This is a genomic window from Allolucifera butyrica, assembly GCF_900476375.1.
Taxonomy (GTDB): Bacteria; Bacillota; Negativicutes; order Sporomusales; family UPPP01; genus Lucifera; species Lucifera butyrica.
Genome location: NZ_UPPP01000062.1, coordinates 1 through 57671, shown reverse-complemented (window position 1 = coordinate 57671; position 57671 = coordinate 1). Strand labels below are relative to the sequence as shown.

The 57671-nt window shown below is 48.8% G+C and carries 52 protein-coding genes, 12 tRNA genes and 1 riboswitch (1 of these 65 running past the window's edge); of the genes, 10 read left to right on the top strand and 54 right to left on the bottom strand.

Translation table 11 applies throughout. The features are described 5' to 3' along the window. From LUCIF_RS07495 to LUCIF_RS07475, 5 genes are all read right to left on the bottom strand, one after another. Nucleotides 1-1459, bottom strand: partial view of a type I glutamate--ammonia ligase gene (locus tag LUCIF_RS07495; protein ID WP_122627254.1) — the 5' portion only. The gene continues 452 nt to the left of window position 1, outside the view; only the first 1459 of its 1911 coding nucleotides appear in the window; the start codon lies at nt 1457-1459; its stop codon lies beyond the left edge, outside the window. A 152-nt stretch (nt 1460-1611) separates the two neighbouring features. Further along, on the bottom strand, nt 1612-3042 hold the full coding sequence (gene glnA, locus LUCIF_RS07490; protein ID WP_122627253.1) for a type I glutamate--ammonia ligase: 1431 nt from the start codon (nt 3040-3042) through the stop codon (nt 1612-1614). Between the two features lie 258 nt (nt 3043-3300). After that, on the bottom strand, nt 3301-3894 hold the full coding sequence (locus LUCIF_RS07485; protein ID WP_122627252.1) for a 7-carboxy-7-deazaguanine synthase QueE: 594 nt from the start codon (nt 3892-3894) through the stop codon (nt 3301-3303). Further along, nucleotides 3882-4541, bottom strand: coding sequence for a 7-cyano-7-deazaguanine synthase QueC (gene queC, locus LUCIF_RS07480; RefSeq protein WP_122627251.1), 660 nt, complete (start codon nt 4539-4541; stop codon nt 3882-3884). Before queC ends, LUCIF_RS07485 begins: the two co-directional genes overlap by 13 nt. Beyond that, nucleotides 4528-5046, bottom strand: a complete 519-nt coding sequence (locus LUCIF_RS07475; RefSeq protein WP_122627250.1) for a DUF5662 family protein — start codon at nt 5044-5046, stop codon at nt 4528-4530. The genes queC and LUCIF_RS07475 overlap by 14 nt, the downstream gene beginning before the upstream one ends. A 212-nt stretch (nt 5047-5258) precedes the next feature. Between LUCIF_RS07475 and LUCIF_RS07470 the strand changes: the two genes are divergently transcribed. Continuing rightward, nucleotides 5259-5585 (top strand): YlbF/YmcA family competence regulator, encoded by a 327-nt coding sequence (locus LUCIF_RS07470; protein ID WP_165865917.1) that lies wholly within the window; start codon nt 5259-5261, stop codon nt 5583-5585. A 34-nt stretch (nt 5586-5619) separates the two neighbouring features. Then, on the top strand, nt 5620-7428 hold the full coding sequence (locus tag LUCIF_RS07465; RefSeq protein ID WP_122627248.1) for a YcaO-like family protein: 1809 nt from the start codon (nt 5620-5622) through the stop codon (nt 7426-7428). A 673-nt stretch (nt 7429-8101) separates the two neighbouring features. Here the strand turns inward: LUCIF_RS07465 and LUCIF_RS07460 are convergent. The 9 genes from LUCIF_RS07460 to LUCIF_RS07420 all read right to left on the bottom strand — a co-directional run bounded on the left by LUCIF_RS07460 (nt 8102) and on the right by LUCIF_RS07420 (nt 13120). Then, complete coding sequence (locus tag LUCIF_RS07460) at nt 8102-9388, bottom strand: ArsB/NhaD family transporter (protein ID WP_122627247.1); 1287 nt, start codon at nt 9386-9388, stop codon at nt 8102-8104. A 149-nt stretch (nt 9389-9537) separates the two neighbouring features. Next, nucleotides 9538-9626: transfer RNA gene (locus LUCIF_RS07455), tRNA-Leu, on the bottom strand. Nucleotides 9627-9720: 94 nt separating this feature from the next. Further along, entirely contained in the window at nt 9721-11382 is a 1662-nt protein-coding gene (gene ilvD, locus LUCIF_RS07450; protein WP_122627246.1) for a dihydroxy-acid dehydratase, read from the bottom strand. Between the two features lie 197 nt (nt 11383-11579). Further along, nucleotides 11580-11654: transfer RNA gene (locus LUCIF_RS07445), tRNA-Cys, on the bottom strand. 4 nt (nt 11655-11658) lie between these two features. Next, nucleotides 11659-11733 (bottom strand) — tRNA-Gly (locus tag LUCIF_RS07440). A 7-nt stretch (nt 11734-11740) separates the two neighbouring features. Next, nucleotides 11741-11816, bottom strand: a tRNA-Phe gene (locus LUCIF_RS07435). A gap of 29 nt (nt 11817-11845) precedes the next feature. Then, nucleotides 11846-11921 (bottom strand) — tRNA-Asp (locus tag LUCIF_RS07430). Between the two features lie 141 nt (nt 11922-12062). After that, nucleotides 12063-12425, bottom strand: a complete 363-nt coding sequence (locus LUCIF_RS07425; protein ID WP_122627245.1) for a response regulator — start codon at nt 12423-12425, stop codon at nt 12063-12065. A 23-nt stretch (nt 12426-12448) separates the two neighbouring features. Then, nucleotides 12449-13120, bottom strand: a complete 672-nt coding sequence (locus LUCIF_RS07420) for a hypothetical protein (protein WP_122627244.1) — start codon at nt 13118-13120, stop codon at nt 12449-12451. Nucleotides 13121-13252: 132 nt separating this feature from the next. Between LUCIF_RS07420 and LUCIF_RS07415 the strand changes: the two genes are divergently transcribed. From LUCIF_RS07415 to LUCIF_RS07405, 3 genes are read left to right on the top strand one after another with little or no spacing between them, the layout of a single operon-like run. Next, nucleotides 13253-14338, top strand: a complete 1086-nt coding sequence (locus LUCIF_RS07415; RefSeq protein ID WP_122627243.1) for an ABC transporter substrate-binding protein — start codon at nt 13253-13255, stop codon at nt 14336-14338. 41 nt (nt 14339-14379) lie between these two features. Continuing rightward, the gene (locus LUCIF_RS07410) at nt 14380-15135 is read left to right on the top strand and encodes an ABC transporter permease (RefSeq protein WP_207857177.1); all 756 of its coding nucleotides are present in this window, start codon (nt 14380-14382) and stop codon (nt 15133-15135) included. A gap of 15 nt (nt 15136-15150) precedes the next feature. Beyond that, nucleotides 15151-15930 (top strand): ABC transporter ATP-binding protein, encoded by a 780-nt coding sequence (locus LUCIF_RS07405; RefSeq protein ID WP_122627241.1) that lies wholly within the window; start codon nt 15151-15153, stop codon nt 15928-15930. 47 nt (nt 15931-15977) lie between these two features. On the opposite strand, the gene LUCIF_RS07400 is transcribed toward LUCIF_RS07405, so the two are convergent. The 37 genes from LUCIF_RS07400 to LUCIF_RS07215 form a co-directional block, all read right to left on the bottom strand. Further along, nucleotides 15978-18065, bottom strand: coding sequence for an SPFH domain-containing protein (locus tag LUCIF_RS07400; protein ID WP_207857175.1), 2088 nt, complete (start codon nt 18063-18065; stop codon nt 15978-15980). Nucleotides 18066-18313: 248 nt separating this feature from the next. Then, entirely contained in the window at nt 18314-18895 is a 582-nt protein-coding gene (locus LUCIF_RS07395) for a flavodoxin family protein (RefSeq protein ID WP_122627286.1), read from the bottom strand. 107 nt (nt 18896-19002) lie between these two features. After that, nucleotides 19003-19078 (bottom strand) — tRNA-Trp (locus LUCIF_RS07390). 1 nt (nt 19079) lies between these two features. After that, a tRNA-Cys gene (locus LUCIF_RS07385) sits at nt 19080-19154 on the bottom strand. A gap of 113 nt (nt 19155-19267) precedes the next feature. After that, nucleotides 19268-19343: transfer RNA gene (locus LUCIF_RS07380), tRNA-Trp, on the bottom strand. Between the two features lie 3 nt (nt 19344-19346). Next, a tRNA-Gly gene (locus LUCIF_RS07375) sits at nt 19347-19421 on the bottom strand. Between the two features lie 5 nt (nt 19422-19426). Next, nucleotides 19427-19502: transfer RNA gene (locus tag LUCIF_RS07370), tRNA-Asp, on the bottom strand. A 165-nt stretch (nt 19503-19667) separates the two neighbouring features. Next, nucleotides 19668-20240 carry an orotate phosphoribosyltransferase gene (gene pyrE / locus LUCIF_RS07365; RefSeq protein WP_122627240.1) on the bottom strand — a complete coding sequence of 191 codons (573 nt, stop codon included), beginning with the start codon at nt 20238-20240 and terminating at the stop codon, nt 19668-19670. Beyond that, nucleotides 20237-20953 carry an orotidine-5'-phosphate decarboxylase gene (gene pyrF, locus LUCIF_RS07360; RefSeq protein ID WP_122627239.1) on the bottom strand — a complete coding sequence of 239 codons (717 nt, stop codon included), beginning with the start codon at nt 20951-20953 and terminating at the stop codon, nt 20237-20239. Before pyrF ends, pyrE begins: the two co-directional genes overlap by 4 nt. Nucleotides 20954-20974: 21 nt before the next feature. Further along, on the bottom strand, nt 20975-21886 hold the full coding sequence (locus tag LUCIF_RS07355; RefSeq protein ID WP_122627238.1) for a dihydroorotate dehydrogenase: 912 nt from the start codon (nt 21884-21886) through the stop codon (nt 20975-20977). Beyond that, nucleotides 21883-22650 carry a dihydroorotate dehydrogenase electron transfer subunit gene (locus LUCIF_RS07350; protein ID WP_122627237.1) on the bottom strand — a complete coding sequence of 256 codons (768 nt, stop codon included), beginning with the start codon at nt 22648-22650 and terminating at the stop codon, nt 21883-21885. The genes LUCIF_RS07355 and LUCIF_RS07350 overlap by 4 nt, the downstream gene beginning before the upstream one ends. Continuing rightward, nucleotides 22616-25864, bottom strand: coding sequence for a carbamoyl-phosphate synthase large subunit (gene carB, locus LUCIF_RS07345; RefSeq protein ID WP_122627236.1), 3249 nt, complete (start codon nt 25862-25864; stop codon nt 22616-22618). The genes LUCIF_RS07350 and carB overlap by 35 nt, the downstream gene beginning before the upstream one ends. A 2-nt stretch (nt 25865-25866) precedes the next feature. Continuing rightward, nucleotides 25867-26934: a glutamine-hydrolyzing carbamoyl-phosphate synthase small subunit gene (gene carA, locus LUCIF_RS07340; RefSeq protein WP_122627235.1), complete on the bottom strand. Its 1068-nt coding sequence runs from the start codon at nt 26932-26934 to the stop codon at nt 25867-25869. Then, nucleotides 26931-28220 carry a dihydroorotase gene (locus LUCIF_RS07335; RefSeq protein ID WP_122627234.1) on the bottom strand — a complete coding sequence of 430 codons (1290 nt, stop codon included), beginning with the start codon at nt 28218-28220 and terminating at the stop codon, nt 26931-26933. Before LUCIF_RS07335 ends, carA begins: the two co-directional genes overlap by 4 nt. Next, the gene (locus tag LUCIF_RS07330) at nt 28204-29160 is read right to left on the bottom strand and encodes an aspartate carbamoyltransferase catalytic subunit (protein WP_122627285.1); all 957 of its coding nucleotides are present in this window, start codon (nt 29158-29160) and stop codon (nt 28204-28206) included. Before LUCIF_RS07330 ends, LUCIF_RS07335 begins: the two co-directional genes overlap by 17 nt. A 332-nt stretch (nt 29161-29492) precedes the next feature. After that, complete coding sequence (gene gltA / locus LUCIF_RS07320; RefSeq protein WP_122627232.1) at nt 29493-30896, bottom strand: NADPH-dependent glutamate synthase; 1404 nt, start codon at nt 30894-30896, stop codon at nt 29493-29495. After that, nucleotides 30881-31738: a sulfide/dihydroorotate dehydrogenase-like FAD/NAD-binding protein gene (locus tag LUCIF_RS07315; protein WP_122627231.1), complete on the bottom strand. Its 858-nt coding sequence runs from the start codon at nt 31736-31738 to the stop codon at nt 30881-30883. Before LUCIF_RS07315 ends, gltA begins: the two co-directional genes overlap by 16 nt. A 105-nt stretch (nt 31739-31843) precedes the next feature. After that, on the bottom strand, nt 31844-33511 hold the full coding sequence (locus LUCIF_RS07310; protein ID WP_122627230.1) for a formate--tetrahydrofolate ligase: 1668 nt from the start codon (nt 33509-33511) through the stop codon (nt 31844-31846). 5 nt (nt 33512-33516) lie between these two features. Continuing rightward, the gene (folD, locus tag LUCIF_RS07305) at nt 33517-34407 is read right to left on the bottom strand and encodes a bifunctional methylenetetrahydrofolate dehydrogenase/methenyltetrahydrofolate cyclohydrolase FolD (RefSeq protein WP_122627229.1); all 891 of its coding nucleotides are present in this window, start codon (nt 34405-34407) and stop codon (nt 33517-33519) included. 84 nt (nt 34408-34491) lie between these two features. Then, a complete protein-coding gene (gene tatC, locus LUCIF_RS07300) occupies nt 34492-35229 on the bottom strand; it encodes a twin-arginine translocase subunit TatC (RefSeq protein WP_122627228.1) in 738 nt (245 codons plus the stop codon). Between the two features lie 8 nt (nt 35230-35237). Next, complete coding sequence (locus LUCIF_RS07295) at nt 35238-35453, bottom strand: Sec-independent protein translocase subunit TatA/TatB (protein WP_122627227.1); 216 nt, start codon at nt 35451-35453, stop codon at nt 35238-35240. Between the two features lie 88 nt (nt 35454-35541). After that, nucleotides 35542-36321 carry a FadR/GntR family transcriptional regulator gene (locus LUCIF_RS07290; protein ID WP_122627226.1) on the bottom strand — a complete coding sequence of 260 codons (780 nt, stop codon included), beginning with the start codon at nt 36319-36321 and terminating at the stop codon, nt 35542-35544. Nucleotides 36322-36343: 22 nt separating this feature from the next. Further along, entirely contained in the window at nt 36344-37312 is a 969-nt protein-coding gene (locus LUCIF_RS07285; RefSeq protein ID WP_207857169.1) for a polyprenyl synthetase family protein, read from the bottom strand. 62 nt (nt 37313-37374) lie between these two features. Then, nucleotides 37375-37623 carry a 4Fe-4S binding protein gene (locus tag LUCIF_RS07280; RefSeq protein WP_122627225.1) on the bottom strand — a complete coding sequence of 83 codons (249 nt, stop codon included), beginning with the start codon at nt 37621-37623 and terminating at the stop codon, nt 37375-37377. Between the two features lie 12 nt (nt 37624-37635). Further along, entirely contained in the window at nt 37636-38352 is a 717-nt protein-coding gene (locus LUCIF_RS07275; RefSeq protein WP_122627224.1) for a 2-oxoacid:ferredoxin oxidoreductase subunit gamma family protein, read from the bottom strand. A gap of 2 nt (nt 38353-38354) precedes the next feature. Beyond that, nucleotides 38355-39125: a thiamine pyrophosphate-dependent enzyme gene (locus LUCIF_RS07270; RefSeq protein WP_122627223.1), complete on the bottom strand. Its 771-nt coding sequence runs from the start codon at nt 39123-39125 to the stop codon at nt 38355-38357. Nucleotides 39126-39141: 16 nt separating this feature from the next. Continuing rightward, the gene (locus tag LUCIF_RS07265) at nt 39142-40215 is read right to left on the bottom strand and encodes a ferredoxin oxidoreductase (protein ID WP_122627222.1); all 1074 of its coding nucleotides are present in this window, start codon (nt 40213-40215) and stop codon (nt 39142-39144) included. Nucleotides 40216-40464: 249 nt separating this feature from the next. Next, nucleotides 40465-41376 carry a phosphate butyryltransferase gene (gene ptb, locus LUCIF_RS07260; RefSeq protein WP_122627221.1) on the bottom strand — a complete coding sequence of 304 codons (912 nt, stop codon included), beginning with the start codon at nt 41374-41376 and terminating at the stop codon, nt 40465-40467. Then, nucleotides 41369-41851, bottom strand: coding sequence for a siroheme decarboxylase subunit beta (gene ahbB, locus LUCIF_RS07255; protein WP_122627220.1), 483 nt, complete (start codon nt 41849-41851; stop codon nt 41369-41371). The genes ptb and ahbB overlap by 8 nt, the downstream gene beginning before the upstream one ends. 15 nt (nt 41852-41866) lie before the next feature. Further along, a complete protein-coding gene (gene ahbA / locus LUCIF_RS07250) occupies nt 41867-42289 on the bottom strand; it encodes a siroheme decarboxylase subunit alpha (protein WP_207857167.1) in 423 nt (140 codons plus the stop codon). Between the two features lie 91 nt (nt 42290-42380). Further along, nucleotides 42381-43016 carry a ribosome biogenesis GTP-binding protein YihA/YsxC gene (gene yihA / locus LUCIF_RS07245; RefSeq protein WP_243638699.1) on the bottom strand — a complete coding sequence of 212 codons (636 nt, stop codon included), beginning with the start codon at nt 43014-43016 and terminating at the stop codon, nt 42381-42383. Then, nucleotides 43003-45324: an endopeptidase La gene (gene lon / locus LUCIF_RS07240; RefSeq protein WP_122627217.1), complete on the bottom strand. Its 2322-nt coding sequence runs from the start codon at nt 45322-45324 to the stop codon at nt 43003-43005. Before lon ends, yihA begins: the two co-directional genes overlap by 14 nt. Nucleotides 45325-45501: 177 nt before the next feature. Continuing rightward, the gene (gene lonB, locus LUCIF_RS07235; protein WP_122627216.1) at nt 45502-47184 is read right to left on the bottom strand and encodes an ATP-dependent protease LonB; all 1683 of its coding nucleotides are present in this window, start codon (nt 47182-47184) and stop codon (nt 45502-45504) included. A 143-nt stretch (nt 47185-47327) separates the two neighbouring features. Beyond that, nucleotides 47328-48590, bottom strand: coding sequence for an ATP-dependent Clp protease ATP-binding subunit ClpX (clpX, locus tag LUCIF_RS07230; protein ID WP_122627215.1), 1263 nt, complete (start codon nt 48588-48590; stop codon nt 47328-47330). 12 nt (nt 48591-48602) lie between these two features. Further along, a complete protein-coding gene (clpP, locus tag LUCIF_RS07225) occupies nt 48603-49208 on the bottom strand; it encodes an ATP-dependent Clp endopeptidase proteolytic subunit ClpP (protein ID WP_122627214.1) in 606 nt (201 codons plus the stop codon). Between the two features lie 21 nt (nt 49209-49229). Then, entirely contained in the window at nt 49230-50519 is a 1290-nt protein-coding gene (gene tig / locus LUCIF_RS07220; RefSeq protein WP_122627213.1) for a trigger factor, read from the bottom strand. Between the two features lie 185 nt (nt 50520-50704). Beyond that, a tRNA-Gly gene (locus tag LUCIF_RS07215) sits at nt 50705-50779 on the bottom strand. Between the two features lie 155 nt (nt 50780-50934). On the opposite strand from LUCIF_RS07215, the gene LUCIF_RS07210 reads away from it, so the two are divergent. The 4 genes from LUCIF_RS07210 (at nt 50935) to LUCIF_RS07195 (ending at nt 55376) form a co-directional block, all read left to right on the top strand. Continuing rightward, the gene (locus tag LUCIF_RS07210; RefSeq protein WP_122627212.1) at nt 50935-52170 is read left to right on the top strand and encodes a radical SAM/SPASM domain-containing protein; all 1236 of its coding nucleotides are present in this window, start codon (nt 50935-50937) and stop codon (nt 52168-52170) included. 2 nt (nt 52171-52172) lie between these two features. Beyond that, nucleotides 52173-52556, top strand: a complete 384-nt coding sequence (locus tag LUCIF_RS25805; protein WP_126720581.1) for a hypothetical protein — start codon at nt 52173-52175, stop codon at nt 52554-52556. 246 nt (nt 52557-52802) lie between these two features. Then, nucleotides 52803-52939, top strand: a riboswitch (cyclic di-AMP (ydaO/yuaA leader). Nucleotides 52940-52977: 38 nt separating this feature from the next. Then, complete coding sequence (locus LUCIF_RS07200; protein WP_122627210.1) at nt 52978-53346, top strand: Na-translocating system protein MpsC family protein; 369 nt, start codon at nt 52978-52980, stop codon at nt 53344-53346. A gap of 182 nt (nt 53347-53528) precedes the next feature. Next, nucleotides 53529-55376, top strand: a complete 1848-nt coding sequence (locus LUCIF_RS07195; protein WP_122627209.1) for an APC family permease — start codon at nt 53529-53531, stop codon at nt 55374-55376. 61 nt (nt 55377-55437) lie between these two features. Here LUCIF_RS07195 and LUCIF_RS07190 read toward each other — a convergent pair whose 3' ends face one another. From LUCIF_RS07190 to LUCIF_RS07180, 3 genes are all read right to left on the bottom strand, one after another. After that, nucleotides 55438-55833, bottom strand: coding sequence for a hypothetical protein (locus LUCIF_RS07190; RefSeq protein WP_122627208.1), 396 nt, complete (start codon nt 55831-55833; stop codon nt 55438-55440). Nucleotides 55834-56553: 720 nt separating this feature from the next. Further along, complete coding sequence (locus LUCIF_RS07185) at nt 56554-57000, bottom strand: hypothetical protein (RefSeq protein WP_122627207.1); 447 nt, start codon at nt 56998-57000, stop codon at nt 56554-56556. Between the two features lie 163 nt (nt 57001-57163). Then, nucleotides 57164-57246 (bottom strand) — tRNA-Leu (locus LUCIF_RS07180). A 127-nt stretch (nt 57247-57373) separates the two neighbouring features. On the opposite strand from LUCIF_RS07180, the gene LUCIF_RS07175 reads away from it, so the two are divergent. Continuing rightward, nucleotides 57374-57671, top strand: a 298-nt coding sequence (locus tag LUCIF_RS07175; protein ID WP_207857165.1) for a helix-turn-helix domain-containing protein, incomplete at its 3' end; no start/stop codon positions are given.

The window sequence follows — 57671 nt, the reverse complement described above, 5'->3', positions numbered from 1 at the left end:
GGTTCCGTTCTTCCGCGGTGTAGTCTTCAAACACATCATGTTCACTGCGGTAGGCCCGGTCGGTTTCGAGATAGAAACTGGGAACACCCGGCTCTTTCGACAATTCCTTCTCCAGTTCCTTCGTCGTCTTGCCGGAAGCAACAGCCGCTTTAATGCCGTCAAGCATGGAAAGATAAATTGTCGTCAAGGCAATATAGGTGTTCGTGAACGGATTCGGCGAGCGAACTTCAAAGCGGGTTGCCAGCGGGTTATTAATATCACGGACAAGTCCTGCCAGGATGGTCCGGTTACGGGAAGGAACTTCCGGATTGTGGCCCAGAGAAGTAACGATGCATACCGGCGCTTCGAAACCGGGTTTTAAACGGTTCAAAGAATCATTCGTGGAAGAAATAAAGGGATTTACCACTTCATAGTGCTTGAGCAGCCCCATAATAGAGCCATAACCGACCGCACTCAGGAAATCGGCTTTCATATCTTTCGGCGCAAACAGGTTCACAATTTTACCCGATTTCAATTTGGCAGCCATGCCAACATGGGTATGTTCCCCATTGCCGGCAACACCAATGATCGGCTTGGCCTGAAAGGTTACTTCCAGTCCATTGGCGCGGAACACTTCCTTAACAAGGATCCGGGCCTGTAATTCATTGTCCGCCGTCTGTACCCCGCTGGCAAAACGCCAGTCAATTTCCATCTGTTCCATTACATGGGTCAGTCCACCGGACTCGCTGATCCTGGCTTTTACCCCGCCGACCTCTTTGTGGCCCATTTCCGGATGCAAACCATACTGCTCCAGCATCATGACGGCTTGTTCCATGGCCGTGCGTGCCTCACCGCGAGTACGGGCCCAATAGTTTTCCTGCATTACCTGGGTTGCCGACAGTTCTTCCACCCGGGCTTTTTCCGCCGGGGTCTTCACCCAAAATTCCAGTTCCGTCGCTGAAGTAAAAATAATATCTTCCACTTCATCGGCGCCGATGTGCTCCAAACCGGCTACCTGAGGATGCTTTTTGAATAAATTAAGCAGTTCCCCTTTAATATATTCCAGCGATTGCGCCATGATCGACCGGGAGTCAACCCGTACGCCGTTATGGACAAGGAAAGCCGGAATACGCAAGGTACCAATCGGTTTTTTGGTTTCTTCATCAATATGCTCGAAATTGTAATCAACAAACCAATTCACACCAGGGTCGGCCAGCATATCGACTTTGGCATTATTTAATGTGGCAACACCGGTTAACACAACGGATGAGCCGTCGGTCTGCACCGCGCTGCCACTAAAGAAATCATCAACGTCTTTCAGAAACAATGATATAGGAACTTTTTCGTCCGTATCATTACCGGCGAGGTCAATTCCCACCAAAGAGACGAATTTAATTTCGGGATGCTTTCTCAATAAATCAACCAGTTCTTGTTTGCTATATTTTCCTGTGGGAATCACGTACAGCAAATCTTTAAGCATTCTCTCACCTCATAAAATTATTTAATTCATAGTCTATTCCACATATACTAAAATTATCCTGCCAAAGAGATGCATTTAATTATCCCTGAGGAAAATTTAGCGTGGAAAACACAGACGCCGGATTTCCCGGCGTCCGCGGTAAAACCAGCGGATTAGATATCGAAATACAGCTTGAATTCCATTGGATGCGGACGCAGCCGGACTGAATCCACTTCATTAGCATATTTATAGCTGATCCAGGTCTCCAGAAGATCCTTGGTAAATACCCCGCCTTCCAATAAGAAAGCATGATCCTCTTCCAACGCCTTTAAGGCTCCTTCCAAAGAACCGGGTACGCTCTTGACTTTAGCCTTTTCTTCCGGCGGCAGTTCATAAATGTTGACCTGCATCGGTCCGAAGCCTTCCGCAACCGGGTCAATTTTGTTCTTAATCCCATCGATCCCGGCCATCAACATGGCGGCTAATGCCAAATACGGGTTAGAAGAAGCATCGGGGGGACGGAATTCGATCCGTTTTGTTTTGGGATTCTTGGAATACATCGGAATCCGGACAGCAGCACTCCGGTTACGAGCTGAAAACGCGATATTTACCGGTGCTTCATACCCCGGTACCAGTCGTTTGTATGAATTCGTAGTCGGACTGGTAAGAGCCAGCAAAGCCGAAGCATGTTTTAGCAAACCGCCTATGTAGTACAAGGCCGTTTGACTGAGTTGAGCATAATTTTTCTCATCAAAGAACAACGGCTGACCGCCCAGCCACAGGCTTTGATGTACGTGCATACCGCTGCCGTTATCACCAAAAAGTGGTTTCGGCATAAAAGTTGCCAGCTTACCATACCTTCTGGCAACATTTTTTACTACATACTTGAAAGTCATCGTTTTATCGGCCATATTGGTCAAGGTATCAAAGCGCATGCCAATTTCGCCCTGGCCGCCGGTAGCTACCTCATGATGATGCGCTTCAACAGGAATTCCCAGGCTTTCCAGCACCAAAGTCATCTCGGAACGGATATCATGGGTTGCATCGGCGGGAGGAACCGGCAGATATCCTTCTTTATTACGAATTTTATAACCAAGATTGGGGCCTTCATTCTTGCCGGTATTCCAAATTGCTTCTTCAGAATCTACCGAATAATAAGCAGCATTTTGACTCAAATCATAACGAACATCATCAAAAATGAAAAATTCGGCTTCCGGTCCCCAATAACTGGCATCCGCAATTCCTGTAGCATTAAGGTAAGCTTCCGCTTTTTGTGCCACATAGCGCGCATCCCGGCTATAGTTTTCCATGTCAGGAGAAACAACATTACAAATTAGACTTAACGTAGGTTCTTTCATAAATGGGTCAACAATTGCCGTATTCGGATCAGGAATTAGAAGCATATCACTTTCTTCAATGCCCTGAAAGCCCCGGATACTGGATCCGTCAAAACCATGCCCCTCAGCAAACACACTTTCGTCAAATTCACTGATCGGAACCGTTTTGTGCTGCCAAATACCAGGAAGATCGATAAATTTGTAATCAACCAGCTTAGCTCCCTTTTCTTTTGCCATCGCCACTACATCTTTAGGTGTCATACTCATTTTCTACCTCCTAAAGTTAAGATAAAATAAAAAGACGCCGCATAATGCAGACAAAATCTGCAATATGCCAGCGTCATTGCCGACTTGAAATATTTAGTATGGATTTATTATAGCACACATACTGTTTTTGTCTAGAGGGTAAAATAAATATTTATTACATTTTTGGCAAAAATGGCAAACAAAATAATCTAATTTTCCCGGTTAGCGTTAGCAAATACAGCATTCCGGCCAACAGCAATAAGAAATCAGTCCTTCTTGTCATTCCACAGCAATCACTTTGTGCAGTTGAATCCCCAGACGCAACTCCCAATCCGGCCGCTCCAGGACGAGACGGTATGCTTTCGCCGCCGATTCCGGCCGGCCGCTTTCCACCTGCAGCAGAATATTTCCTTTCGGAACGGCTTGCCAGGCAATGACCTCCAGGTTGAATGCATCATCGACCACATATTTCAGTTCATTGGGCACACAGCGTAAAATATAGCCGCTTGCCGGTTTGGGAGAGGCGGTGATCCAGTCAATTCCCCAGGCCGCGGGAATCTCATTGGTTCCATTGGTTTCAATGGCGACATATTTATGCCGCTTTTTTAGCGCTTCGACCAGGCTGCCCAAATCGTGTAAGGTCGGTTCACCGCCGGTAATAACAACCAGCCGGGTGGGAATCGCCTGCGCCACAATCTCCTCTGCCGTCTGCCACCTGGCCTGACTGCTGTCAAATGCCTGAGGCGTATCGCACCAGGTGCACCTTAGGTTGCAGCCGGCCAGACGAATAAAGGTGACGGGCAGTCCCATATGCAGGCCTTCCCCCTGAATGCTGGTAAAAATCTGAACAACAGGATATTTTACTTCCGGCATAGATACTCCTTCAATCCGGCATTTCTCAGTTTGCAGGCCGGACACTCACCGCAGCCGTCACCGATAATCCCGTTATAACAGGTCAATGTCTTTTGCCGGACAAAATCCAGCACTCCCAATTCGTCGGCCATCGCCCAGGTTTCCATTTTATTAATCCACATTAAAGGGGTATGAATGACAAACTGGTAGTCCATGGCCAGGTTCAACGTAACATTCAACGATTTGATAAATACATCCCGGCAATCCGGGTAGCCGCTGAAATCCGTTTCACACACGCCGGTCACAATATGGCGGATGTTTCGCTGCTTCGCCACCACGGCGGTAAAAGAAAGAAACAGTAAATTGCGCCCATCCACAAACGTATTGGGAAGCTGTCCGCTCTCACCGGCCTTAACGGTAATTTCGCTGCGGGTTAACGCATTGGGCGCCAATTGGTTCAACAACCCTAAATCGAGTATGGTATGCTCCAGGGAAAGTTCCCGGGCAATCTCCCGGGCACAATCAATTTCACGCCGGTGCCGCTGATTATAATCAAACGTCACGGCTTCCACCCGGTTGAATTGCTTCCTTGCCCAAAATAAACAGGTCGTACTGTCTTGCCCACCGCTAAATACTACCAGCGCGCCCTGATCTTTATATGCCGTCATGGCAATCTCCTCCCGTTTCTGATAATCCCAACTGTTTTTCAACCCACTGCCGGGTTTCCGGATGCAAAATTATCTTTTCCCTATTCAGCAAATACCAGGGCACCATTGCCATTCGGTCCGGCATTCGCGATACGGCCCGCCAATCGGCCAGCATTTCCCGGCGGTATTCATCCGTCATCGGCAGCACCTTCTGTTGACCGCCATCCAGCACAACAATCCACCATTGCCAATGATGCGGATTCCGGTGATAGTGCCGCAGCCAGCTTAAAGCCAATTCATCCTCCACATTACCGGGGGCAAAAAACTCCGGTGTATAAATATCTTGCCGCTGACGCCGGGCTAATGCCGCAACCCGGGGCCTCCATTCCTGCCAGGAAAACTTACTCCAGTCATGCAGCAGCCCCCGCCAGACGATCCCCAGCTTCCATGCCTCTAAAAACACATACCATTTATGGAATACCGCATACCGTAAATAGTTCAGATTGTTCCGAATCTCCGTTCCCATGCTTTCCTTCCTGTCCGGCTGCCGCAACCTGTTCTTCTATATAATTTTATTCGTATCCTGTTTCCAGAATCCTGCTGTCATAAGCAACAATAGTCTCCTTCCGGCAAAGCATTTAGTTTTTCGCCCCGGTAACCGCCGCTCGCTTACGCGAATATATTATCAAGAAGATTACTATTTATGTCAGTCGCGATAGCGGCGAAATGGAGGTTAGCATGATCAATCAGGAAAGTATCCGGCAATTTGTGACAGCCATAAAAAATACCCAGGAATTTATAGATTTAAAGCATGCCAAGGAAATCATCGACCAAAACGGCAAATTAAAACAAGAACTGGAAACCTATCAAAAAAGACAGGCCGATTTACAGTCAAGCTGTCAGACCATGCAGGAATTTGAAGACAAATTGACCGCATTAAACCAAAAATTCTCTTCTTTATTCCGGAATCCGGATATGCAGCAGTTTCTGAAAGCCAGTGACCAATTTGGTTTACTGCTGATGAAAGTTTATCAAATGGTTGATGAATCACTCCAGGAAATTTAATTCTCCACTAAAATATTGGCAGTGAGGTGCTTATATGGCAATATCCGACAGTCACTATAAAGACCGGCCGCCGTTAACCACAATCCATACGATCCGCACCATTTTAAAGGATCTGGATCTTTTAACCATCGAAACAGTCTGGAAAAATTCAGTAGAAGGTTTTTTCTCAGTTACCGTTCAAATTGTTGACACCTGTTTATCAACAAATGGCAAAGGCGCTACCGCCGACCTGGCCCTGGCCAGCGCCTACGGCGAATTAATGGAGCGCCTGCAAAACCAGGCTACTTTCCGGCTCAATCTGGATTTACGGCAAGAGGCGCTGGAGTATCTTGGTTTTTTTTACGCTCCCGATGAGAAGAAAATGAGTTTTGAGGAGGTACTGAGCAGTAAAGAGGATTGGTTCCGCGAACAGTGGAACCGTCTGGATCCGGCTATAGATAAAGCAGAACTCCTGCAACGCTGGATGGATGTTTCCTACGAAACGATTCCCGCCGATTTCATTGCGCTCCCTTACCTAAACCGGACAAACAATCAAATTTCCTATATCCCGGTTAAAATGGCATCCAAGATGTACATGTCAAACGGCATGTGCGCGGGAAATACCCTGGAAGAAGCCGTCGTTCAAGGAATTTCGGAAATTATGGAGCGATTTGCCAACCAGAAAATTATTAATGAACGGTTATGTCCTCCCGACATCCCTGGTTGGTTCATTAATAAATATTCTAACATAGCTTCCATGATAGCTAAATTGAAAGCCAGCAGCAACTGTGAAATCATTTTGAAAGATTGCTCACTGGGACTAAATTTTCCCGTAGTTGGCGTTATTTATATCAATAAAGATACGCAGAATTATTTTGTTAAATTCGGTGCCCACCCCATATTTGAAATTGCCGCCGAACGAACGCTTACCGAATTGCTGCAAGGGCAGGACATTCACCGGATGATGGGGGTAAGAGAATTTTGTTACCACAGCGATTTGGATGCAGAAAACCTGATGGGAATTCTCGTTAACGGCTCCGGCTTTTATCCCGCCAACTTTTTCAGTCATAACTACAGTTATGATTTTAAGGAATTGGAAGACGTGCACGGCTTCAGCAATAAAGAACTGTTGACGCATTTAATCCAGTTGCTGGCCAGACAAGGCTACAGCACGTTTATCCGGGACGTTTCCTTTTTAGGCTTTCCCGCCTTTCATGTTATTGTTCCGGGACTGAGTGAAATTGAGAAAATCTCCGACCGCAAGGCCATAACCGACTACGCGGAATATAATAAAATCCGCCGGCTGCTCCGTTCTCTGCCGTCCTTAACCGACGGCCAAAGGGAAGAATTGATCCGTTTTTTGGAAACAACCGGTTATAGTCCCGTCGCTGCGGTTACCGATTTGTTAAATCTGTCTTTACCGGAATCGCTGCCCTGGTACTATAGCAATATAGACCTGTTCCTTACCGCACTCCATTATCAAAAAGGCGACTTCGCCAAAGCCTATACAACATTTAACCGTTTTTTAGAAAATAACAAAAACAACAATCCGTCTAACCCCAGTGTAGTGACTTATTATAAATGTGTAAGAGATTATATTGCTACCCGGACCGAAAAATTGAATGATGAAGAAGCTTTAGATATTTTAAGCACCTTTTATCCTCCCAATATAGTTCACGGTGTAATCAGTGAATTTGGTAACCAGACAACAATCCTTTCCTATTTAGGTCAGTTAAATTGCTGGAACTGTAATAGCTGCCCCTATAAAGAACATTGTTCTTACCTGCCGACGGAAAAAGCCTACCGGAAACTGAAAGAAAGCTACGCCCAAAATCCCCTCAATCAAATTCATCTCTCCAGATAAGAAGAAAGACCTGAAAGGTCTTTAAGCAGGAAGAAAGTATTTTACTGAAAAGTTATACTTTCTGTAACTGTAAAAATAGAAAATCAGCACCGGGACAGCAGTACCTGGTGCTGATTTTTAGTTTTATTTAGTTTTATTACCGACCATACATCATGGATTGACAGCTGGACATGCATTTCATGGACTGGCAACTATACATCGATTCGCAACTGTACATAGGCTGACAGCTGGACATGCATTTCATAGACTGGCAACTGTACATAGGCTGGCAACTGGACATACATTTCATAGACTGGCAACTGGACATAGGCTGGCAACTGGACATACATTTCATGGACTGGCAACTGGACATGGGATGGCAGCTGGACATGCATTTCATGGAGTGGCAACTGGACATCGACTGACAACTATACATATATTTCATAGATTGGCAGCTGGACATCGATTCACAACTATACATAGGCTGGCAACTGGACATACATTTCATGGCATGCATGCAAGACATACATTTCATGGACTGGCAGCTGGACATACCATAATTATAATATCCCATCAGACTTCACCTCCTATAAATGTTTGGGTATCCCATTAACATAATATGATAGTCCATCGTCGACTGTTACAACATATTAAAGAAAGACCACTGACGCTCTTTCGGCTCGAGGCACAGGGCTCAGGGCGCGGAAAAATAACGCCAATAGATATAACCTTGCCCAATTAAAATAGATAATAACATCAGTGGGAAAGCAATTTTAAAAAACCGGCCGAAGGAAAGCCGGATTCCGTTTTTTTCCGCGATACCGGCAACGATTACATTGGCAGACGCCCCAATGAGTGTGCCGTTTCCGCCCAAACACGCTCCCAGTGCCAATGACCACCAGACTACCTCCTGATTTCCCCCGGACATCCGCCCCATTTCCTGCAGCATAGGAATCATGGTAGCAACAAAGGGAATATTATCGATAAAAGCAGACGCTATGGCCGCCAGCCAGAGAATCAAAAAAGAAGTCCCCACCACCTGTCCCTGGGTGATTGTTAAGCTCCAGGCAGCCAGTTCCCGGATCACCCCGGCGGCTTTCAGGCCTCCCACCAGTACAAATAAACCGGCAAAAAAGAAAATAGTCGGCCACTCCACAAGCAGCAGGATTTCCTCCGGTTCTTCCCCGCTTAAAAACAGCAACAGCATGGCACCGGCCAGAGCAATCGTAGCTGATTCCAGTTGAAACAAACTGTGAAACATAAATAATATCATCGTCAGTCCTAAAATAAATAATGATTTTTTCAACAACAACCAGTCCTTAATTTGTTCCCGGATAGATAAACATAGCACTTCCTGCCTGCTTGCCGCGTTACCGCGCAGTTCATTCCGGTATATAAACATCAGCAGGCCCACGGTAATCACCAAAATAAGCAAAACCGCCGGTGCCAAATGCACCAGAAATGAATTAAAGCTTAACCCCACAGCGCTGCCAATCATGATATTTGGCGGATCGCCGATCAGCGTCGCAGTACCGCCAATATTTGAAGCCAGAATTTCCGAAATCAAAAACGGCACCGGATTAATCTGCAACTTATCTGTCAGCGTTAACGTAACCGGCACCAGCAGCAGAACGGTGGTAACATTGTCCAGTAAGGCCGATGCGACCGCCGTAATAACCGACAGCAACCCCAGCAAACGGACCGGGCGGCCGCCGGTCACTCTGGCGGCCCATATGGCAATCGCCTCGAATACGCCGGTGCGCCGCGTAATCGTTACTAAAATCATCATGCCAATCAACAGGCCGATGGTGTTAAAGTCAATATCGTCTTTAATCGCTGTTTCCTGGCTTAAAAAACCCAACAGCAGCATGCAAAGCCCTCCCGCCATTGCCACAATCATACGATGAACCTTTTCCCAAACGATCAAGGCATAGGTGACGAGAAAAATTAGGATTGATCCCCAGAACGCAATTTCATGCACACGACAACATCCTTTCGCAAAAAAAATAAAAAGGAGCCTGCATGACAGACTCCTCCAAAACCCTAGACAACAATTATGATATAGAATTTATAACCCCAAAAATAAATTTGCCATAAATATAAAATTGCTCAGCACTTCACACAAATAAATGGTGCCGGGAACCGGAATCGAACCGGTACGGGTGTTACCACCCGAGGGATTTTAAGTCCCTTGCGTCTGCCTGTTCCGCCACCCCGGCAAAAGTGTCTAGCAACGATAACGTAATTATTATATATCAAAAAAGTAAAGTTGGCAAGAAAAAATAATAAATTTCCGCACCAGATTTTCCCATTTTATTTCAAAACTGCACCGGTGCTGGCCGAACTTACCATGCGGGCATACCGTGCCAAATAACCGGTCGTGACTTTGGGTTCCGGTTTTAGCCAAGTTTTTCTTCTCCGGGACAGTTCGTCGTCACTAACCCTCACATTTAAGGTACGGCCCGGAATATCAATATCAATAATATCCCCCTCCTGTACCAGCGCCAAAGCTCCGCCATCCATGCATTCCGGAGAAATATGGCCGATAGCGGCGCCCCGTGACGCACCCGAGAAGCGGCCATCCGTCAATAAGGCCACATCCCGGTCGAGGCCCATTCCGGCAATGACGGCGGTCGGATTGAGCATTTCCCGCATCCCCGGCCCCCCCTTGGGACCTTCATAGCAAATTACAACAACATCTCCTTTATTTATTTTTTTGCCAAGCAGGGCCGTAATGGCCTGGTCTTCCGAATCAAATACTCTGGCCGGCCCACTATGACAAAGCATTGCTTCATCGACGGCGCTTTCCTTCACAACCGCCCCGTCCCGGGCAATATTCCCCCGTAAAATGGCAATGCCTCCCCGTTTACGATAAGGGTTCTCAACCGAACGGATTACTTCGTCCCGTTTAATTTCCGCATTGGCAATGTTTTCTCCTACCGTTTTACCATTAACCGACTTACATCCTTTAAAAATAACGCCGGCTTTGCTCAATTCCTTCATAACCGCGGGAATACCGCCGGCTTCATTCAGATCCTGCATGTGATGTGTACCGCCCGGACTCAATTTGGTAATATACGGAGTTTTGGCACTGATTGCATCAAACAATTCCAGTTCCAAGGCAATTCCGGCCTCATGGGCAATCGCGGGAAGATGCAAAACAGTATTCGTTGAACCGCCAATCGCCATATCAACGGTAATGGCATTCATAAACGCTTCTTTCGTCATAATATCGCGCGGTTTGACATTCTGGCGCACTAACTCCATAATTTTCTTACCGGCTTCCTTTGCCAACGCCCGCCGGGCGCCGAAATAGGCGGCCGGAATCGTCCCATTACCCGGAAGCCCCATTCCCAGCACTTCCGTCATACAATTCATGGTATTGGCCGTAAACAAGCCGGCACAGGAACCACAGCCCGGGCAACTGGCCTGTTCCATTCGCTGCAACTCCGCACCCGTAATTCGACCGGCTTCAAACAAACCGGCTGCTTCAAACATATTGCTGACGCTGATATCCTTGCCGTTATACCGGCCGGCCATCATAGGCCCTCCACTGACGACAACGGCGGGAATATTTAAACGGGCCGCCGCCATCAACATTCCCGGTACTATTTTATCGCAATTAGGAATCAAAACCAGTCCGTCAAATTTATGGGCGATGGTCATCGCCTCAATGCTGTCGGCAATTAACTCCCGGCTGGGAAGCGGATACTTCATGCCTTCATGGCCCATAGCAATGCCGTCGCAGATTCCGATCGCCGGAAATTCGATCGGGGTACCCCCTTCCGAAGCGACGCCAAACTTAACTGCTTCCGCAATACTATCCAAGTGAATATGCCCGGGAATAATTTCATTCTGCGCATTAACAACGCCGATCAGCGGCTTTGCCAAATCATCCGGCGTATAACCCATGGCATAAAATAAAGAACGATGCGCCGTCCTGGTTGAACCTTTTTTTACTTCATCACTTATCATTCCATCAACCCCTTCCAAATTCCGTACTATTTATTCGTCATAAAAGAAGCAATATCCTGCTTGAAAAAACAAGAGTATCTATAAAATGAATTCTAATTGTAACAACAATGCAAAAATCAACAAAATTCCCCAGACAGTGGTCATTCTCAGACACACAAAAAACCACCCCGTCATGGGGTGGTTTGCTAAAATTAATTTGGAGGCGGCACCCAGATTTGAACTGGGGAATAAAGGTTTTGCAGACCTCTGCCTTACCACTTGGCTATGCCGCCATTCTGGAGCGGAAAACGAGATTCGAACTCGCGACCCTCGCCTTGGCAAGGCGATGCTCTACCACTGAGCTACTTCCGCATATATATGGTGCCGCAGGGCAGAATCGAACTGCCGACACGAGGATTTTCAGTCCTCTGCTCTACCGACTGAGCTACCGCGGCAAATGTACGCCGTAGGTTTCAATGTAAAATGGCGACCCGGAAGGGACTTGAACCCTCGATCTCCGCCGTGACAGGGCGGCATGTTAACCACTACACCACCGGGCCGTGACATAATCGCAAAATATATTATACACCATTCTAAATACAATGTCAACATCAACTTGTATTTAGCTTAGCCATTATTTCGTAAACACAAAATGTATTATACCTACTTAGCGATTTACTGTCAAGAAAAACATGTCATTGTTAGTGATTCAGCACATCCCGGATCGTACGCAGCACCTGATTCGCTTCGAACGGTTTAACGATGAAATCGGAGGCGCCGGCTTGCAAGGCATCGGAAATAATTGGCCGCTGGCCAATCGCAGTTACCATAATAACACGAGCAATCGGATTTTCCGCATGAATCAACTTGACGGCTTCAATCCCATCCATTTCCGGCATAGTAATATCCATCGTGGTCACATCCGGGGTATGTTCTTTATATAGTTGGACTGCCTGCTTGCCATTTTCCGCTTCAGCAACGACTTCATGTCCATTCTCCTGTAACATTTTTTTCAAAATCATTCTCATAAAGGCAGAATCATCGCAGATTAATATTCTTGCCATAAGCGTCCTCCTAAAAAATAGTATCACGTTTCCTGTTCAACTTTATGCCGGACCTGTTCCAATACGGGCTGTAAATGATGCGTCAGTTTTTCCTGCAACTCCTCTAAGTTCCTGGAATCAAAAACAGCCACCATTTCCGGCGTGCGCCGTACCCGGATTTCACCGAAAAACTCATCCCGGTAGATGTTGTAATATATGATTAAATTGCTTTCTACCGCAAAATCACTATAATCGATAACAATATAGGAGCCATTAATCACCTTTACCGGCTCCCGGGGCCGGATAAATAGGCTAAAGCCGGCGATATTCTCCGGCAAGCGGGCTCCATACGGCCACTCCAGCACTTTTTTATCCCGGAAAACACAGCTTAACGAATCAGGTTCAAATTCGGCCATACCGCTCAGCGTCTTAAATAAGCGCTCATTCAACATTCTTTCAAAAAATTCCATACTGGGGGAAATGAAAATAACTTCACAATATTCGGTCAGTCCAATAATCAGCCGGACCAGAAAATCCCTGGTAGCATGGTCGTAAAGAGCGGATACGCACCGGTGACGTGCTTGATTGCGGTAAGAAAAAATGCGGTATTGAGTCCCCTGTTGTTCTTTTTCTATATCTAACTGAAAACCCATATATTCGGCAGGCAAGGTTTTCAGCAAAGCCCATTCATCAATCTTTTCAATTATTTTTTCCATTTCAGGTCGTCCACTCCCAACGTTAATAATATATTCTTTCCCAGCAATAAAATACCTTCCTCGCCGGTTACCAAAAATGAATCCACTGAATATAATGCAGTAGTTTTTAAACAGGTTACGGGAGGGATACCCATGAAAAAAAACCTTTACATAGGTTTAACCCTGGCGCTGATTGCTATACTTACCTTCACCGCCTGCGGCCGCCAACCTGCCCAGGCACCGGTAAAAACAGCACCGTCTCAAGGACCGGTTTGGGCTGCCGGTCTTACCCCGCTGCCGCAGGAAACGGTAGTCAAAGTAGGAATGAAACAGGTTATCTCCGACGCGGGCATTCTCATCGGCATGGCCAAAGGATATTATCAAGACTTAGGCATCCGGATCGAACCGGTACAATTTAATTCCGGACAGGAAATGATTAACCAGTTGGCGGCCGGACAATTAGATGTTGGCGCCACAGTATCCGCTGCAGGATTATTCAATGCCATGTCCCGGGATATTCCTATAAAAATTGTAGCCGACAAAGGAATCAATGTTCCCGGCCAAGGGTATTACCGCCTTGTCATTCGCAAAGATTTAACGGACACCATTAAAGATTATGCCGACCTGCGCGGTCGAAAAATTGCCATCGTCGGCACAGCCTCCCTCGATGAAATCGCGCTGGACCGGGTTCTGCAGAAAGCAAACCTCACTACCAAAGACGTCGATCTTCAGGTAATCCGGGCCTTTCCCGATATGCTGGTCTCCCTGTCCAATCGAAGCATTGACGCGGCTATGGTAATCGAGCCGTTTATTGCACAAGGCATCGCCAAGGGCATCCTTGACCCCTGGAAAGACCCCGCCGAATACGACCCCGATGCCCAGACCGCTTTTTTGGTATATGGCACCAGTATGACTTCCCGTCCCGACCTGGCTAACCGCTTTATGACAGCCTATGTAAAGTCGCTGAGAGATTACAATGATGCCTTCTTTAAAAATAAGAACCGCCAGGAAATGATTAACATTCTTTGTAAATACTCAGTCATCAAAGATCCCTCCCTGTACGAAAAAATGTTTCCAACAGGATTAAATCCCGACGGCTACCTGCGCACAAAAGGAGTCGCCATGGATTTAGCCTGGTATAAAGAGCATCATTTATTAAAAAGCAACATTGAACTAAATGACGCCGTTGACAATCAATACGTTGATTTTGCCATCAACGTACTGGGCGGATACAAATAACCTTACGCATCTATTTTTAATTGGAGGAGGTGAGTTGGAAAGTGAATCATATAAAGAAAATTATTTCCATCCTATCTCCTTTGACGCTCCTTTTCATATGGGAATTGTTAGCCAGGACCGGCATCATCGACACCCGGCTGTTATCCAGTCCCAGTCTTGTCTTAAAGGCTTTTATTCCCCTTCTCTTATCCGGTGACCTTTTATATAATACCTGGATCAGTGTGCAAAGAGTCCTATGGGGCTTTATCGCCGGGTCCGTCCCCGGAATTTTGCTGGGTATCAGTATGGGTTTATCGCCAATTGTCCGTTCCATTTTTGAACCGCTTTTATCGGCTACATATCCAATCCCCAAACTGGCGCTGATGCCGTTAATTCTTCTTGTTTTCGGCCTGGGGGAAACATCAAAAATCTTCACCATTGCCATTGGCGTATTCTACCTAGTCGTGATTAATACAATGGCCGGGGTTCTCAATATTGATAAAATTTATCTGGATGTAGCGACCAACTTCGGGGCCGGCAGAAAAAACTTTTATCTTACCGTCGCTCTGCCGGGTGCCTTGCCAATGATTTTTGCCGGATTAAAACTGGGAATGGGAATGGCCCTTATTTTAATTGTCGCCGCCGAAATGTCGGCCGCGAAAGCCGGCGTCGGCTGGATGATCTGGCGGGCTTACGACATGTTCGACATCGAGCAGATGTTTGTGGCCCTAATCACTCTTTCCGTTTTAGGCTATATCTTTTCATTACTGCTGGACTTCCTGGAAGCCCGGGTCCTGCCCTGGAAACAAAAAACATAAGCGGAGATGGCCACCATGATCTATGCGACAGAAAGCATCCGGATACAAAACGTTAACAAACTATTTTCCACGCCGGCGGGCCCCATTGCGGCTCTTCAAAATATTACACTTTCCATTGGCGAAGGAGAATTTTTTTGCATTGTGGGTCCCAGCGGCTGCGGCAAAACAACGTTGCTGCGAATTCTGGCCGGCCTGGATAAATCCTCTTCCGGCAATGTGTCAATTACAGCCGGTGATTGCGGCCGGCCGGTCAATTCCATGGTCTTTCAGGAACAATCCATTTTCCCCTGGATGACAGTAGAAAATAATGTGGAGTATGGCTTGCGAATGCGCGGCGTAGCCAAAAAAATCCGCCGGGAAATTGCCCGCCACTACATTGGCATGATCGGACTGTCCCAATTTGCCAATGCCTATCCGGCCCAATTGTCCGGTGGCATGAAACAGCGGGTCAGTGTAGCCAGAGCGTTTGCCAATGACCCGGAAATTTTACTGATGGACGAACCCTTTGGTGCCCTTGACGAACAAAACCGCATTCTCCTGCAGCAGGAATTACTGCGCATTTGGGAAGGAAGCGGCAAAACAACGGTTTTTATTACTCACAGCATTGACGAAGCCCTCTGTCTGGGTGACCGGGTTATGGTCATGAGCGCTCATCCGGGAACCGTAAAAACAATTATTGATATTGACCTGCCCCGTCCCCGGGATATCGCTACCATTCGGACCCTGGGACGGTATAATGAGCTGTATCAGCAGATTTGGCTGGCATTACGGGAGGAAGTGCGGGGAAGGAAATGAGCAAAAAACTCCCGCCGGATTCATGGAAGAATCCGGCGGGAGTTTTTCTAGGCTTCCTGCACGGTTACAGGTTTATCGGACTTAGCCTGACCAGCCATATGCCGGGTCAGGTACGCAGAAAGAAGTCCTCCCAAATTTTCATTGCCCTGTACCAGGAAATCAGGTGTCACCTTGATATTGCCGGCGGCAATCTGTTTGGAAATCTCAATGGCAACAACGCCTTGCTCACCGATTGCCTTATTTTGCAGTTCATAAGCTTCCGCTGTCGCTTTACCGATTGCCAGGATTCGTTCACCTTCGGCTTTACCCACTGCCGCAATTCCCTTGGCTTCTCCTTCCTTTTTAAGCCGGATGGCCTCGGCTTCTCCTTCCGCAAACCGGATGGCTTTCTCTTTATTCTGCGCAGCAATCTTAACGCCAATTTCCGCTTCCACAAGATTCTTCTGCTGATCTGCTTCCGCCCGCGTTTTTTCCGTAGCGATCCGTTTAGATTCCGCTTGCTGCTGGGAATTGTACATTTCCATCTGCTGTTCGGCAATGATCCGCTCGGTCTGAGTTTTCATAAGTTCTTGCGGCAGATTAATCTGACAGATTAATACACTGACACATTCCACATGATACCGTTCCAGTTCTATCCTTATCGCATCTTCCGCCTTTCTTTGCTCACTCTGCCTGTCTTGCATAAAGTTCATGGCGGAAGTCGAAGATGCCTGGTTTCGGAAAGAACTGTCAATCATCGGATGAATTACATGATTAATCAGATTATCAATGGAACCAATCTTTGCGACCATATACGGCGCCTGATCCGGTCTTACCCGGATAATGACTTTGACGGATATCCCCATCTCAAAACCATCTTTGGAAACTACTTTTAGCGGGTCAAACCGGGTTTCCCTGTTTTCATCCCAATCAATCGTAATATTGGTCGTATCGATCGTATAAGCATGAAAGGCCATGCGGTTTAAGTAATAAGTGCCCGGTCCGACGACTTCCTGCTGAATCCCCCGGAACCCTTTGGGAACTACATAGCGTTCAATTCCCTGCCGCAGCCGCCCTTCGAGGTCATGTTGCGCCTTTTCGGACAGTTTTCCGTCTGTTTCACTTTCCGTTACCGCCTGCTTAACTTGTACCGGCTCTTCTCCCACATTGGAAACCACTACGGCAACCTGTCCCCGCTCAATCACAGCAACATCATCCAGCGAAACGACAAACATCAGGGGATTAATATAATAGGTTCCCGGCTTTAACACATCAAGCTGGGGTCCCCGCTGTCCGCCATTTGCCAGGAAGGCCGACGCATCCTGAAAATCGCGGTGTCCCGCAATCGGACTGGCAACAAACTCTTGCTCCGGCAACGGTTTTCCATCCCTGGCCGTAATCAGGCCAACCTTATTGGCCGGAATCACTGTCGCCTCTTTTAACTCTATTTTAAATAAATCCGTATTAATACGATAGGTCCCGGGCAGAAGAATATCGATCTGAGGTCCCCGCTGCCCGCCTTGATCCAGAAAAGTCTGGCCGTCTTCAAAGGTCGAATGATTGGCAATCCGCTCCGCCAAAAGACGCCCTGGCTGGATTTGCCGGCCATCCATGGAAGTAACGATTCCAATATAACCGGCCGGCACTATGGTAACCGGAACAACTCTTACTTTGAAAAGGAAGGGGTTAATTCGGTAAGTTCCTGCCGGAATTACCGGAATCTGCGGTCCTTTCTCCCCGCCGTTCGCCAAAAATGCCGGTCCGTCTTGAAAGGTATTATGCCCGTCGACCGTACGTCCGAAAATTTTTCCCGGCGGTATGGAATTCCCGTCAATACTCTCTACCAGCCCGACTTCAGCTTCCTTAATCAAAGTGAATGACTGTTTTCTCGCTTCATAAAGAAAGGGAATTAAAAAATGCAGTCCGGGTCCTAACGTCCTTGCCTGGATTCCGATCTCACCTTCCTGCGCAAGTACCCGCCCCTGGGGCATTGCCTTGCCAAAATACTTTCGTTCCAGGACTGCGATTTCATTGCCGCCGACAATTACTACGGACTTGACTATAATGAGTATTAGCATCAATACTACTAAGCCAAGTAAAATCACAGTCCCTCCCCCCATTCCAATAATACCCGGGATGAATTCAATACCGTGCATATTTTCGCTCCTTTGCTATTCATTAAAAGGCTGCTTTCTCTTTTTAAAGTATATGCGCCTTATTATTAATACATTATTGGCAATTATAAAAACACCTTCTTTTTTCGATCCTTTATTGATAAAAAATGATAAAAATCGATAAAATAGTCGTACCTCACCCTAAAAAAAATAAACGACGTCTGAGAACGCCGTTTATTTTTTAATTTCACACCAGCATATATAAATCATATAACTTACAGTCAAACGTTTCAGGCATCGCTGCGAATTTTCTTTAAAAGCCAGGCCATATTCTGTCCGAGATTTATCATATTGGCAATCCCTTCTTCATCCTGTTCAACTTCACCGGTATCTTTGCCATACACCATATTCCAATAGCTTGAACCGACAAGAAACATCTCTTTGCTGTGTAAAAAATGATTCAGTGTATCAAAGGCACCAATTGCACCACCCCGCCGGGCAGCAACCACTGCCGCCCCCACTTTATGTTTAAAAAGCCCCTGGTTCACTGACAATACAACACTGGCCCGGTCAATCAGCGCTTTTATTTGGGCCGTCACTCCGGCGGCATATACCGGGGAACCCAGAATAATCCCGTCTGCTGCCGCCATCTTGGCAAAGCACGTATTAAAAAAATCGTCCCTTACCGCACATTGCTTATTTTTTAATTTCTGACAAGCCCAACATGCCGTACAGCCTTTTATAACCTGTCCAGATAGCTGAATCAGTTCCGTTTCAATTCCTTGCTCCTCCAGTTCGTGAAACACAGTCCGGATTAAAATTGCCGTATTTCCGTCTTTGCGGGCACTGCCATTAATACCAACTACTTTCATTCCATCATCTCCCAAATTCCATTCTCCTGTTCACTATTGAGACAACCCAGCTTCACTAGAAATAATAAAAAGGAATTCCCCGGCTTGAGGAATTCCCTGTTTTTTTCTGGCAGGGGCAGAAGGACTTGAACCCTCAACCAACGGTTTTGGAGACCGCTACTCTACCAATTGAGCTATACCCCTATGGAGGCGACACCCGGATTTGAACCAGGGGATCAAGGTTCTGCAGACCTTTGCCTTAACACTTGGCTATGTCGCCATTAATAATAATCTTAACTATATTATTATACCAACTTACCTGGCAAATGTCCAGATAGTCTAGAAAAGAATAAAAAGAAACTCCCCGGTTTGAGGAATTCCCTGTTTTTTCACTGGCAGGGGCAGAAGGACTTGAACCCTCAACCAACGGTTTTGGAGACCGCTACTCTACCAATTGAGCTATACCCCTGTTTGGAGCGGAAAACGAGATTCGAACTCGCGACCCTCGCCTTGGCAAGGCGATGCTCTACCACTGAGCTACTTCCGCACCGATGGCGACCCGGAAGGGACTTGAACCCTCGATCTCCGCCGTGACAGGGCGGCATGTTAACCACTACACCACCGGGCCGTTTCAGGATATTATGTTATCATGATTCTTCCATTTCAGCAACAGAAAAAAACGGATATTTAAATGGTTTATAAGCTTACATATCGCGATTTTCTTCCTTATTCAATGTTTTACTATCTTTTTTATTTTTATTCATCACCAGAATACCGGCGATATTATGTATAATTATAACTTCCGGCTGCCCCGCTTGGTCAGAGCCACTCCGGTCCGGCATAACGGACACTCCTCCGGCCGGTAGGTAGGTACATCAAGCTGTAGCAGCGATTTTGCCGGAATCCCAAAATCAGCCTTCCCGCCGCTCCGGTCTACCAGCATGCCCACACCAACCGGGTTGCCGCCCAGGGTACGGACTACATCAATTACTTCCTGCACCGAGCCGCCGGTTGTTACAATATCTTCCACGATCAGCACCCGTTCGCCCGGGTTAATGACAAAGCCCCGCCGCAAAGCCATCTTGCCGTTTTCCCGTTCCGTGAAAATAGCCCTGGTACCCAGATTTTTACCCACTTCATGGGCCAGAATAATACCGCCCGTTACCGGGCCGATGACTAATTCGACCTGTTCGGACCGGAACCGGTCCGCCAGGGCCGCACAAAGTCTGGCCGTATGTTCCGGATACTGCAGGACCTGAAATTTTTCAACGTACAGGGGACTGTGCAAACCGGAAGTCAGCAAAAAGTGTCCCTCTAAAATAGCACCCGTGTCTAACAGCAGTTTTTTTACATCCGTTTCCTTCATTGGCTTCGCCTCATTTCCTGCAATATTTGTTCCGCCGCCTCACGGGGGTTATCCGCTTTGGTAATGGGACGTCCCACTACGATATAGTCCGCCCCCTGACTCAAAGCAAATTCCGGCGTCGCCGTACGGCTCTGGTCATTCAGCGCCGCCCCCTGCGGCCGGATTCCCGGGGTCACAATGAGAAAATCCTGACCACAGACGGCCCGGATTTTTCCCGCTTCCTGCGGTGAAGCAACCACACCGTCGAGGCCGGCCTCCTGGGCCATCCTGGCCAGCAACTGGACTTGCCCGGCGATGTCCGAGCCGGGATGCATATGGGTCCATTCCTCCCGGTCCATACTCGTCAGGATGGTAATGGCGATCAATTTCGGTTTGGCTATGCCCAGCGTGGTCGCCGCATCGGTAACAGCAATGGCCGCCGCTCTCATCATGGTCCGGCCGCCGGCGGCATGCACATTCAGAATGGAGGCTCCCAGCCGGGTCAGCCTGGCCGTCCCCTGGGCCACCGTATTCGGTATATCATGCAATTTTAAATCCAGAAATACTTCCTTGCCGGCATTCCGCAAGAAGCGGACAATCTCACCGCCAACACTATAAAAAAGTTCCATGCCCACTTTGTAATAAGTAACGCTGTCACCAAGCTCATCCACCAAAGCCCTGGCTTTGGCCATGGTCGCTACATCCAATGCAACAATCAGCCGTTTGTCGTTCACCCCGAGGTCCTCCTTTGGTAATTATTCAAGAATCACTTGACCTACCAACTGGCTAATGTGGGTTAACCCCTGACTTGCCAAATAGTTCTCCAACCCTTCCGCCACCTGCACGGTTGCCCGCGGATTGACAAAATTAGCCGTACCAATCGCCACCGCCCGGGCACCGGCTAAAAAGAATTCAACGGCGTCTTCCGCTGTCACAATTCCGCCCATACCAATGACCGGCACCCGGACGGCCCTGGCGACCTGCCAGACCATACGCACGGCTACCGGTTTTACAGCCGGACCGGACAATCCGCCCATGATATTTCCCAGAACGGGGCGGCGGCTCTGAATGTTAATCGCCATCCCCAGCAGCGTATTAATGAGCGAAATGGCATCCGCCCCTGCCGCCTCGACGGCTTGCGCCACAGCCACGATATCTGTTACGTTAGGCGACAGTTTCACAATGACCGGCAGGCGGCTGTGCCGCTTTACCTCACTGACCACCGCCGCGGCGCTGTCGCATTGCGTGCCGAAAGCGAGACCGCCCTGTTTGACGTTAGGACAGGAAATATTCACTTCCAGCGCCGCAATCCCCGGCACATCCAGCCGTGACGCCAGTTGGCCGTATTCTTCGGCCGTGTTGCCGGAAATATTAACGATAACCGGTACATCATACGGAGCCAGGCGGGGCAGAATTTGCGCTACCAGTTCATCCACGCCGGGATTTTCCAAGCCGATCGCATTGAGCATTCCGGCAGGGGTCTCCGCAATCCGCCGCCCCGCGTTACCCGGCTTTGGCTTCAGGGTTGTCCCCTTTACCACAATCGCACCCACTTGATTGAGATCGACCAGTTCCCCGTATTCCAGACCGAATCCGAATGTTCCCGACGCCGCCATAACCGGCGTTTTCATTTGGATTCCGGCGATCTCCACTTGCAGCCGGCTCATAAAACCACCTCCCAGGACCAAAAGACCGGTCCGTCGGTGCATACTTTCCGCCGTTTGCCGTCTTGTCCCTCACAGGTGCAGGACAGGCAGGCGCCCAACCCGCAGGCCATAGGCTCCTCCAGGGAAACCTGGCAGGAAATCGCCAATTGCCGGGCTGATTGAGCCACTTTCTGCATCATGGCGTGAGGGCCGCAGGTATAGATGCGGTCGAACTGTTTCGCCGCCAATAAGGCTGGCAGAACATCGGCAGTCACGCCACGCTGTCCCAGGCTGCCGTCGTCGGTGGTGATATGAATGTTCTCACAAACAGTGGCAAACCGGTCAGTCCAGAACAGTTCCTCCTTGGTCCGGCCGCCCATCAGAATTTCCGCCGGCCGCGGGCATAAGACCCGGGCTAAAAACAGCAGCGGTGCGAGTCCCATGCCGCCTCCCACCAGGAGCGGCCGCTCACATTCAAGATCGAACGGCCGGCCCAGCGGACCGAGACAGTCGATGAAATCTCCTGCTTTTAATTGCGTCAAATAGCTGGTTCCCTGACCGACAACCCGGTAAATTACACTGACTTCTCCTGTTGCGGCGTCCGTCCCGGCAATGCTGAAGGGGCGCCGCAATAAGGGCTGACAGGAATCGGCAATCCGGATGTGGACGAACTGGCCCGGCCTGGCGTCGTACGCCCAGTGCGGCATGTGAAAGGAAAGTTCATATACGCCGTTCTTTATCAGCCGGTTTTTAGTAATAGGCATCCGCTCCGCTGTTTTGGGCATGGAATTCTTTCCCCCCTACATAGTTTTGTAAGGACAGTGCATAAACCAGCCGTCTGTCCAGCATTTCTGTCAAAACTTGCAGTACCGCCCGGGCCGTATCCATGGAAGTCATACAAAGTACGGCATGTTCCACCGTGGCCCGGCGGATTTTAAAGCCGTCCCGCGCCGGTTCTTTGCCGCGGGTCAGTGTATTAATGACCATGTTAATTTTACCGGCCTTAATTCTGTCAATAATTTGCGGTCCCCGCTCCCATACCTTATGCACCGTTTCCACCCGGAGGCCGGCGGTTTGAAAATAGTTGGCCGTGCCATCCGTCGCCACTAATTGATAGCCCAAAGAGGCAAAGCTTTTGGCCAGTATGGCCGCTTCCGCCTTATCCTTATCCGCGACGGTAAATAAGATCGTCCCCTCCCGGGGAAGCTTCATGCCCGACGCCAGAATTGCCTTATATAAAGCCCGGGTGAAGAAATAATCAATGCCCATGACCTCGCCGGTAGACTTCATTTCCGGTCCCAGCGTAATGTCAACCTGCTGCATTTTCGCAAACGAAAAGACCGGTGCTTTGACGGCATAATAAGGAGCGGCAGGCAGCAGGCCTGACTGATAGCCCATAGAGGCCAGACTTTCGCCCAAGGCTACCCGGGTGGCGACATTGACCATCGGAACCCGGGTTACTTTGCTCAGGAAAGGCACCGTCCGGCTGGAACGGGGATTGACCTCCAGCACATACACAGTTTCATCAACAATGACATACTGAATATTAATCAGCCCCCTGACGTTTAGGCGGAGCGCCAGGCGTTTAGTATAGTCGGTAATGGTCGCAATTACTTTCGTACTCAGTGACCGCGGCGGATATACGGCGATACTGTCGCCGGAGTGAACACCCGCCCGTTCGATATGTTCCATGATTCCCGGAATCAGTACGGTCTCACCGTCGGCAATCGCATCGACCTCCACTTCCGTGCCTTGCATATACCGGTCTAAAAGGACCGGATGCTCGTCGGAAGCTTTTACGGCATACGTCATATAATTATTTAAATCGGCTTCATTGTATACAATCTCCATTGCCCGGCCGCCCAATACATAAGAAGGCCGGACAACAACGGGAAACCCGATCTTATTGGCGGCGGCAGCGGCGGCGCCGGTACTGGTCACGGTTAATCCGGCCGGGCGGGGAATCTCCAGTTGTCCTAACAGAATTTCGAACTTTTCCCGGTCCTCGGCACAATCAATGCCGTCAATGCCGGTCCCCAGAATTTTTATCCCTTTTTTGGCTAAAACTCCCGCCAGATTAATGGCGGTCTGACCGCCAAACTGGACAACCACACCCTCCGGCTGTTCCTTATCAATCACGTTCAAGACATCTTCCGCCGTCAGTGGTTCAAAATATAACCGGTCCGATGTGTCAAAGTCCGTACTGACGGTTTCGGGGTTATTGTTAATGATCACCGACTGAATTCCCATTTCCTTGAGGGCCCACACGGAATGAACCGAGCAATAATCAAATTCGATCCCCTGGCCAATCCGGATGGGACCGGACCCCAGCACCAGAACTTTACGGCCCGTACCAGGCCGGACTTCATCCTCTTGCGAATAGGTGGAATAAAAGTAGGGCGTCACGGCCTCAAACTCGGCGGCACAAGTATCCACCATTTTATAGGCCGGGGCAATATGCCACATTTGGCGCAGTCCTCTGATTTCATCATCGCTCTGGCCGTGCAATTGCCCAATTGTTTTATCGGCGAAACCCATTTTCTTCGCCGCCAGCAAAAGCTCCGCCGTCAGGGTTTCCCTGCTTAACCGTTGTTCCATCTGAATGATGGCCGTCAGTTTTTCGAGAAAGAAATAGTCAATGCCGGTAATTTCATGGATTTCCGCTACCGGGACCTGCCGGCGCAGTGCCTCGGCAATGACAAACAGCCGCTCATCATTGGCAAGGGACAATTTTTCTTTAATAACCGGTGACGCGAGAGCGGCAAATTCCGCAAGCAGCAGACTGTTCAGACCGATCTCCAGGGACCGGACGGCTTTTAAGAGGGCTCCTTCGAAGGAGCGGTCAATGGCCATGACTTCCCCTGTCGCTTTCATCTGCGTGCCTAAGATCCGGTCGGCAAAAGTGAATTTATCAAAGGGCCAGCGGGGAAATTTGACGACAACATAATCCAGGGCCGGTTCAAAACAGGCCATGGTCTTGGCTGTTACCGCGTTTTCTATTTCATCCAGACGATAGCCGATTGCGATCTTGGTCGCCACTTTCGCAATGGGATAGCCCGTTGCTTTGGACGCCAGCGCACTGGACCGGCTAACGCGCGGATTGACTTCAATGACATAGTAGCGGCTGCTGGCAGTATCGAGGGCGAATTGGGCGTTGCAGCCTCCTTCAATGCCCAACTCCCGGATAATGCGCAGTGATGCGCTGCGCAGCATCTGATATTCGTGGTCGGTCAAGGTTTGCGAGGGAGCCACGACAATGCTGTCTCCCGTATGAATCCCCACAGGGTCAAAATTTTCCATATTGCAAACGGTAATACAGTTATCGGCTGCATCCCGCATCACTTCGTATTCAATCTCTTTCCAGCCGGCTACGCTCCGTTCGATCAGCACCTGGCCGATCAAACTGTACTTCAATCCCCGGTTGACGACTTCTTTTAGTTCGCCATCATTGTGAACAATGCCGCCGCCGGTCCCTCCCAGTGTATAGGCGGGACGAACAATTAACGGATAGCCGATTTCCCGGGCAAAAGCCTGAGCCGCCTCAATGTCTTCGACAATGCTGCTTTCGGGAACCGGTTCGCCGATCGCCTGCATTGCCGCTTTAAATAATTCCCGGTCTTCCGCTTTCTCAATCGCGATGAGCGGTGTGCCCAGCAATTCCACCTGATATTTGTCCAGTACTCCCCGTTTCGCCAATTCTACGGCCAAATTCAAACCAACCTGCCCGCCCAGAGTGGGTAAAAGACCGTCCGGCATTTCCCGGGAAATTATCTCTTCTAAAAACTCGGGAGTCATGGGTTCAATATAGACGGCATCGGCAACATTCGCGTCCGTCATAATCGTGGCCGGATTGCTGTTGACCAGTACTACTTCCAGGCCTTCGTCCTTAAGGGCGCGGCAGGCTTGGGTACCGGCGTAATCAAATTCGGCGGCCTGCCCGATGACAATCGGCCCCGAGCCAATAACCATAACTTTGCGCAAGTTTGCTTTCTTCGGCACGCTCAATTCCTCCCCTGCAATAACATCATAAATTCAGCAAACAAATAGGTATTGTCATCCGGCCCCGGCGCCGCTTCCGGATGATACTGCACCGAAAATACGGGACGGAATTTATGGCGCATGCCTTCCACCGTACCGTCGTTGACCGCTCGATGCGTGACAACGACCTCGGTTCCGGGCAAAGATTCTTCCGCCACGGCATAGCCGTGATTTTGCGAAGTAATGTATACTCTGCCGGACCGGAGGTCCTTGACGGGATGATTGGCTCCCCGGTGGCCGAATTTCAGTTTATACGTATCGGCGCCAAAGGCCAGGGCCAAAAGCTGGTGACCCAGACAAATACCGAAAACAGGCTTTTCTGTTGCTACCAGTTCCCGCACTGTCTGAACCGCTTCCGGCACATCCTTGGGGTCTCCCGGTCCATTGGAAAGAAACACGCCGTCAGGATTTAACGCCAGAATTGTCTTGCTGTTCGTGTGAGCCGGTACCACGGTCAGCCGGCAGCCGCTCCGGGTTAAAGAATGTAAAATGTTGCGCTTGATGCCGAAATCCATGACCACCACATGGGGTCCATCCCCCGGAATCTGATAAATAGCCGGGGTTGTGACTTCCGCTACCAGGCCCGCCGCTACCGGCGCCCGAAACAAATCCTGAATCATCGCTTCGGCAATATTTTCCGGCGCAATAATTCCCCTCATGGTGCCCCGGGACCGGATCGCCCGGGTGACAGCCCGCGTATCAATATCGAAAATACAGGGAATCTTCCTGGCAGTCAGATATCCGGCCAGATCCCCTTCCAATTGCCAGTTACTTGGCTTACGGCATAATTCACTAATAACAAAACCGCGTACAAAAGGCTGCCGCGATTGTTCAAACTGATTGGCAATTCCGTAATTGCCAATCAGCGGGTAGGTCATGGTAACAATTTGACCGCAATAGGACGGGTCGGTCAAGACTTCCTGATACCCCGTCATGCCGGTGTTAAAGACAACTTCCCCGCTTGCGGGCAAGTCATTCAGCACCTGCCCGTAAAAAACGCTTCCGTCTTCTAAGACCAGTCTGCCGTTCATATTTTTACCTCTCCATTCTGCATAATTAAGTTGCCGGCAACGATGGTCGCAACAGCCTTGCCTTTCAGCTTTTTCCCTTCAAATGGCGTGGCCTTGCCTTTGGTGTAAAAATTCCGGCTGTCGACCGTCCACTCCCGATCCGGATCGATTAACGTAATATCGGCAACGGCGCCCGGAATCAGCTGACCGCCGTCAAGACCAAAGAGAGCGGCCGGTCTGGCGGACATGAAACGGATAATTTCCGGCAGCGTAAACTGCCCGGTATGATACAGGGCAGTTAATATAACTCCGAGTGAGGTTTCCAGACCGGCAAACCCGCTGGGAGCATACCGGAACTCCACATCTTTTTCCTCAAAAGCGTGCGGCGCATGGTCTGTCACCAGAATATCCAGTGTCCCGTCCTTTAAACCCTCAAGCAGGGCCTCAACATGATCCCGGGACCGAAGCGGCGGATTTACTTTCATGGCCGTGTTAAAACCGGTCACGTCCGCATCGGTTAACGCCAGATGCTGGGGCGTTACTTCCGCCGTCACCTTGACGCCCCGCTGTTTGGCCTGCCGGATGAGCTCCACCGCCCCGCGGGAACTAACATGGGCAACATGCAGCGAAGCACCCGTGTATTCGGCCAGCATAATATCCCGGGCTACGGCGATATCCTCGGCCACGGCCGGACGGCCTTTCATTCCCAGCATCGCCGACACGGCTCCTTCATGCATGACTCCCTCGGCGACGAGAGAATCTTCTTCGGCGTGAGAAATGATCGTTTTATGAAACATCCCCGTATATTCAAGCCCTAACCGCATAAGTTTGGCATTGTTCACCCAATGCCCGTCATCGGAGATAGCCACCGCACCGGCGTAAATCATATCGCCGATCTCAGCCAGTTCTTTTCCTTCCTGGCCTTTACTGAGAGCGCCAATTACTTTAATATTTACAGCGCCTTCGAGTTTCCCCTGCCGGATCAGTCCGGATACTAAAATGGCATTGTCGATAACCGGCTTGGTGTTGGGCATGCAGGCAATAGTAGTAAACCCGCCGGCCGCCGCCGCCCGCGAACCGGAGTATATATCTTCTTTGGCTTCCAGGCCGGGCTCGCGCAGATGAACGTGCATATCAATGAGTCCGGGGGCCACGACCAAACCGGCCGCGTCGATCAGTTCGGCCTCCGGGCACATAATATCCGGCCCTATTTGCACGATTTTCCCATCCTCAATGACGATGTCTACCGAAGCGTCCAAATTTTGCGCCGGACTGATCACTCTGCCGCCTTTAACCAATCGTTTCAATATTTTTCCCTCCCATCAATACGAGAAACAAAATTGCCATTCGCACGGCCAGGCCGTTCTTAACCTGTTCCTGTATCGCCGACTGCCCGCTGTAGGCTACATCGGGAGCAATCTCCAGACCCCGGTTCATGGGACCGGGATGCATTAACAAAGCGTCTTCTTTCGCCAGCGCCAGCCGTTTGGCATTGACGCCGAAGATCCGGGCATACTCCCGCAGGGAAGGAAACAATCCCTTTTGCTGCCGCTCTTTTTGGATGCGCAGGACATTCACAACATCCGCCTGGTCGATGGCGTCTTCAATCCGGTTATGTACCCTGATTCCCATGCATTCCATTTCCCGCGGCAGGAGGGTTTGCGGTCCGGCGACATGAACCTCGGCCCCCATTTTTTTAAGACCCCAGATGTTGGACCGGGCTACCCGGCTATGAAGGATATCGCCGACAATCGCCACCTTTAGTCCTTGTATCTGTCCTTTATACTGCAAAATGGTGAACATGTCCAAAAGACCCTGGGTGGGATGTTCGTGCGCACCGTCGCCGGCATTAATTATGACCGGTTTGACGATGCTGGAGGCAAACTGGGACGACCCTTCCGCTTCATGGCGCATAATGATCGCATCCACGCCCATAGCCTCCACCGTAAGCAGGGTGTCCCGCAAGCTTTCCCCCTTGGTTACGCTGCTGGCACTGACAGTAATATTCACCACATCGGCGCCGAGATATTTTCCGGCCAGTTCAAAGGATGTGCGGGTCCGGGTGCTGGATTCGAAAAAAAGATTGATCACCGACTTTCCCCGCAGGGTGGGCACTTTTTTGATATCCCGGTCAATAATCTGCTTCATTTGTTTGGCAGTATCCAAAATCAGTTGCATCTCATCCACGCTCATATCCTGCAGGGCAAGAATATCTTTATTGCGTAATGTTACTTGGCTTTTGGTCACGGCGGTCCCTCCCATAAAATTAAAACTCCTTACCATTGCGGCAAGAAGTTAGTCTATTGGAACACCGTATACAGCAGGCCTGTATACGCAATAAACTCTCCTTGCCGACCTCGCTGAATCAGCTTAAAGGATAGTATTTGTAGTTTGGGAAACTTTAGTAGAATACCTACCAGACAATATAAAAGCCTTCCGGCATGTGACACATGCAAGAAGGCATAATACTTACAAACCATCATTATATCCCCTTACCAGTCTCACAGGACCAGTTTAAAGGCCATATGTTATTAGAAATATCATAGCAAATCCAGTAAGGAATTGTCAATATAAAATTTCTAGCGGTTTTTCTTGTCTTTCAGATAACGGTCAATGGCAACCGCCGCTTTCTTCCCGGCTCCCATGGCTAGAATCACGGTGGCGGCGCCGGTTACAATGTCACCGCCGGCAAAAACTCCCGGCTTGCTGGTGGCGCCGGTCTCGGCATCGGCAATAATATTTCCTTTCCGGTTGGTTTCCAGTCCTTTGGTGGTTGACTGAACCAGCGGATTGGGTCCCTGACCGATGGCAATGACAACAACGTCCACATCCAGTTCAAATTCCGAGTCGGGTACTTCTACCGGGCGGCGGCGGCCTGAAGCGTCCGCTTCGCCCAATTCCATCCGAACACACCGCAGGCCTTTAACCCAGCCCTCGTCGTTACCCAATACGGCGACCGGATTGGTCAGCAATCGAAATTCGATGCCTTCCTCTTTGGCGTGGTGAAGTTCTTCTTTTCTCGCCGGCATTTCTTCCTCCGAACGGCGGTAGACGATGTATACCTTCTCAGCGCCCAGACGCAGTGCCGTCCGGGCCGCATCCATCGCCACATTGCCGCCGCCGACGACGGCCACTTTCCGGCCGACCTTAATGGGAGTGGCGCATTCCGGGAACCGGTAGGCCTTCATCAGATTACAGCGGGTTAAAAATTCGTTGGCCGCATAGACGCCGTTCAGGTTTTCTCCCGGCAAACCCATGAAGTGCGGCAGACCGGCTCCTGTGCCGATAAATACGGCGTTAAAGCCTTCCTCCTCCATCAGTTCATCCACCGTAAAGGTTTGTCCGATTACGGCATTCACGGCAATTTCCACACCCAGTTTGCGTAAATTATCAATCTCAGCCTGGACAATTTCTTTCGGCAGGCGGAATTCGGGAATTCCGTACATTAAAACTCCGCCCGGCAAATGCAGCGCTTCGAACACCGTAACTTGATAGCCCATTTTGGCCAAATCGCCCGCCGCGGTCAGTCCCGCCGGACCCGCCCCGACAATGGCCACTTTTTGCGCATCCGCCTTATAGGCGACAGGCTTTACGGTTTCTCCCTTATTTCTGGCATAGTCTGCGGCATAACGTTCCAAACGGCCGATGCCGACCGGTTCTCCCTTTTTCGCCAGAATGCAGTGTTTTTCGCATTGTTCTTCCTGCGGACAGACACGGCCGCAGACAGCGGGAAGACTGTTGAAATTTTTTATACTGCCGATGGCCGCGTCCATATCTCCGTCTTTAATGTGTTTGATAAATTCGGGGATATTTACTTCCACCGGACAGCCCTGCCGGCATAACGGATTTTTACATTGCAGGCAGCGCGCCGCTTCCAAGGCGGCATCCCCGGCGGAATATCCCAGGGCGACTTCGGCAAAATTTTTCGCCCGTACTTTGGGATCCTGTTCCGGCATCTTTTGTTTCTTTAATGAGAGTGACATTGGCATTCTCCCTCCCCGCCGTGCCGGGCACAGCGCTGACTGGCATCATGTTCATTTGGTTTGTACATCCGCTGGCGGGCCATCAGGCCGTTAAAATCAACCAAGTGGGCATCGAATTCGGGCCCGTCCACGCAGGCAAATTTATTTTCGTCCCCCACGGCAACCCGGCAGCCGCCGCACATGCCGGTTCCATCCACCATAATCGGGTTCAGACTGACTACGGTATGGATGCCATAGGGCCGGGTTACTTCCGCCACGCTGCGCATCATAATTACCGGTCCAATGGCCATGACTAAGTCGATTTTCGTACCGGCGTCGATCATTTGCTGCAAAACGTGCGTAACCAGGCCTTTGTGCCCTTTCGAGCCGTCATCGGTAGTAATATGGAGTTCGTCGCTGACGGCTTTCATTTCGTCTTCATAGATCAGAATATCCTGACTGCGGGCGCCAATAATGGAAATCACTTTATTGCCGGCTTCTTTCATACCGCGGGCAATCGGGTACACCGGGGCAATCCCGATACCGCCGCCAATGCAGACGACCGTTCCCATTTTTTCAATGTGCGTTGGTTTTCCTAACGGGCCGACCAGATCAAGCAGTGATTCGCCGGCATTTAAACGGCCCAGTTGACGGGTTGAGGCTCCCACTTCCTGAAAAATTAGCGTAATCGTGCCTTTCTCCCGGTTAAAGTCAGCAATGGTCAACGGAATCCGTTCTCCATTTTCGTCAATCCGCAAAATGACAAACTGTCCGGGTTTCGCCTTGCGGGCGATGAGCGGCGCTTCCATTACGAATAACTTAACGCTGGGCGCCAGCTCCTGTTTCTCCAGTATTTTATACACAATGACCCTCCTTTAAAGCTTCAATCCGGACCGGCTTAATGCACTACGGGTTTTATCCCGCTGCCTGTTAACAGCCACGGATTGTTTGTGAATTATTACACTATATTAAAATAATCCCACGATTCTACCGTTTTTGTCAATATCCATTCTTTCCGCCGCCGGATGTTTCGGCAAGCCGGGCATTGTCATAATATCACCGGTGATGGCTACCAAAAATCCCGCTCCCGCCGCCACCCGGACTTCCCGCACGGTGATGGCAAAGCCGGTGGGACGGCCGATTTTACTCATATCATCACTAAGGGAATATTGGGTTTTCGCCATACAAACCGGTGTTTTGTCAAAACCGAGACCGGTTAATTCCTGAATCGTTTTTTTCGCCGCCGGTGTATAGTTGACAGCGTCCGCACCGTAGATTTCCCTGGCGATGGTGGCAATTTTCTCTTTAATCGGCTGCGTTGCCTCATACAGAAACCGGAATTGATTAGGCTTATTGACTGCCGCCAGCACTTTGCCGGCCAACTCTTCGCCGCCGGCGCCCCCTTTGGCCCAAACTTCCGACAAAGCTACGGCCGCATTCATAGCCTCACACTGTTCCCGCACAAAAGACAGTTCGGCCTTGGTATCGGTAGGGAAAGCATTAATGGCGACAACAGCCGGCAAACCAAATTTTTGAATATTTTCAATGTGTTTTTGTAGATTAGCCATACCTTTGGCCAAAGCCGCCGGATTTTCGCCGGCCAATTCATTTTTCGGCACCCCGCCGTGCATCTTTAACGCCCGTACGGTAGCCACGATAACAACAGCGTCCGGCCGGAAACCGGCAAAACGGCATTTGATATCGAGAAATTTTTCTGCTCCCAGATCGGCGCCGAAGCCGGCCTCCGTAACCAGAATGTCCGCCAATTTCAAGGCGTATTTGGAGGCCATGATGCTATTGCAGCCATGGGCAATGTTGGCAAACGGCCCGCCATGGACAAAAGCCGGCGTGTTTTCCAGGGTCTGCACCAAATTCGGCTTAATCGCATCTTTAAATAAAAGCGTAAGTGCCCCGGTGACTTTCAAGTCCGCCACCGTAACCGGCCTGTTATCAAAGGTATAGGCCACAATAATGCGGGCAATCCGCGATTTCATGTCTTCCAGGTCACTGGCAAGACATAAAATTGCCATCATTTCTGAAGCCACGGTAATATCAAAGCCGCTTTCGCGGGGAACGCCGTTGGCTTTGCCGCCCAGCCCCAGGACAATCTGCCGCAGGGCTCTTTCATTCAGGTCCATTACCCGGCGCCAGGTGATCCGCCGCGGATCAATTTCCAATTCGTTGCCGTGATGAATATGATTGTCGATGATCGCCGCCAGCAGGTTGTGCGCCGTCGTAATCGCATGCAGGTCACCGGTAAAATGCAGGTTAATATCTTCCATCGGCACAATCTGGGCATAACCGCCGCCGGCGGCACCGCCTTTTACGCCAAAACAGGGCCCCAGGGACGGTTCCCGCAGGGCAATCATTACCTTATGGCCCAATCGCCGTAAAGAGTCTCCCAGACCTACGGTGGTCGTCGTCTTCCCTTCCCCTGCCGGAGTCGGATTGATGGCGGTGACCAGCACCAATTTCCCGTCGGGATGATGCCGGATTCGCTCCCAGATATTCAGCGAAACTTTTCCTTTATATTTTCCGTAAAGCTCCAGTTCTTCCTCCGCTATACCTAATTCGGCCGCAACCTGGGCGACCGGTTTCATACAAGCGCTCTGGGCAATTTCCACGTCGCTTTTCATACAAATCAACTCCTCCGGACTCTTGACTTCGCTTTAACACCTGCTGTTGGCTGAAGCAGACGGACCGCCTTAACCGTATTGGCCAGCAGCATGCTGATGGTTAACGGACCCACACCGCCGGGTACGGGAGTAATGGCGCCGGCCACCTCCCGCACTGCCGGAAAATCCACGTCGCCTGCCAATTTACCTTCTACCCGGTTAATGCCGACATCGATAACAACGGCACCGGGTTTGACCATTTCCGGCTTAACGAAACCAGGCTTACCGACAGCGGCGATAAGGATATCCGCCTCGCGCGCAATGGCTGCCAGTTCCCGGGTGCGGGAATGACAAACCGTTACGGTGGCGTTACGGGACAGCAGCAAGAGAGCCATCGGCTTACCCACAATATTGCTGCGGCCAATGATAACGGCCCGTTTTCCTTCCAGGTCAATCCCGGCCATCTCCAACAGCCGCACGATTCCCGCCGGTGTACAGGGAACCAAAAGTTCCCGCCCCGCCGCCAGGCTTCCCATGTTAAACGGGTGAAATCCGTCAACATCCTTCGCCGGAGAAATAGCCTGTAAAATCACCATCTCATCGATATGAGCCGGCAAGGGCAGTTGGACCAGTATCCCGTGAATCGAGCCGTCCCGGTTGAGTTCTTCAATTTTTTGCAACAACTCGTTCTGCGTTGTTTGTTCCGCCAGGCGAATGACAACGGAGTGAATCCCCGTCTCGCCGCAAGCTTTGTGCTTCCGGTTTACATATACCTGGGAAGCCGGATTGTCACCGACAATAATGACGGCCAATCCGGGTGTAATCCCCAGCTCTTGCTGCAGCGACACAACCTCGTTCCTGACCCTTTCCCGGATCTGGCCGGCAAACCAGTTCCCATCCAAAATTTTTGCCGTCATAGTTACCACCCGTCCTTATCTCTGCAAATAGTAAAAGCCCTTTTAACCTTACGGCTAAAATGGCACTTATCTTGTTTCCGGCATCTATTTTTTCAAAATATATTTTACAATAATAATACTGACTTCATATAAGACAAACAAAGGAACCGCGACCATGGTTTGGGAAAACACATCCGGCGTCGGCGACAGAATAGCCCCGACAACAAATGACAGGACCAGCACCACTTTCCGTTTATGAATCAATACCCGGGAATTAATCATCCCTAGTTTGGCAAGCACCAGGATAAACAGCGGCAGTTCAAAAACGAAACCGAAAGGAAGCAGAAAAGAAATGACAAAAGACAGATACTGTCCCAGGGAAAACAAAGGTTGCAAATCCTGGGTGGCAAAGCCCATAAAAAATTTAATTCCGGCGGGTAACACCAGAATATAGGAAAAAGCCAAGCCGGCAAAAAACAGTCCCAGCGAGGCCGGTACCAGAATAAAAGATGCTTTCCGTTCCTGGTTGGTCAACGCCGGTACAATGAAGGCCCAGGCCTGATACAGAACAACCGGCAATGCCGCAAGGAAACCGGTAAAAAAGGATATTTTCAAATATGTAAAAAAAGCTTCTGCCGGGTTTAGATAATACAACTTACCGGCAGGAGCAGTAATAATATGGACTAGTTTGGCCGCATAAAAATAACTCACGGTGCTGCCTAAGGCCACGGCAATCAGGGAGATAATAATCCGCCGGCGAAGTTCCTGCAAATGATCAACAAGGGACATTTCTCCCTGCCTAGCCGATTGTTCATCCTCATTTTGCGTCACTGTATCCGACATGGAAATCCTCACTTCTTCTCTTCGGTGGGGGATTTTTCCTGAGCCGTCATTTTCGCTGTCTCCGGCCGCTGCGGCTCTTCATTCATTGTTTCGGCGGCGGCCCGTTTAAATTCCTGAATTCCTTTGCCCAGGGCCCTGCCGACCTCGGGAAGCTTACCCGGTCCGAATACAACCAAAGCAATAATTAAAATTACAATGAGTTCAGGCATACTGAAACTAAACATACGCTCACATCCTCCCTGTCGCTTTACTTATCATTATATCACCCGTCCTAAAAAAAACAAACGCGACAACTCAATAAGCCGTATTCCCTTATGAAGAAGCAACCTGGTCTTCTTTGTCTGCCGGCAAAAAAATACTTCCGCCGCCTTTTAAGGAAGAAACCCTGTCCTGCTTTAGCCGGATCATGACCTCTTCCACCATTGTCAGATGCTCCTGCATCTTATGGCGGGCAGCCTGGGGATTTTTAGCGGCAATGGCTTCGTAGATGGCCTGATGGGAATGATGAATTAACCCGGGCATGTTTTCCACTAAAAACAGCCGTTGCCGGGATACGCGGAAGGTATTGGTCATTAGATCGGCCACAGTATTCATCATTTTGATAAGAATCGGATTGTTGGCCGCTTTGGCGACGGCAAAATGAAAAGAAGAATCCGCTATCTCGCCAATTTCGCCGGAGTTGACTTCCTCAACCATCTGCTGCAAGGCCCGGTGCAAATCCTGAATATCTTCGGCAGTAGCCCGCACTGCTGCCAGGGCTGCCGTCTCGATCTCCAGAATTTTTCGCACCTCTAATAACTGCATAATGTCGTTCATCTCGATTTGTAAATAAAAAGACAACGGTTCCAGCATGCCTTCATAGGAAACTTGCCGGACAAAGCTTCCCTCACCCGGACGGATGGTTATGACTCCCATCATTTCCAGGGCGCTGAACGCCTCCCGCACCGAAGCGCGGCTTACATTCAACCGTTCTGAAAGTTCCCGCTCGGAAAGCAGCTTATCACCGGGCTGCAGCTTACCGTCTACAATCAGCTTTTTTATTTGTGCTACGATTTCCTCATACACTTTTCTCGTTTTAACCGGTCTGAACATAGGAAAATGCCTCCGCCTATCTCTAATATTTCCGTAGTCCCACAAAATTGGCGACTGCAATCAGTTCCTGCCTGACTGCCGGAGCCAGCGACAAGGGCAAAATATTGCGAGCCTGCTGCAAATATTCCCCTACCCGTTGATAACAGGCTTCGATTGCCCCCGTTGCCCGAATCAGCGTAAGGGCCTGGGCAAGTTTCCCCGCCGATAAATCCTTGTCAATAATAATTTGACGCAATGTTTCCCGTTCCCTGCTTGTTTGCAAAGCATAAATGACCGGCAGTGTGATAACCCCCTGACATAAGTCATTTCCTGCCGGCTTGCCTAATTGTTTTGACGTCTGCGTCAGATCCAGAATATCGTCGGTAATCTGAAAGGCCAATCCCAAAGCATGTCCATACGTGCGCAAAGCCATAATATCTACTTCGTTCAAACCGGCGGTCATCCCTCCCAGTTCACAACTGGCAGCAATAAATTCCGCCGTTTTTTTGCCAATCCGTTCCAAGTAGTCCGTCTCGGACTGATCCGGCTGAAACAAACTCTGAATTTGAATAATTTCTCCTTCCGCCATGGAACATATGGCTCCGGTAAGTACTTTCAGCATGGCGCCGGTATCACTTTCGGCCACCGTGGAAAACGCTTTGGCAAACAGATAATCGCCGGTAAGAACGGAAATATGATTTCCCCAGCATGCGTTTGCCGTGGGTATACCGCGCCGGGTGGCTGAATGGTCAACCACGTCGTCGTGAACCAGTGTCGCCATATGGATCAGCTCAATCGCCAGCGCCATCGGCAGCATCCGTTCCGGCTGTCCATTCTGTTGCTTGGCGCATAACAGATACAAAGCGGGCCGCAACCGTTTGCCGCCCGCCTGCACTAAATGTTGCCCAATATCCGTTATTAAATTCACCGGGGAATGTATTACAGAAGCCAACAGCTCTTCCAGTACCATAAGATCCTGTTGCACGGTCGTAAATATCAAATTTTTGGTCACTATTCTATCACCTACAGCAAAATCTGCTTCTATAATACAACATTCTTTGATCTTTAGTCTACTTATTTCTTTTTTTCCACCCGGATCGCACAATCCGGGCACACCATCTGGCAAATGCCGCAAACAATGCATTTTTCCATATCGGCTTTTACCCGCGGCGTACCATAAACCCCGAGTTCTTCCGACCAGCTGATGCATTTCACCGGGCATTTTTCGATGCACAAGCCGCAGCCTTTGCACAATTGCGGGAAAATAGCCCACTGGCCTTTACTGCTTTCGTATTTTGCAGATTCCCAATTCACTTTAGCCACATTGTCCCCTCCTTACATTGCGCTCTTAATCAGACGGTAACCGCGTTCTAACGCGGCAAAATTCATTTCCCGCAATTTGGGGTTGTCTTTAAACTTATAGCCCAGCTTAGCCTCCAATGCTTTCTTAATGGTGTCGAGAGGCAGAACTTCCGTGGCAGCTATGACGGCCCCCAAAATAATAATGTTAAATACCCGGGGATGCAGGTCCGTCTTGGCAATATCGTTGGCAGGAATGGCAATTACCTTTTTCACGGCGGGAATGTCGCCAGGGTTTACTCCCGGCCCCGGCCGGGTAAAGGAGCAAGTCTTCGGTTCCCCGTCAATCAGATCCTGCTGTAAATCCTTATTCGGCTCAGCCGCTGCCGGACACGGCGGCGTCACATCAAAATACTGCAGACCCACAATGCTGTCGCCGACTTCCCCTTCCGCAACCAGCGAATTGTCATAAATGTACACCGTATTTTTGCCGGCATACATTTGAGTCCGCTTTACCGACCGGGGGCTCAGGGGAACTAAAATATCCGCCTTTTGAAACTTCGGCGCCCCGATTTCTCCGTCGCTGATTTGAACAAAGGCAATGGATACTCCGCCGCGCTGTTCGACGCCGAAGTTAGGAATATATAAGGCATTTTTGCCTTCTTCATTGGCTGCTTCCGCCAGTATTTCCGCTATGGACTGGACTCCCTGTCCCCCTTCGCCGGCTAATGCAATTTTTATGACATTTCCCATGATCAGCCCTCCTTTGCCTGCGGCAGACGCAATTCGCCAACTTTAAAAAACTGCGTCATGTCTTTTTCAACGAATTCCCAGGTTTGTTTGGCATTCGTGCGCCAGTTTGTCGGACAGCTGGATAAACATTCCACAAAGGAAATTCCGTTGCCGGCCATTTGGTTTTCCAGCGCTTTTTTTAGAAACCCTTTCATCTGACGTATATTGGCAATGGTTCCCCTGGCAACATAAGCCCCTTCGGGGGCAACGGCAGCAACCATCTCCGGCCCTTTCGTCGGCGCCCCCGTCTGGTCCGGATCCCGTCCATAGGGTGTCGTTTCCGTCTTCATACCCGGTAGCGTAGTCGGTGCCATTTGCCCGCCCGTCATCCCGTAGTTGCAGTTGTTGCATAAGATAATGGTAATCCGTTCGTTCCGCACGGCCGCGTTAAATAAGTGCTGGGAACCGATCGCGTACCCGCCGCCGTCTCCCATATAAGCCACTCCGATTAAATCCGGATTGGCCCGTTTCATCCCGGTTATCACCGGAGTTGTCCTGCCATGATGGGTCTGCACACTGTCCACCGCGAAAAAATCCCAGGAAAGAAGCGAACAGCCAATATCACAGCCAAACACCATTCTATCTTTGATCCCCAGTTCATCGACAGCTTCGCCAAGGGCTTTCAAAATAATGCCGTGACCGCAGCCGGGGCAAAATTTATGCGGTTTTGTTTCCTCGTACCAGCAACTGGGCATTGCCGGTTGCAGAATGTTGTCTTCCATAAGCTCCTGCATACTTGAATCCTCCTGTCTATAATGTACTGATTACTTCCACAATTTCCTCGGTAGTAATACCGACCCCCGGCCGCAGCATGGGAACAATAGGAATGGTACTGCCGAAAATAGCCGTCTGAACCAGTTTAAGCAACTGCCCGTAAGCGGATTCCGCCACTACCATTTTCCCGGCGTGCCCAAGCACTGCTCTAAGCTGTTCCGCCGGAAACGGCCGCAGGGTGACCGGACGGAAAAAACCCACTTTGCGTCCCCGGGCCCGCAGTTGGTCGCAGGCGCTGCGGGCAGCCCGGGCCACTACACCGTGGCAGACAACCACAATTTCGGCATCCTCACACCCCATGGTATCCCATTCCACCACCTTGGGAGCCATCTCTTCCCATTCCCGTTGATGTTTCATTACTACGCTATACAACTCATCTTCCGTATTATAGGTATTACGGAGATGTCTGAATTGTTTGCCAGGACTGGTATCACCAAGAATTGTCTCCGGGTTGACCAGCTCGATTCCCCGCTCCCCGGGATTATAAATGGTAAGCGGCTCCCGCATCTTCGCCTGATAACCGTCCCCCAGGACAAAGGTCGGAAAACGATAGGTCCAGGCGGAATTAAAAGCTTTCACCGTGTAGTCGAACAATTCCTGATGCGTTGCGGTAGAGTATACAATCCGGTGCCCCTCGCCATTGCCGCCAAAGGTTGTAAGTGTCGTTTCCTGTTGCGAATAAATTACAGTGGCTGTAGACGGCCCCCCACGCTGTTGGATCACATAGACAATGGGCAACCGCATCATTTCAGCCATGCCGGCTGACTCCTGCATCAGCACATTACCGGGTCCGGCGGTAGCTGTAAACGCTTTCCGTCCGGAAAGAACGCCGCCCAGAGTCGTGAAACCGGCTGAGATTTCATCCTCGACCTGCAAAAATCGCTTTCCATATTTGGGCGCCAATCGTGTCCAATAATGCATGATCTCATTTTGCGGCGTAATCGGATAACCATACATAATATCGACATTAGCCGCCAGGGCAGCCCAGGCAACCACTTCGTTGCCGGTCATAAAAACTCTTTGTTCACCTTGCAGTGATACTTCGGCCATAAAAGCACCTCCCAGATGTTTCTGCTTCTCCTTATGTAGGTAGAGAAAAAATGCCTGCATTTTTATACTCTGCCTGTTCTATTTTTACCAATTGCTAGATTTTAATCCTTCAAAACACTGCAGCGCAGGGTTTTGGTAATGGAAAATTAGTATTTGGCAAAAAAAGAAGAAGGTAAACCACCAGCGGGTTTCACCTTCCAATGTAAAATTACTATTCATTTTGCACTACGAATGGGTAACCACTGCGTCTTATTGGTCGACGCCCCGGCCTAATAAGGCGCCCATGGCAATGGACATTAACTTGGCTTCGGGAGAATCGGCCCGCGATGTCACGACAACCGGTTTGGCCGCTCCCAATACCAGGCCGGCAATTTTACCGCCGGCGAAATAAACGAGCGATTTACCTAAGAGATTGCCTGCTTCGATATCCGGCACCAGCAAAATATCCGCGCAGCCGGCTACGGCGCTCTTGATTCCCTTATGTCTGGCCGCCTCCAGACTAATGGCATTGTCAAGAGCCAGCGGGCCATCCACGATGGCTCCTTTTATCTGCCCCCGGTCCGCCATCTTGGCCAATGCCGCCGCCTCCAGCGTAGCCGGCATATCGGGATTAATGACTTCTACCGCAGCCAGTACGGCTACTTTAGCCGGCCGTAGTCCGAGTGCAGCCGCCAGCATAACACTGTTTTGAATAATCTCGGCCTTTTGCTGCAGTGTCGGCACAATATTCATCCCGCCGTCCGTAACCATAACCAGCCGGTCAAAACCGGGAACGTCAAAAACAGCGGCATGACTGAGAACCCGTCCGGTTCTTAACCCTATTTCCTTGTCTAAAACAGCTCGCAGTAAATCGGCGGTATTGATCAGTCCTTTCATGAGGACATCGGCCTGTCCGCGGGATACCAGAGCAACCGCCTGATAGGCCGCCTGACGGTCATCCGGTTCGTTGACAATTTCCAGTCCCCGTAAGTCAATATTTAACCCGGCTGCGGCCTTCTCAATTTTCACCCTATCGCCAATCAGCACAAAATCAGCTATTTTTTCCTCTTGAGCCGCTTTAATGGCTTCCAGAACCGCATCATCCTGAGCCACAGCCACGGCTACGCGCCTTGGAGGCATGCCGCGTACCGCATCCAACACGGCCGCAAAATTTCTAAGCATTTTTCCCTACCTCCCGAAAATATCGCATACTTGTTTTTTTCCATTCCCGGGTGCTAAACAACATATCGTAGTTGTCCAAACCGGTCTTTCTGCTTAGTTCGGCGACCATGGCTTCGCATTCCTTACGCGTCCGGGCATGAATCATCACATAAAAATTGTATGGCCATTCCGGCACAGGAATGCGTGAATAGCAATGCGTAACAGCAGAACATGCGGCCATGCTTCGTCCTACCTCCTCCAGCCGTTCTTCCGGCACTACCCAGACACAGAGGGCATTGGCGGCAAAACCGACCTCCCGGTGCTGTAGTACGGCACCCATTTTACGTATTTTTCCTTCGGCAAATTGCCGTTTTAAGCGCCGTAACAGTTCCTCTTCGCCGATACCGATTTTGGCTGCGATTTGCTGGTAAGGATCAGCGCACAAAGGAAAATCGTCCTGCATGGCAATAACAATTTTTTTATCCATTTCATCCATACTTTACTGCACCTCTCAAAGGGTAAACTGAACACTGACTTTAAATTTTTTCGTGGCCGGTAAACTAATCAATTGTTCTACACCATTCAAACAGCGCACTTCCTGCAGAATTTTATCCTGTGCCGCCTGGTTCGGCGATAGCAGCGCAAACCAAAGATTAAATCTTCCTTCCCGCTCATAATTATGCGTTACACCAGGGTAACGGTTAATACTTTCCGCCACCGCCTTCATTTTCTCTGCTGCTACTTTTACCGCCACCAAGGTGCCGGTATAGCCAAGTTTGGCCGAATCAAAAAAAGGTCCGACCCGCCGAATGTATCCGTGCTCCTTTAGCCATTGCAACCGCTCAATCACTGTGGCTTCATCCGTTCCCAACTTCTCGGCTAACACGGCAAAGGGTCTATTGTCAAAGGGCAACCCGGTTTGAATTCGATTCAATAGTTGTTTGTCGAAGAGGCTTAGCATAATCTACTCCTTTAATTACTGCAAGGAAAGGGACAGTATGGATACTGTCCCTTCGCTATTGTAATCATTTTAGCAAAACTTTCCTGATTGCGTCAACTAATTCGTCCCGGCCGGTGCCCTGGACAGAAGAATAAGCAATCGGATTGCTGTTTGATTGGGAAAAAACATCCCGGATGACCGTACTCTGCTTTTTCACTTGCGAGCGAGACAGCTTATCCGCTTTGGTAGCCATAATCTGAACCGGCAGGTTATTTTCCGTTAACCACTGATGCACCATAATATCACTGTCCATGGGATGGTGCCGAATATCAATCAACTGGCAAATGAGACGCAGCCGGGGTGAATAGAGCAAATATTCTTCAATAAATCTCGACCATTGGCGCCGGTTGGCCTGACCCGTGCGGGCATATCCATAGCCGGGAAGGTCGACCAGCAAGAAGTCCAGCCGTTTTTCGTCCGCTAATTTAGCAGTTAAAACATAAAAGTTTATGGTCTGCGTCTTGCCGGGGGTTCCGCTCACGCGGGCTAACCCATGATGCCGGCAAAGGGAGTTAATGAGCGAGGACTTGCCTACATTGGAGCGGCCGATAAAAGAAATTTCCTGCCAATCCCCCGCCGGATACTGATCCGGCCGGACTGCCGACGCCAAATACTTGGCCTGAATAATCGTGAAATCCGCCTTCTCTTCAGTCATTCTCATGCACCAATGCCGCTTTTAATACTTCATCCATATGTTCTACTAAAAGAAATTCCATACTGCGGCGCACATTACCGGGGATTTCATCCAAATCCCGTTTATTTTCCTGGGGCAATATAATCTTCTTGATACCAATCCGGTGAGCGGCCAGCACTTTTTCTTTGATTCCCCCCACAGGCAATACTCTGCCCCGCAAAGTAATCTCACCGGTCATGGCAATCTCACTGCGTACCGGCTTCCCGGTTAAAGCGGAGGCTACCGCCGTGGCCATCGTAATACCGGCGGACGGCCCGTCTTTGGGAATCGCTCCTTCCGGTAAATGAATATGGATATCCGTTTTTTCATAAAATTCTTCGTCAATACTCAGCTCTTTGGCCCGGGTCCGGATATAACTGAAACCGGCCTGCGCCGACTCCCGCATGACTTCTCCCAATTGGCCGGTCAGGGTAAGTTTCCCTTTGCCTTTCATGGTGGATACTTCCACGGCAAGCACGTCGCCGCCCACTTCGGTCCAGGCCAGGCCGGTGGCAACTCCTACCTGGTGCTGCTTTTCCGCCTGGGAATGGCGGTATTTGGGCGCACCCAAAAAAGTATGCAGATTTTGCGCCGTAATTTTAACGCTTTTCCGGCGTTCTTGCACAATTTGCCGGGCTACTTTGCGGCATAAGTTGGCAATATTCCGCTCCAGGTTCCGCACTCCGGCTTCCCGGGTATAGTCCCGGATTACTTTCTGAATCGTTCCTTCGGAAAAAACAATTTGCTGTTCCGAAAGACCATGGTCTTTCATCTGCTTCGGCACTAAATAACGTTTGGCAATCTGTACCTTTTCTTCTTCCGTATAGCCGGCGATGGTAATTGTCTCCATGCGGTCAAGCAACGGCCGGGGAATGTTATGCATTACATTGGCCGTAACTACCCACAAAACGCGGGAAAGATCAAAAGGCAATTCCACGTAGTGATCGCTGAACGAATTATTTTGTTCCGGATCGAGAACTTCCAGCAAAGCCGACGACGGATCTCCCCGGAAGTCAGCGTTCATTTTATCAATTTCATCGAGAAGAAAAACCGGATTTTTAGAGCCTACAGTGCGCATCCCCTGGATGATCCTTCCCGGCAGCGCGCCTACGTAAGTGCGGCGGTGACCCCGAATTTCCGCTTCATCACGCACACCGCCCAGGGAAACCCGGACAAACTTGCGTTCCATAGCCCGTGCAATGGAGCGGGCGAGGGATGTTTTACCAACTCCCGGCGGTCCGACCAGACAAAGAATGGGGCCCTTCATTTTTTCCGTCAGCTTCCGTATGGACAGATATTCCAGAATCCGTTCTTTAACCTTTTCCAGCCCGTAATGATCTTCTTCCAGAATTGTCTCCGCCATGGAAATATCCAGCCGGTCGGGCGTTTCCTGCGACCAGGGCAATGCCAGGAGCCAGTCAAGGTATGTACGGATAACCGCTCCTTCGGCCACCATGGGCGGCATTTTTTCCAGGCGCTCAATTTCTTTATTTATTTTTTCAGCCACTTCTTTGGGTAATTCCTGTTCGCTTAGACGCTGCCGGTATTCTTCCACTTCACTGGTCCGGTCGTCCTTATCGCCCAATTCTTTCTGAATGGCTTTCAGTTGTTCCCGCAAATAATATTCCTTTTGCGTTTTTTCCATCTGCTTGCGAACCCGGACATTAATCTTCTTTTCCAGTTCCAGAATTTCCATTTCCCGGCTAAGAATTTCGCATAATTTTTCCAGCCGCTCTTTAATGTTAACAGCTTCCAGCAGGGCCTGCTTATCTTCAATTTTGAGCGACAAGTGACTGGCAATTAAATCCGACAGCCGGCCGGGTTCTTCCACGACCACCACCGAAACCAGAGTTTCCGGCGGAATTTTTTTGCTTAATTTCACCCATTGCTCGAACTGATGAATCGATGTCCGCGTCAGGGCCTCCAGTTCCGGCGTTTTGGGCTCCAGCTCATCAAATTCGTTAATTTCAACCAGATAAAACAGCTCCTGACTGACATACTCTTCAATCGAAGCCCGGTGTAATCCTTCCACCAGCACCCGGATTGTTCCGCCGGGAAGTTTTAACAATTGTTTGATTTCAGCGACCGTACCGACCGGGAAAATATCTTCCGGTTCGGGCTTGTCATTTTGAGCTTCCTTTTGTGTCGCCAGCATGATAAGACGGTCATGAACCATTGCTTCTTCTAATGCGCTGATTGATTTTTCGCGTCCCACATCCAAATGGATGATCATATATGGAAAAACTAAAATGCCCCGAAGCGGCAATAGCGGTATTTTGCGACGATGTTTAGACATGCAATGCGGCCCCCTTAATTTCGTTGTCGTCTTTCTTTAGTTTCAACTTCTGTATTTATAAATATTCTTAACGCTAATTACAAAATCCTTCCGCCATCCGGTGAAGAAAGAGCGCTAGTGAAACTATAACAAAAAACGGATGGGAACAAATTTCATCCGTTCCCATCCGTTTTGCTTTTAATTGACTCCGGCTGCCGTTAACAGGTCGTGTTGTGGCACAACGACCCCCAGATGCACCTTTTCATTATTTTCCAGCAACGCGTGTTTAAAAACTTCGTCGATATTTTCCACACCGACTACTTCGATATCCAGTCCCCGGTACATTTCCTGCCAATTTTCTTTCGGAATAATCACCTTGCGGGCTCCGGCCTGTTTAGCCGCTTCAATTTTGGCAGTAACACCGCCAACCGGTTTAACCAGCCCCCGGATGGAAATTTCCCCGGTCATTGCCACCGTATTGTCTACAGGAATTTTAGAAATCGCGGAGTAAATAGCACTGGCCACCGTAATTCCGGCTGAAGGACCGTCTATCGGTCCGCCACCGGGAAAATTAACATGAATATCATATTTTCGTAAATCAATTTGTTTATAATTCTGCAATACCGTAAGTACATTGTCCACCGAAGCCTTGGCCATGCTTTTTCGCCGCATAGTCCGCCCCGACGCGCCGATTTCTTCCTCATCCACAACCCCGGTCACAATAAATTTACCCGTATTATAAGGATTCGGCATAGCCGAAACCTCAATTTCCATCATGGTTCCCATATTGGGTCCATAAACGGCCAGTCCGTTAACAAAACCGACTTGCGGTTTAGGTGGAATTTTTTTCTCGGGACGCGGCGCATATTGGCCAAAGTTAACGACCCATTCCATATCGGTCCGGGTAATGCATCGATTCTTATTATTCATGGCAATTCCCGCAGCAATCTGAACCATATTGACTGCTTCCCGCCCGTTCGTTGCATAGCGTTTAATTACATCCAGCGCGGCTTCTTCCATTGTGCAATCAATCTTTTTTACCGCGTTTTGCGCGATGCTCCCGACTTCGTCCGGCAATAAGGAGCGAAAGAAAATTTCTACACACCGGGAACGGATGGCCGGTGGAATTTCCTGCGGCGTCCGCGTTGTCGCTCCTACCAGCCGGAAATCGGCCGGCAGCCCCTTCTGGAAAATATCATGAATATGTGTAGGGATGTTGGTATCTTCACTATTATAATAGGAACTTTCGAGAAATACTTTCCGGTCTTCCAGCACCTTCAGCAGTTTATTCATTTGGATATGATGCAATTCCCCAATCTCATCCAGAAATAAAATGCCGCCATGAGCTTTGGTAACAGCTCCCGGCTTAGGCTGGGGAATACCGGCCACTCCCATTGCCCCGGCCCCCTGATAAATTGGATCATGTACCGTACCAATCAAGGGATCGGCAATCCCGCGTTCATCAAACCGGGCTATGTTGGCATCCATCTCAATAAATTTTGCTTCTGTCCCAAAGGGTGACAGCGGATTACTTTTTGCTTCCTCTAAAATTAACCTGGCTGCTGCCGTCTTGCCAATACCGGGCGGCCCATATACCAAAACATGCTGTGGATTCGGCCCGCAAAGCGCCGCCCGTAACGCTTTTAATCCCTCCTCCTGACCGATAATCTCAGAAAATGTGGAAGGACGTGTTTTCTCCGACAATGGTTCCGTTAATGATATTTCCCGCAGCCGCTGCAACCGGTCCATTTCCTTTTTGGATTCTTTTTCTACGGCAACCCGGTTTCCCTGTTGCGAACGTAATAAATTCCAAAAGTACAAACCAATTACGATCGCAAAAAATACTTGGATCAGACTAATAATATTAACAGCATAGTCCACTTTGCTTCAAACCCCCTTTCCACAGCAATTATCTACTATTTTATTGTATTGATAGTATGGGCCGACAATCTAATTTTATCCTGGTAATAAGCGGCAGTCCCGCTATAAAAGGCAAAAAAAAATGGAGGTAAATCCCTCCATTTTTAAGCTGATTCTTCTTTTTTCTTGGCTTTGCGGTCTGCTGCTACCAAAATGGGTTCTTCTTTATTTACGACCACTTCTTTAGTAACAATACATTTCGTTATGTCGGTCCGGGAAGGAATCTCATACATAACATTGCGCATAATCCCTTCAATAATAGACCGCAGCCCCCGGGCGCCCGTATTCCGTTTCAAGGCTTCGCCGGCAATCGCCTTCAACGCATCGTCTTTAAATTCTAACTGAACGTTATCCAATTCCATGAATTTCTGGTATTGTTTTACCAGCGCATTCTTAGGTTCAACCAAAATGCGAACCAAAGAATCCTCGTCCAGCGCATCTAACGTAACAATCACCGGCAGCCGGCCGACAAACTCGGGGATCAATCCAAATTTAAGCAAATCCTCGGGTAAAATATTCCGAAGAATCTCGCCGACTTTTTTCTTTTCCCGGCTCTTTATATCCGCTCCGAATCCCATCGTTTTCTTGCCTGTACGGGAACTGATAATTTTATCAATCCCATCAAAAGCGCCACCGCAAATAAACAAAATATTGGTGGTGTCAATTTGAATAAACTCCTGATGCGGATGTTTACGTCCTCCTTGCGGCGGCACACTGGCAACGGTTCCTTCCAAAATTTTAAGCAGCGCCTGCTGAACGCCTTCACCGGAAACATCCCGCGTTATGGATGGATTCTCCGATTTACGGGCAATCTTGTCAATTTCATCAATATAGACAATTCCCTTTTCCGCCTTTTCCACATCATAATCGGCAGCCTGAATTAATTTCAGCAGGATGTTCTCCACATCCTCGCCTACATAACCGGCTTCCGTCAACGATGTGGCATCGGCAATCGCAAAAGGAACATTGAGGATTTTGGCCAGTGTCTGGGCCAGCAATGTTTTGCCGCTTCCTGTGGGTCCCAGCATAACAATGTTGGATTTCTGCAATTCAACATCATCGGCCTTAGTCCCCATATTAATCCGTTTATAGTGATTATAAACGGCTACTGCCAGCGTTTTTTTCGCTTCATCCTGTCCGATCACGTACTGATCCAAAGTATCTCTGATTTCCTTCGGCTTGGGGACATCTCTCAGTTCCAGCTCAACATCTTCACTGAGTTCTTCTTCAATAATCTCATTGCAAAGCTCAATGCATTCATCGCAAATATAGACACCCGGACCGGCAACCAGCTTCTTCACCTGTTCCTGCAACTTACCACAAAATGAACATTTTAATTGGCCCCTGTCATCCCCAAATTTTAACATGTCCTCACCTCTCTATTTGGGAGTCTCTTTGCGCCTTTCGCCCCGGACTATAAGCGAATCAATAATACCATAGTCCTTTGCTTCTTCTGCATTCATAAAGAAATCACGTTCTACATCCCGTTGAACTTTTTCTTTTGGCTGTCCGGTATGCCGGGCCAGAATATCATTACCGATTTCCCGCAAGCGGAGAATTTCTTTCGCTTGAATCTCGATATCCGTAGCCTGGCCCTGCGCCCCGCCATGCGGCTGATGGATCATGATCCGCGCATAGGGAAGAGCATACCGTTTGCCTTTCGTCCCGGCAGTTAGCAGCAAGGAACCCATGCTGGCGGCCTGACCTAAGCAAATCGTTGAAACATCCGGTTTGATATATTGCATAGTGTCATAAATGGCCAATCCCGCCGTTACCACTCCCCCCGGACTATTGATGTACATCTGGATATCCTTATCGGGGTCTTCCGATTCCAGGAACAATAGCTGGGCGATAATTAAATTTGCCATCATATCATCAATCGGTCCGCCGACAAAAACAATTCTGTCCTTTAAAAGGCGTGAATAAATATCATACGCCCGTTCGCCGCGATTAGACTGCTCTACTACAATAGGAACAAAACTCATAGAAAACACCTCGGTACTCAATTATTCTTTTACTGCACTGTCAATGATCACCTGAGCCGCTTTTTTACGGACAACGGAGTTGGCCAACGCCCCTACATGGCCTTGTTTCAGGATTACATCGCGGACTTCCTCCACCTTACGGCCATATCCTTGCGCCATGGCCGCAATCTCGGCTTCCAGTTCTTCCGGTTCGACTTTAATGCTTTCCTCTTTGGCTACCGTTTCCAGTAAAAGGTCGGTCTTTACATTATAAAGTGCAGCTTCCTGATAACTTTGGCGTAAAGCCGCCATATCCATTTTGGCATATTCCAAATACTTTTCGATACTGGTGCCGCGATTTTGCAAATTAACGCTCAAATCTTCCACCATGTTATCAATCCGATGCTCAACCATTACTTCAGGAATATCCACCGTAATATTCTCCACTGCGGCCTTGATGGCATTGTTGTGGAATTCCTGTTCAGCTTTTTGTTCGGCGTTCTGCTTTAATTTATTCTCGATGTCGGCTTTAAATTCCTGCAGCGTATCAAACTCGCTGACATCCTTGGCGAATTCGTCATCCAACACCGGTAATTCTTTCCGTTTAATATCGTTGATTTTTACTTTGAAATGCGCTTCTTTTCCCGCTAACTCAGCTACAAAATAGTCCTGGGGAAACGTCACCTGAACATCCCGTTCTTCCTCAGCTTTAGCCCCTAAAAGCTGGTCTTCGAAACCGGGAATAAAACTGCCGGAACCAACTTCCAACGGATAACCCTGCGCATCACCGCCTTTAAAAGGCTGGCCGTCTACAAAGCCTTCAAAGTCAATAATTGCAAAATCGCCTTTATCTAATATTGCATTTTCGGCAACAACCATCTTGGCCTGCCGGTTACGAAGATTTTCCAGGTGCTGTTCTACTTGTTCAGGGGTAACCTCTACTTCCGGCATTGCAACCGTTAACCCTTTATATTGCCCCAGAACAACCTCCGGCTTAGCCACTACAGTGACTTTAAAAGTCAGGTCTTCTCCTTCTTTTAAATTTACAATTTCCGTTTCCGGTTTGCTGACCGGTTCAATCTTTTGCTCCTCCAGGGCTTGCTGATAGGCTGCCGGCGCTAAAATTTCAAACGCCTCATCCAGCATTGCCTCTTTACCCAGGCGCATCTCTAAAATCTGCCGCGGCGCTTTGCCCTTGCGAAAACCGGGTATATTTACTTGGCTGGCAAGTTTACGATAGGCTTTGTCAATTGCTTTCGTAACTTCCGCCGCCGGTACTTCCATTTCTAGAACTACTTTATGATTGTCTATTTTTTCCGCTGTTACCTTCATTTATGCCATGTCCCCCTTATGTAATTGTATGATTGTCGCATTTTTTTTGCCAACCTTAGTATTACCAGAATTGACAAAAATTTAGACCCCAATCCACCATGCCCCACATCATACCATAATTGTACAACAAAAACAAGAGATATGCAAAAAACCCCAGCAGCATCCTGCTGGGAGTCTATATCTCATGGAGCGGAAAACGAGATTCGAACTCGCGACCCTCGCCTTGGCAAGGCGATGCTCTACCACTGAGCTACTTCCGCATTTGTAAATGACTTTTTCATTATATATAAACCTTTTCTTTTTGTCAAGCCAATTACTTTTCTCAACAATAGGAAACCATACTGCCGGCAGGCACCAGCCCTCCTGTTTTTGCATATTATGTACCAAACCGATAAAAGGGGGCGAACTGAGCGTTTTGTATTATCAACTGAATGGCCACTGTCAATTGGTAGAAGGAAAACTCCGGGGCGCAATCTACGATTTTCATACCGGCAAGGTATACTCGGTCAATCGTGGCGCTGTTGACCTTTTAAACGCTTGTCGTGAACATACGCTCGAAGACCTGCTTGATGTAAGCGACCCGGACGATCAAGTGTATTTGAATTTTATAGATCAACTCACAGCGAAAGGAATCGGCGCATTTTATATTAAACAGCCGCAGCCAATTACCTCAACCGCTGCGGCAACCAACGACAAACTTGATTTTCTTTGGCTGGAGTTGACCTCTTGCTGCAACAACAAATGCCTGCATTGTTATGCCGCCAGCGGGCCTTGCGTCAATCAAGACAAGATTCCTCACGAGCGCTGGCTGTCCTTAATCAGTGAAGCGCGCCAGGCAGGCGCCACCGCCATCCAGTTAATCGGCGGCGAGCCGCTCCTGTATCCCGGTTGGCGCGACTTAGTAAAAAAAGCTCACGCGGAAGGATTTGAGCTCATCGAAATCTTTACAAACGCTACCCTCATTGATGACGAATGCATTCAGTTTTTTAAAGATTACAAGGTAAGTATTGCCACAACGATTTACGCCGATAACGCCGCCGTACACGACCGGGTAACCTTGCAGCCGGGAAGCTTCGACAAGACCCTCCAGGCAATAAAAAAGATACTGGCCGCCGATATTCCGCTGCGAATCGCTTCCATTATTATGAAAGCAAATGAGGATCAAGCGGAAAATATCATGTCTTTATGCGCCGAACTGGGCGTAGAGGTCAATCCGCCCGACGTAGTCCGTCCGACCGGCAGAGGGGACGACAAAGACCTTTTACCTCAGGCTTATAAAAAGCCCCCGGTTAAACCACCGTTTCATACCGACCAGTTCTCCTTTGAAGCCGCTCAAACAAACAACTCCTGCCTGCACGGAAAACTGGCCATTACTGCCGATGGAAATGTAATTCCGTGCATCTTTGCGCGAAGTCAGATTTACGGCAACATACTTACCGCTTCGTTAGCCGACATACTTAACGGACAGCCATTACAACAATGCTGGCACCTTACCAAAGATTCCATCGAAAAATGCAAGGATTGCGAATACCGTTATGCCTGTCATGACTGCCGTCCCCTTGCTCAGGGAACCGACCCGGCTCACAACTGGCTGGCTTGCTCCGCAAACTGTTCGTATAATCCCTACACAGGTAAATGGGAGGAGGAATAACTATGTCCGATAAAAGAAAATACGACCTTCCCAAATGGGAAGAACCCCGCATGGAAGAATGGGACGAGGACGAAGGCGAGGAAGATTTTGAAGAATTAGATATAGACGACGAAGAGGAAGAATACCAGCGGCAAATTGGCTGCTTTCCTTCAAGCACGCCATGCTGGCCGATTCGCAACTGCTTTCCCCGGCCATGTCCCCCGGTCTTTTGCTTTCCGCGTCCCTGCTATCCTCATGGCTGTTATCCCCGTCATAATTGTTTCCCCCGTCAAGGTTGTTTCCCCCGTCAAGGTTGTTTCCCCCGTCAATGCTTCCCCATCGGCTGCTTTCCGCGCCCCTGCTATCCTCACGGCTGTTATCCCCGTCATTGCTGGCCAAACCGTTAACCACGCTTTTTTTCTGTATATAGCCGGAAAGACTCTTTTAAGGTGCTTTATCAGGCACCTTTTTCTTTATACAATCATTGATTGAGATGAATACTATGAAAAACAGCATACCGTATAGAAAATGATTGCAAAGCAACGCCTCGCGGCAATTTTAATCATATTTAGCGTAAACATTCGCCATAAGTACCATAAATTGCCGTTAAACCAAACTTTCTTTCTAACGTAGGTTTTGTATAATGAATATCAGAATTCAAAACGCCGAATTCCTTAGTGGAAGCGGAGGAACCAACTTCTGGGGTTAATTCTGTTCCGGACAGAAGGGATGCTTACTTTCTTGCCATCCTACCCGTCAGCTAACTTCGCAGGCGAAAGCAAGAGGTCTTAAGACCGTTAGGTCTTCTTTTTTATGGAGGAACCACAAATGCCAATTGATAAGATAAAATTGGAAACGGAAATCAGCGATGCCTTCATTAAATTTCAACGCACCTTGATTGGCCGCGGTCCCGAGGCGGCCCGTGCCTATATTATTGAAGACATGGTCTTAATTCGCTTAAAAGGAGTGTTAACTGTCGAGGAAACCCATTTGGTCAAATCATCCAAGGGGCGACAGGTCGTTAAAGAAATGCGCCAGGTACTTAGGGAAACCTTCAGCGCCGAGGCGGAAGACCTGATTTCACATCTCACGGGATGTCGCGTAATCAGCAGTCATAGCGATATCAGTACAAAAACGGGCGAAAGAGTAGAAATTTATATTCTGGATGTAAACTTGGAAAAAAAAATAAAATTATAAACGTAACTTTATGTTATCGGTGGACAATACGCAGGAGTAATTCTTTGGCGTCGTGTAGGCTGGTACGTAAGTTCCGGGAAAGCGTTTTTGCTTTACCTGCAACTTTTCGTGCCGTTTTTTTATTTTTTAGCTATCCAAATTGTTTTAAAGGTCTTATACATAGTTATATGGGGGTTATTCGTATGATGCGTATTCTCAGAAGATTATTAATTGGAAGACCATTGCATAATCAGGAAATGTCCCATGAAAAACTGCCTATCTGGAAAGCTGTGGCTATATTTTCGTCCGATGCGCTTTCGTCCGTAGCCTACGGTCCGGAAATGATCATGACGATCCTCGTTCTGCCGGGCACACTTACCTATGGGTTTATGGCACCGGTAGCGCTGGCTATCCTGATTTTGCTGACAATCGTTACACTGTCTTACGTGCAAGTCGCTAAAGTAAATCCCGGCGGCGGCGGATCTTATTCCGTGGCAATTCATAATCTTGGTGAATTGCCGGCTTTAACTGCCGCAGCCGCATTGTTCGCCGATTATACCCTGACGGTTGCCGTAAGTGTGTCCGCCGGTACCGCCGCCATCGTTTCAGCATTTCCCGTTTTAATACCGCATGAAATATCCATTGATTTATTCGTTCTCTTTGCTATTTTAATGCTGGTCAATTTGCGCGGCGTGCGGGAATCGTCCAATGCCTTTGTCTGGCCGACTTATGCCTTTATTTTTGGCATTCTGGCTTTAATCGGCGCAGGCGTCTATCAAGCGGTTACCCGAAGCGGGCCGGTTTTGCCGCCCGAATCCCTGAGCCGCCAATGGGACTGGACCGTGAGTTTTCTGCTTCTCCGTGCCTTTGCCAACGGCTGCAGCTCCATGACAGGGATTGAAGCCATCTCCAACGGTGTGCCCATGTTTAAAAAGCCGGAAATAAAAAACGCCGCTTTTACAACCTATTTAATGTCCGGCATTCTGGGTACTATGTTTGTTGGTATTTCTTTTCTAATTATGCATTATCATATCCTTCCCATTAAAGATGTTACCTGCCTGTCCGTAGTCGCAGAAAAAACCCTGGGGCGTTCCTGGGCTTATTATTACATTCAAATTACGACTATGATTGTTCTCTATCTGGCTGCCAATACATCCTTCAACGGCTTGCCTCCTCTGCTTTCCATCCTGGCCAAGGACGGTTACATGCCCCGCTATCTGGGCACCCGGGGGGAACGGCTCAGTTTCTCCAACGGCATTGTGCTGCTCAGCATTGTCGCCGGTATCTTAATTGTGGTTTATCAGGGCAACACGGACCATCTTATTTCCCTGTACGCAATCGGTGTTTTCCTGTCCTTCACGATCGCTCAGACCGGCATGGTAAAGCATTGGCGGCAGGAAAAAGGCAAAGGCTGGGTGGCCCGCGCCATACTCAACGGCTTGGGCGCGTCGGTTACGGGACTGGTCGTACTCATTATTGCCGTCACCAAATTCTTTTACGGGGCTTGGCTGGTTCTTGTTTTTATTCCGTTGATGATCTATGTATTCCGTTGCATTCATGCTCATTATAAGGACATGGCGGAACAATTGCATTTGGATTTAAATGACCTGGCATCAGATATATCGGATTCACTGGCAATTAAAAGAAGGAATACGGTGATTGTACCCATTGCAACACCGACCCGGGTTGTGGCGGAAACCTTAAAGTACGCTAAAACCATCAGTGAAGATATCGTCGCTTTGCACATCGCCACGGATGTGGAGTCTTCCCGCAAAGTCGCGGAAAAATGGAATCAATTCAACCCCGGAGTTCGTCTAGTCACGGTATATTCCCCTTATCGCTTAGTAATCCAGCCATTATTGGACTATATTGAAGAAACGGAAAAGAAAAAGCGGCCTGAAGATTATATAACCGTACTCATTCCGGAATTTCAGACAAAAAAATGGTGGCATCGTCTGCTTCATAATCAAACGGGATGGATCCTGCACACTCTGCTAATCCTAAAAGAAAACGTAATCGTCACCACCATTCCCTACCATCTAAAAAAATAACCAAAATAAAAGCAAAAGACGTTTCGCCTGTCCGGAACGTCTTTTGCTTTTACTCCGGTGATTATTTGACCAGCCGGCGAAACCGAAGACTAAACCAGTCGTGTCCGCCACTTTCTAAAGGCTGCCAGTTCTCCTTTATCAATTCATCTGCCAATACCTGCAGAGCAAGATTGTGTTCTGTGCATTTATTGCTTGGCCGGCCGGAATAAGTAAAAACACTCACTTCAAATTCAGGAGACCTTCCCGCACAATAGTTTCCCCGTGGTCCAAAAGCCTGGGCGGTAAAATGAACAATCTCCCGGGGATAGAATCCCCATTTACCATCGCACACTTCATAATTGATTTGGCATGTCTCCCACTGTGTCCCTGCCCTGGTCAAATCACGGCTTCCATTTTCGCCCGGCCGGCAAAATCCGTCCCTTTCTGCAATCCTGCCTTCATAACTGCATGCCTTCATCCAAGTCTCCCCCCTCTTATGCCATCTATTTTTGAAACATTTCAACAAATTAAATGGTATCTCCTGCCATAAAAACCAATAATCTCAATCATATCATCCAGTTTATAAAAAAACATGACAATTAAAATTCCGGCACCTTCCTTATGAATCACAAAATCCACATTTTCGCACCCTGAATTTATGATGACAATATTTCCAATTTATAGCCACAAAGTAAATAGCAAGTTTATATTTCGTTTAAAAATTCACTAAGTTTATCTTCATCAGGAGAATTATTGTCGAATGACAAAGGACTGAGAAAAGTGGACAAAACAAAAATCCCTCACCGGAATGAGGGATAAGGAGAAACACGATTTAAACCATACAGAGTTTTACATGCTGCCGGATGTAGATGTTAACAGCTGGAAGACCAGCCGTTATCAAAACAAGAGAATAATAAGATTATAATCACTATAATCAAAATTGCGCCACTGCCGCAACCACGGCCAAAGCCACCAAAACCCATACAAATTCCTCCTTTTAGCCTATTCTAATCTTTCTAACAACACATCTTATGAAAGTGGAGGAAAATCGGTTACAAAGATTAAGAAAAACCGCCGGCGCGGTCTTTTGGCTCGTAGCGCAGGGCTCAGGGAGCGTCAGAACCCGTCCGAAAGTAATTCCTACAGCCTTTTTGAGGTCTGCTCGCGCTGGATGAGTCGTCTTATCATAAGCGGAGGTTCACTCTTTTTTTTCGTACCATCTTTGATAAAGATATAAGATAGGTACCATCGAATATAGTAACAGAAAAAGACCAAAATCAGACATGCGAAGCATTTGGTAAAGTCCGATCTTTTCGAAAATAAAAGGACTGACTACAAATGCTTGAAATGCATCCATAGCCAAATTCGCTCCAAAAAACAGCCAAACATTGGGATACGTAAAATAGAATACAAAAATCGTGGCAATAGGCAAAAATCCATAATTAAAAGCCGAAATATTTGTGAGAAAAAACAAATTATGTTCTATTTTCCACCAATCGTATGTTTCAGCTAATTGCCAAGTAATTGAAGTCAAGACTAAGGTAAAAAAAGCGACTGATAGAAAACGTTTTACTCGTCTTAAATCTAATAACAATAGCAAAAACCAGGGAGTTATGAGTAGCGCCCAAGATAAAATATCGGCCATTCAAGTTACCTCCGGGATATTTTAGCTTATTATTGGCATACAAAATTGATCTTATACCAGCCTGCTTCCAGCAGATTGCACGCCATGTAAAAATTCTGACCCTTTGCATGTGCAATAAAAAATGAAGGCTTCCAGGACAAATCCTGAAAGCCTTTTTTTAATATGGTGCGGGAGAAGGGACTTGAACCCCCACGGTTACCCGCCAGATCCTAAGTCTGGTGCGTCTGCCAATTCCGCCACTCCCGCAGGTATTATATTTAACAACGTAGAATATTTTATCACCTTGTCAGACGATTGTCAATGGTAATAGTCCCGGCAATGTGTTTAACTTGTGATAATGTCACCTTGTAGATTATCGCGATAAAATGTCACTATGAACAACGAGGTGCATTATCAATTGTCCCAAAAACAACTAAACAGGTACACCATATTGCAAAAGCTTGTTGACGGAGATTTTACCCTTGCACAGGCTGCATCTAGTCTAGGCTTAAGCAATCGCCAGGTAATCAGATTAAAGAAAGGATTTATCCAGGAAGGGCCTGCGGTTCTGATTCACAAGAACACGAATTGCAAGCCTGCTCATGCACTCGGTGACGAGCTCGCGGCTAAAATCATTTCTCTCAAACAGTCCGAGCTGTACCGGGATGCTAACTTCCTACACTTTCAGGAAC

Bases quoted from the DNA above. Each gene is read 5' to 3' on its own strand.
- glnA (WP_122627253.1), bottom strand. From the start codon at position 3,042: ATGAGTATGACACCTAAAGATGTAGTGGCGATGGCAAAAGAAAAGGGA.
- LUCIF_RS07485 (WP_122627252.1), bottom strand. From the start codon at position 3,894: ATGCCGGAAGTAAAATATCCTGTTGTTCAGATTTTTACCAGCATTCAG.
- queC (WP_122627251.1), bottom strand. From the start codon at position 4,541: ATGACGGCATATAAAGATCAGGGCGCGCTGGTAGTATTTAGCGGTGGG.
- LUCIF_RS07475 (WP_122627250.1), bottom strand. From the start codon at position 5,046: ATGGGAACGGAGATTCGGAACAATCTGAACTATTTACGGTATGCGGTA.
- LUCIF_RS07470 (WP_165865917.1), top strand. From the start codon at position 5,259: ATGATCAATCAGGAAAGTATCCGGCAATTTGTGACAGCCATAAAAAAT.
- LUCIF_RS07465 (WP_122627248.1), top strand. From the start codon at position 5,620: ATGGCAATATCCGACAGTCACTATAAAGACCGGCCGCCGTTAACCACA.
- ilvD (WP_122627246.1), bottom strand. From the start codon at position 11,382: ATGATAAGTGATGAAGTAAAAAAAGGTTCAACCAGGACGGCGCATCGT.
- LUCIF_RS07425 (WP_122627245.1), bottom strand. From the start codon at position 12,425: ATGGCAAGAATATTAATCTGCGATGATTCTGCCTTTATGAGAATGATT.
- LUCIF_RS07420 (WP_122627244.1), bottom strand. From the start codon at position 13,120: ATGGAAAAAATAATTGAAAAGATTGATGAATGGGCTTTGCTGAAAACC.
- LUCIF_RS07415 (WP_122627243.1), top strand. From the start codon at position 13,253: ATGAAAAAAAACCTTTACATAGGTTTAACCCTGGCGCTGATTGCTATA.
- LUCIF_RS07405 (WP_122627241.1), top strand. From the start codon at position 15,151: ATGATCTATGCGACAGAAAGCATCCGGATACAAAACGTTAACAAACTA.
- LUCIF_RS07400 (WP_207857175.1), bottom strand. From the start codon at position 18,065: ATGCACGGTATTGAATTCATCCCGGGTATTATTGGAATGGGGGGAGGG.
- LUCIF_RS07395 (WP_122627286.1), bottom strand. From the start codon at position 18,895: ATGAAAGTAGTTGGTATTAATGGCAGTGCCCGCAAAGACGGAAATACG.
- pyrE (WP_122627240.1), bottom strand. From the start codon at position 20,240: ATGAAGGAAACGGATGTAAAAAAACTGCTGTTAGACACGGGTGCTATT.
- LUCIF_RS07355 (WP_122627238.1), bottom strand. From the start codon at position 21,886: ATGAGCCGGCTGCAAGTGGAGATCGCCGGAATCCAAATGAAAACGCCG.
- LUCIF_RS07350 (WP_122627237.1), bottom strand. From the start codon at position 22,650: ATGCCCAAAACAGCGGAGCGGATGCCTATTACTAAAAACCGGCTGATA.
- carA (WP_122627235.1), bottom strand. From the start codon at position 26,934: ATGAACGGCAGACTGGTCTTAGAAGACGGAAGCGTTTTTTACGGGCAG.
- gltA (WP_122627232.1), bottom strand. From the start codon at position 30,896: ATGTCACTCTCATTAAAGAAACAAAAGATGCCGGAACAGGATCCCAAA.
- LUCIF_RS07310 (WP_122627230.1), bottom strand. From the start codon at position 33,511: ATGAAAAGCGACGTGGAAATTGCCCAGAGCGCTTGTATGAAACCGGTC.
- folD (WP_122627229.1), bottom strand. From the start codon at position 34,407: ATGACGGCAAAAATTTTGGATGGGAACTGGTTTGCCGGCCAGATCCGG.
- tatC (WP_122627228.1), bottom strand. From the start codon at position 35,229: ATGTCGGATACAGTGACGCAAAATGAGGATGAACAATCGGCTAGGCAG.
- LUCIF_RS07295 (WP_122627227.1), bottom strand. From the start codon at position 35,453: ATGTTTAGTTTCAGTATGCCTGAACTCATTGTAATTTTAATTATTGCT.
- LUCIF_RS07290 (WP_122627226.1), bottom strand. From the start codon at position 36,321: ATGTTCAGACCGGTTAAAACGAGAAAAGTGTATGAGGAAATCGTAGCA.
- LUCIF_RS07275 (WP_122627224.1), bottom strand. From the start codon at position 38,352: ATGGGAAATGTCATAAAAATTGCATTAGCCGGCGAAGGGGGACAGGGA.
- LUCIF_RS07270 (WP_122627223.1), bottom strand. From the start codon at position 39,125: ATGCAGGAGCTTATGGAAGACAACATTCTGCAACCGGCAATGCCCAGT.
- LUCIF_RS07265 (WP_122627222.1), bottom strand. From the start codon at position 40,215: ATGGCCGAAGTATCACTGCAAGGTGAACAAAGAGTTTTTATGACCGGC.
- ptb (WP_122627221.1), bottom strand. From the start codon at position 41,376: ATGCTTAGAAATTTTGCGGCCGTGTTGGATGCGGTACGCGGCATGCCT.
- ahbB (WP_122627220.1), bottom strand. From the start codon at position 41,851: ATGGATGAAATGGATAAAAAAATTGTTATTGCCATGCAGGACGATTTT.
- yihA (WP_243638699.1), bottom strand. From the start codon at position 43,016: ATGAGAATGACTGAAGAGAAGGCGGATTTCACGATTATTCAGGCCAAG.
- lon (WP_122627217.1), bottom strand. From the start codon at position 45,324: ATGTCTAAACATCGTCGCAAAATACCGCTATTGCCGCTTCGGGGCATT.
- clpX (WP_122627215.1), bottom strand. From the start codon at position 48,590: ATGTTAAAATTTGGGGATGACAGGGGCCAATTAAAATGTTCATTTTGT.
- clpP (WP_122627214.1), bottom strand. From the start codon at position 49,208: ATGAGTTTTGTTCCTATTGTAGTAGAGCAGTCTAATCGCGGCGAACGG.
- tig (WP_122627213.1), bottom strand. From the start codon at position 50,519: ATGAAGGTAACAGCGGAAAAAATAGACAATCATAAAGTAGTTCTAGAA.
- LUCIF_RS25805 (WP_126720581.1), top strand. From the start codon at position 52,173: ATGTCCGATAAAAGAAAATACGACCTTCCCAAATGGGAAGAACCCCGC.
- LUCIF_RS07200 (WP_122627210.1), top strand. From the start codon at position 52,978: ATGCCAATTGATAAGATAAAATTGGAAACGGAAATCAGCGATGCCTTC.
- LUCIF_RS07195 (WP_122627209.1), top strand. From the start codon at position 53,529: ATGATGCGTATTCTCAGAAGATTATTAATTGGAAGACCATTGCATAAT.
- LUCIF_RS07190 (WP_122627208.1), bottom strand. From the start codon at position 55,833: ATGAAGGCATGCAGTTATGAAGGCAGGATTGCAGAAAGGGACGGATTT.
- LUCIF_RS07185 (WP_122627207.1), bottom strand. From the start codon at position 57,000: ATGGCCGATATTTTATCTTGGGCGCTACTCATAACTCCCTGGTTTTTG.